54 protein-coding genes (2 of these 54 running past the window's edge) are annotated in these 55,145 nt (G+C 68.1%); 35 read left to right on the forward strand and 19 right to left on the reverse strand.

The window, feature by feature from the left end:
* The 5 genes in view from ACSFBC_RS11950 to ACSFBC_RS11970 are tightly spaced (at most 32 nt apart) and all read right to left on the reverse strand, a layout consistent with a single transcriptional unit that may run on beyond the window.
* Positions 1–38, reverse strand: the beginning of a protein-coding gene (locus ACSFBC_RS11950; protein WP_435510534.1) for a diacylglycerol kinase. 355 nt of this gene lie to the left of the window's left edge; the window shows 38 of its 393 coding nt (coding positions 1–38); the start codon lies at positions 36–38; its stop codon lies beyond the left edge, outside the window.
* Positions 35–592 (reverse strand): RDD family protein, encoded by a 558-nt coding sequence (locus tag ACSFBC_RS11955; RefSeq protein WP_435510535.1) that lies wholly within the window; start codon positions 590–592, stop codon positions 35–37. The genes ACSFBC_RS11950 and ACSFBC_RS11955 overlap by 4 nt, the downstream gene beginning before the upstream one ends.
* A 13-nt stretch (positions 593–605) precedes the next feature.
* On the reverse strand, positions 606–1,379 hold the full coding sequence (locus tag ACSFBC_RS11960) for a DUF3106 domain-containing protein (protein ID WP_435510536.1): 774 nt from the start codon (positions 1,377–1,379) through the stop codon (positions 606–608).
* 32 nt (positions 1,380–1,411) lie between these two features.
* The gene (locus tag ACSFBC_RS11965; protein ID WP_435510537.1) at positions 1,412–1,834 is read right to left on the reverse strand and encodes a DUF3619 family protein; all 423 of its coding nucleotides are present in this window, start codon (positions 1,832–1,834) and stop codon (positions 1,412–1,414) included.
* On the reverse strand, positions 1,831–2,397 hold the full coding sequence (locus ACSFBC_RS11970) for an RNA polymerase sigma factor (protein WP_435510538.1): 567 nt from the start codon (positions 2,395–2,397) through the stop codon (positions 1,831–1,833). Before ACSFBC_RS11970 ends, ACSFBC_RS11965 begins: the two co-directional genes overlap by 4 nt.
* Positions 2,398–2,683: 286 nt before the next feature.
* Here ACSFBC_RS11970 and ACSFBC_RS11975 point away from each other — a divergent pair, with 286 nt between their 5' ends.
* The 7 genes from ACSFBC_RS11975 to ACSFBC_RS12005 all read left to right on the forward strand — a co-directional run bounded on the left by ACSFBC_RS11975 (position 2,684) and on the right by ACSFBC_RS12005 (position 11,888).
* The gene (locus ACSFBC_RS11975; protein ID WP_435510539.1) at positions 2,684–4,462 is read left to right on the forward strand and encodes an acetolactate synthase 3 catalytic subunit; all 1,779 of its coding nucleotides are present in this window, start codon (positions 2,684–2,686) and stop codon (positions 4,460–4,462) included.
* Positions 4,463–4,583: 121 nt separating this feature from the next.
* Positions 4,584–5,075 (forward strand): acetolactate synthase small subunit, encoded by a 492-nt coding sequence (gene ilvN, locus ACSFBC_RS11980; protein ID WP_435510540.1) that lies wholly within the window; start codon positions 4,584–4,586, stop codon positions 5,073–5,075.
* 50 nt (positions 5,076–5,125) lie between these two features.
* Positions 5,126–6,142, forward strand: coding sequence for a ketol-acid reductoisomerase (gene ilvC / locus ACSFBC_RS11985; RefSeq protein WP_475544559.1), 1,017 nt, complete (start codon positions 5,126–5,128; stop codon positions 6,140–6,142).
* 162 nt (positions 6,143–6,304) lie between these two features.
* A complete protein-coding gene (pssA, locus tag ACSFBC_RS11990) occupies positions 6,305–7,129 on the forward strand; it encodes a CDP-diacylglycerol--serine O-phosphatidyltransferase (protein ID WP_435510541.1) in 825 nt (274 codons plus the stop codon).
* Positions 7,130–7,310: 181 nt separating this feature from the next.
* Entirely contained in the window at positions 7,311–9,011 is a 1,701-nt protein-coding gene (leuA, locus tag ACSFBC_RS11995) for a 2-isopropylmalate synthase (RefSeq protein ID WP_435510542.1), read from the forward strand.
* 51 nt (positions 9,012–9,062) lie between these two features.
* Positions 9,063–10,601: a 2-isopropylmalate synthase gene (locus ACSFBC_RS12000; protein WP_435510543.1), complete on the forward strand. Its 1,539-nt coding sequence runs from the start codon at positions 9,063–9,065 to the stop codon at positions 10,599–10,601.
* A gap of 114 nt (positions 10,602–10,715) precedes the next feature.
* Positions 10,716–11,888, forward strand: a complete 1,173-nt coding sequence (locus tag ACSFBC_RS12005) for a serine hydrolase (protein ID WP_435510544.1) — start codon at positions 10,716–10,718, stop codon at positions 11,886–11,888.
* 240 nt (positions 11,889–12,128) lie between these two features.
* Here the strand turns inward: ACSFBC_RS12005 and ACSFBC_RS12010 are convergent, their stop codons facing one another.
* Genes ACSFBC_RS12010 through aat form a run of 3 tightly spaced genes read right to left on the reverse strand, consistent with a single transcriptional unit; the run spans position 12,129 to position 14,461 of the window.
* Entirely contained in the window at positions 12,129–12,923 is a 795-nt protein-coding gene (locus ACSFBC_RS12010) for an IclR family transcriptional regulator (protein ID WP_435510545.1), read from the reverse strand.
* A 42-nt stretch (positions 12,924–12,965) separates the two neighbouring features.
* Positions 12,966–13,712, reverse strand: a complete 747-nt coding sequence (locus ACSFBC_RS12015) for an arginyltransferase (RefSeq protein ID WP_435510546.1) — start codon at positions 13,710–13,712, stop codon at positions 12,966–12,968.
* Positions 13,709–14,461, reverse strand: coding sequence for a leucyl/phenylalanyl-tRNA--protein transferase (gene aat, locus ACSFBC_RS12020; RefSeq protein WP_435510547.1), 753 nt, complete (start codon positions 14,459–14,461; stop codon positions 13,709–13,711). The genes ACSFBC_RS12015 and aat overlap by 4 nt, the downstream gene beginning before the upstream one ends.
* Before the next feature lie 121 nt (positions 14,462–14,582).
* Between aat and ACSFBC_RS12025 the strand changes: the two genes are divergently transcribed.
* Positions 14,583–16,931, forward strand: coding sequence for a xanthine dehydrogenase family protein molybdopterin-binding subunit (locus ACSFBC_RS12025; RefSeq protein ID WP_435510548.1), 2,349 nt, complete (start codon positions 14,583–14,585; stop codon positions 16,929–16,931).
* Here the strand turns inward: ACSFBC_RS12025 and pobA are convergent.
* Positions 16,928–18,112: a 4-hydroxybenzoate 3-monooxygenase gene (gene pobA / locus ACSFBC_RS12030; protein ID WP_435510549.1), complete on the reverse strand. Its 1,185-nt coding sequence runs from the start codon at positions 18,110–18,112 to the stop codon at positions 16,928–16,930. The two genes, ACSFBC_RS12025 and pobA, sit on opposite strands and share 4 nt — an antisense overlap.
* Positions 18,113–18,252: 140 nt before the next feature.
* On the opposite strand from pobA, the gene ACSFBC_RS12035 reads away from it, so the two are divergent.
* The 4 genes from ACSFBC_RS12035 to ACSFBC_RS12050 all read left to right on the forward strand — a co-directional run bounded on the left by ACSFBC_RS12035 (position 18,253) and on the right by ACSFBC_RS12050 (position 22,607).
* Positions 18,253–19,020, forward strand: coding sequence for an IclR family transcriptional regulator domain-containing protein (locus ACSFBC_RS12035; RefSeq protein ID WP_435510550.1), 768 nt, complete (start codon positions 18,253–18,255; stop codon positions 19,018–19,020).
* 17 nt (positions 19,021–19,037) lie between these two features.
* The gene (locus ACSFBC_RS12040) at positions 19,038–19,697 is read left to right on the forward strand and encodes a response regulator (RefSeq protein WP_435510551.1); all 660 of its coding nucleotides are present in this window, start codon (positions 19,038–19,040) and stop codon (positions 19,695–19,697) included.
* The gene (locus tag ACSFBC_RS12045) at positions 19,694–21,034 is read left to right on the forward strand and encodes an ATP-binding protein (RefSeq protein ID WP_435510552.1); all 1,341 of its coding nucleotides are present in this window, start codon (positions 19,694–19,696) and stop codon (positions 21,032–21,034) included. Before ACSFBC_RS12040 ends, ACSFBC_RS12045 begins: the two co-directional genes overlap by 4 nt.
* A 100-nt stretch (positions 21,035–21,134) precedes the next feature.
* A complete protein-coding gene (locus tag ACSFBC_RS12050) occupies positions 21,135–22,607 on the forward strand; it encodes a DegQ family serine endoprotease (protein ID WP_435510553.1) in 1,473 nt (490 codons plus the stop codon).
* A gap of 27 nt (positions 22,608–22,634) precedes the next feature.
* On the opposite strand, the gene ACSFBC_RS12055 is transcribed toward ACSFBC_RS12050, so the two are convergent.
* Genes ACSFBC_RS12055 through ACSFBC_RS12070 form a run of 4 tightly spaced genes read right to left on the reverse strand, consistent with a single transcriptional unit; the run spans position 22,635 to position 28,676 of the window.
* Entirely contained in the window at positions 22,635–24,725 is a 2,091-nt protein-coding gene (locus tag ACSFBC_RS12055; protein WP_435510554.1) for an NAD(+) synthase, read from the reverse strand.
* Positions 24,726–24,781: 56 nt separating this feature from the next.
* Positions 24,782–25,870, reverse strand: a complete 1,089-nt coding sequence (locus tag ACSFBC_RS12060; protein WP_435510650.1) for an extracellular catalytic domain type 1 short-chain-length polyhydroxyalkanoate depolymerase — start codon at positions 25,868–25,870, stop codon at positions 24,782–24,784.
* Between the two features lie 25 nt (positions 25,871–25,895).
* Positions 25,896–26,324, reverse strand: a complete 429-nt coding sequence (locus tag ACSFBC_RS12065; RefSeq protein WP_435510555.1) for a CopG family transcriptional regulator — start codon at positions 26,322–26,324, stop codon at positions 25,896–25,898.
* Between the two features lie 45 nt (positions 26,325–26,369).
* Entirely contained in the window at positions 26,370–28,676 is a 2,307-nt protein-coding gene (locus ACSFBC_RS12070; protein WP_435510556.1) for a helicase C-terminal domain-containing protein, read from the reverse strand.
* 276 nt (positions 28,677–28,952) lie between these two features.
* On the opposite strand from ACSFBC_RS12070, the gene ACSFBC_RS12075 reads away from it, so the two are divergent.
* From ACSFBC_RS12075 to ACSFBC_RS12095, 5 genes are all read left to right on the forward strand, one after another.
* Positions 28,953–29,123 carry a hypothetical protein gene (locus ACSFBC_RS12075; RefSeq protein WP_435510557.1) on the forward strand — a complete coding sequence of 57 codons (171 nt, stop codon included), beginning with the start codon at positions 28,953–28,955 and terminating at the stop codon, positions 29,121–29,123.
* A 75-nt stretch (positions 29,124–29,198) separates the two neighbouring features.
* Positions 29,199–29,354, forward strand: a complete 156-nt coding sequence (locus ACSFBC_RS12080) for a hypothetical protein (protein WP_435510558.1) — start codon at positions 29,199–29,201, stop codon at positions 29,352–29,354.
* Between the two features lie 177 nt (positions 29,355–29,531).
* A complete protein-coding gene (locus ACSFBC_RS12085) occupies positions 29,532–30,503 on the forward strand; it encodes a Bug family tripartite tricarboxylate transporter substrate binding protein (RefSeq protein WP_435510559.1) in 972 nt (323 codons plus the stop codon).
* Positions 30,503–31,261, forward strand: a complete 759-nt coding sequence (locus ACSFBC_RS12090; RefSeq protein ID WP_435510560.1) for an SDR family NAD(P)-dependent oxidoreductase — start codon at positions 30,503–30,505, stop codon at positions 31,259–31,261. Before ACSFBC_RS12085 ends, ACSFBC_RS12090 begins: the two co-directional genes overlap by 1 nt.
* A 96-nt stretch (positions 31,262–31,357) precedes the next feature.
* Complete coding sequence (locus ACSFBC_RS12095) at positions 31,358–32,551, forward strand: CaiB/BaiF CoA transferase family protein (RefSeq protein WP_435510561.1); 1,194 nt, start codon at positions 31,358–31,360, stop codon at positions 32,549–32,551.
* A 91-nt stretch (positions 32,552–32,642) separates the two neighbouring features.
* Here ACSFBC_RS12095 and ACSFBC_RS12100 read toward each other — a convergent pair whose 3' ends face one another.
* Positions 32,643–33,605, reverse strand: coding sequence for a Bug family tripartite tricarboxylate transporter substrate binding protein (locus tag ACSFBC_RS12100; protein WP_435510562.1), 963 nt, complete (start codon positions 33,603–33,605; stop codon positions 32,643–32,645).
* Between the two features lie 179 nt (positions 33,606–33,784).
* On the opposite strand from ACSFBC_RS12100, the gene ACSFBC_RS12105 reads away from it, so the two are divergent.
* Positions 33,785–34,624 (forward strand): SMP-30/gluconolactonase/LRE family protein, encoded by an 840-nt coding sequence (locus ACSFBC_RS12105; protein WP_435510563.1) that lies wholly within the window; start codon positions 33,785–33,787, stop codon positions 34,622–34,624.
* 131 nt (positions 34,625–34,755) lie between these two features.
* Here ACSFBC_RS12105 and ACSFBC_RS12110 read toward each other — a convergent pair whose 3' ends face one another.
* On the reverse strand, positions 34,756–35,664 hold the full coding sequence (locus ACSFBC_RS12110; protein ID WP_435510564.1) for a LysR family transcriptional regulator: 909 nt from the start codon (positions 35,662–35,664) through the stop codon (positions 34,756–34,758).
* Positions 35,665–35,766: 102 nt separating this feature from the next.
* On the opposite strand from ACSFBC_RS12110, the gene ACSFBC_RS12115 reads away from it, so the two are divergent.
* The 12 genes from ACSFBC_RS12115 to ACSFBC_RS12170 all read left to right on the forward strand — a co-directional run bounded on the left by ACSFBC_RS12115 (position 35,767) and on the right by ACSFBC_RS12170 (position 46,890).
* Entirely contained in the window at positions 35,767–36,858 is a 1,092-nt protein-coding gene (locus tag ACSFBC_RS12115; RefSeq protein WP_435510565.1) for an LLM class flavin-dependent oxidoreductase, read from the forward strand.
* Between the two features lie 22 nt (positions 36,859–36,880).
* On the forward strand, positions 36,881–37,819 hold the full coding sequence (locus ACSFBC_RS12120; RefSeq protein ID WP_435510566.1) for a flavin reductase: 939 nt from the start codon (positions 36,881–36,883) through the stop codon (positions 37,817–37,819).
* Between the two features lie 28 nt (positions 37,820–37,847).
* Positions 37,848–39,008 (forward strand): acyl-CoA dehydrogenase family protein, encoded by a 1,161-nt coding sequence (locus tag ACSFBC_RS12125; RefSeq protein ID WP_435510567.1) that lies wholly within the window; start codon positions 37,848–37,850, stop codon positions 39,006–39,008.
* A 3-nt stretch (positions 39,009–39,011) separates the two neighbouring features.
* Positions 39,012–40,124: an acyl-CoA dehydrogenase family protein gene (locus ACSFBC_RS12130; protein ID WP_435510568.1), complete on the forward strand. Its 1,113-nt coding sequence runs from the start codon at positions 39,012–39,014 to the stop codon at positions 40,122–40,124.
* Positions 40,121–40,882, forward strand: coding sequence for an enoyl-CoA hydratase/isomerase family protein (locus ACSFBC_RS12135; RefSeq protein WP_435510569.1), 762 nt, complete (start codon positions 40,121–40,123; stop codon positions 40,880–40,882). Before ACSFBC_RS12130 ends, ACSFBC_RS12135 begins: the two co-directional genes overlap by 4 nt.
* Position 40,883: 1 nt before the next feature.
* Positions 40,884–43,028, forward strand: a complete 2,145-nt coding sequence (locus ACSFBC_RS12140) for an acetate--CoA ligase family protein (RefSeq protein WP_435510570.1) — start codon at positions 40,884–40,886, stop codon at positions 43,026–43,028.
* Positions 43,025–43,783 (forward strand): SDR family NAD(P)-dependent oxidoreductase, encoded by a 759-nt coding sequence (locus ACSFBC_RS12145; protein WP_435510571.1) that lies wholly within the window; start codon positions 43,025–43,027, stop codon positions 43,781–43,783. Before ACSFBC_RS12140 ends, ACSFBC_RS12145 begins: the two co-directional genes overlap by 4 nt.
* Positions 43,780–44,166 carry a VOC family protein gene (locus ACSFBC_RS12150; RefSeq protein WP_435510572.1) on the forward strand — a complete coding sequence of 129 codons (387 nt, stop codon included), beginning with the start codon at positions 43,780–43,782 and terminating at the stop codon, positions 44,164–44,166. Before ACSFBC_RS12145 ends, ACSFBC_RS12150 begins: the two co-directional genes overlap by 4 nt.
* Positions 44,163–44,708, forward strand: coding sequence for a nuclear transport factor 2 family protein (locus ACSFBC_RS12155; RefSeq protein WP_435510573.1), 546 nt, complete (start codon positions 44,163–44,165; stop codon positions 44,706–44,708). Before ACSFBC_RS12150 ends, ACSFBC_RS12155 begins: the two co-directional genes overlap by 4 nt.
* Positions 44,709–44,912: 204 nt before the next feature.
* Positions 44,913–45,533 carry a cysteine dioxygenase family protein gene (locus ACSFBC_RS12160; RefSeq protein ID WP_435510574.1) on the forward strand — a complete coding sequence of 207 codons (621 nt, stop codon included), beginning with the start codon at positions 44,913–44,915 and terminating at the stop codon, positions 45,531–45,533.
* 218 nt (positions 45,534–45,751) lie between these two features.
* A complete protein-coding gene (gene lpxO, locus ACSFBC_RS12165; RefSeq protein ID WP_435510575.1) occupies positions 45,752–46,648 on the forward strand; it encodes a lipid A hydroxylase LpxO in 897 nt (298 codons plus the stop codon).
* A 5-nt stretch (positions 46,649–46,653) separates the two neighbouring features.
* Positions 46,654–46,890, forward strand: coding sequence for a DUF7661 family protein (locus ACSFBC_RS12170; RefSeq protein ID WP_435510576.1), 237 nt, complete (start codon positions 46,654–46,656; stop codon positions 46,888–46,890).
* Positions 46,891–46,912: 22 nt separating this feature from the next.
* Here the strand turns inward: ACSFBC_RS12170 and ACSFBC_RS12175 are convergent, their stop codons facing one another.
* Positions 46,913–47,500, reverse strand: coding sequence for a HutD/Ves family protein (locus ACSFBC_RS12175; protein ID WP_435510577.1), 588 nt, complete (start codon positions 47,498–47,500; stop codon positions 46,913–46,915).
* A gap of 6 nt (positions 47,501–47,506) precedes the next feature.
* On the reverse strand, positions 47,507–48,691 hold the full coding sequence (locus tag ACSFBC_RS12180) for an NAD(P)/FAD-dependent oxidoreductase (RefSeq protein ID WP_435510578.1): 1,185 nt from the start codon (positions 48,689–48,691) through the stop codon (positions 47,507–47,509).
* A 173-nt stretch (positions 48,692–48,864) separates the two neighbouring features.
* Between ACSFBC_RS12180 and hutG the strand changes: the two genes are divergently transcribed.
* From hutG to ACSFBC_RS12205, 5 genes are all read left to right on the forward strand, one after another.
* Positions 48,865–49,674 carry an N-formylglutamate deformylase gene (gene hutG, locus ACSFBC_RS12185; protein ID WP_435510579.1) on the forward strand — a complete coding sequence of 270 codons (810 nt, stop codon included), beginning with the start codon at positions 48,865–48,867 and terminating at the stop codon, positions 49,672–49,674.
* A gap of 40 nt (positions 49,675–49,714) precedes the next feature.
* On the forward strand, positions 49,715–50,716 hold the full coding sequence (locus tag ACSFBC_RS12190) for a LysR family transcriptional regulator (protein WP_435510580.1): 1,002 nt from the start codon (positions 49,715–49,717) through the stop codon (positions 50,714–50,716).
* 151 nt (positions 50,717–50,867) lie between these two features.
* Positions 50,868–51,617 carry an electron transfer flavoprotein subunit beta/FixA family protein gene (locus ACSFBC_RS12195; protein WP_435510581.1) on the forward strand — a complete coding sequence of 250 codons (750 nt, stop codon included), beginning with the start codon at positions 50,868–50,870 and terminating at the stop codon, positions 51,615–51,617.
* A 2-nt stretch (positions 51,618–51,619) separates the two neighbouring features.
* Positions 51,620–52,552 (forward strand): electron transfer flavoprotein subunit alpha/FixB family protein, encoded by a 933-nt coding sequence (locus ACSFBC_RS12200; RefSeq protein WP_435510582.1) that lies wholly within the window; start codon positions 51,620–51,622, stop codon positions 52,550–52,552.
* A 139-nt stretch (positions 52,553–52,691) separates the two neighbouring features.
* Positions 52,692–53,504 (forward strand): class I SAM-dependent methyltransferase, encoded by an 813-nt coding sequence (locus ACSFBC_RS12205; protein ID WP_435510583.1) that lies wholly within the window; start codon positions 52,692–52,694, stop codon positions 53,502–53,504.
* A 154-nt stretch (positions 53,505–53,658) separates the two neighbouring features.
* Here ACSFBC_RS12205 and ACSFBC_RS12210 read toward each other — a convergent pair whose 3' ends face one another.
* Both ACSFBC_RS12210 and ACSFBC_RS12215 read right to left on the reverse strand, forming a co-directional pair.
* Positions 53,659–54,426 carry an ABC transporter ATP-binding protein gene (locus ACSFBC_RS12210; RefSeq protein WP_435510584.1) on the reverse strand — a complete coding sequence of 256 codons (768 nt, stop codon included), beginning with the start codon at positions 54,424–54,426 and terminating at the stop codon, positions 53,659–53,661.
* Between the two features lie 8 nt (positions 54,427–54,434).
* Positions 54,435–55,145, reverse strand: the 3' portion of a protein-coding gene (locus tag ACSFBC_RS12215) for an ABC transporter permease (protein ID WP_435510585.1). Its footprint extends 66 nt past the window's final position; 711 of the gene's 777 nt are visible here — the last part of the coding sequence; its start codon lies off the right edge, out of view; its stop codon occupies positions 54,435–54,437.

The following is a 55,145-nucleotide window of genomic DNA, read 5'->3' on the forward strand; positions in this document are numbered from 1 at the left end:
CGCGACTTCTGCGGGTTGACCGGTGCCGAATCGCTCATATGCGGCTCATCGGCTTGGACGTGATCAGCCGCGTGCCGGCCCAGGCGTCGTGCCAGAACTGGCGTTGCGGATGGAAGCGGGCCAGCAGTGCCCAGACGATCACCCAGCCGCTGACCAGCAGCGCCGACTCGCCGCCCGAGAGCTTGAAGGGCGCGATGGCCGCCAGCGGCGGCAGGAACCAGACCCAGCTCAGCAGGTAGCGCAGCAGCGCACGGGCCTGCGTGATCGCACGGCCCTGGCGGTCGACCACGCGGATGTTCCAGGTCTTCATGGCCAGCGTCTGGCCGCGGGCCCAGAACCAGCCGAAGTAGACGCCGAAGATCACGAACAGGAAGGCCTGCAGCAGCGAGCGGCGTGAATCCATCGCGTCGCGCATCTGCCCCAGCGTGCTGAACAGCCAGGCCGACACGAAGACCACGGCGAACATCAGCATGCCCTCGTAGAGCCAGCAGGCCATGCGGCGCCAGAGGCCAGGGGTCACCATCGCGGGGGGCAGGGCGGCGCCGACAGGCTCGCCAGCGGCGCCGGCGACGTCAGGAAAACTCGAAGTCATCGACAAGAAAGGATCAGGGCGCGGACGAAGGCTGTTCTGTCATGCGCGCCGGCGGCACGGGGGCCGGGGCCGGAGCGGGCGCGGACACCGGCGGGGGGGCCGGTGCCGGGGTTTCGACCGCCACGGAAGGTGCCGCGATCATAGGCGGCGCCGGGGGCGGGGGCGGTGTCAGTTCGATCCGCGCCGTGTGTTGGCCCTTGACGCCGCCCGAGGGCACGGGCGCCAGCTTCTGGGCCGGTACCGGCCGGATGGTGGCGGTCGCGCCGGGAGGGTGCGGCGCTGCGCGCTCTGCCAGCTGGCGTCGGGCTTCGGGTGTCAGCGCCTGGTAGGCCTCCCACTTCGCCTTGCGCTCGTCCGGGGGAACCTGTTTGACTTCGGCGAAATTGAAGCGGGCCTGGGCGCGCTGCTGCGGACTCAAGATGGCCCACTCGGTCATGCGGCTGTGCAGCGTCGTCTTGTCGGCGGGCGACAGCTGGGCGTAGTTGCGCGAAAAAGCGAGCCACTTGCGTTTGTGGGCCTCGTTGAGGCTGTCCCAATGCGCGGCCAGTGGCAGCAGCGCCTGCTGTTGTTTGGCGCCGAGGTCACGCCACAAGGGCTTCGAGGGCGCCTTGGTGGCCGAAGGGGACGAAGCGGCCGCGCCCACGCTGGGGCCCTGTGCGCTCGCCAACGCAGCCCAGCCGCCCATGGCCAGCATCAGCACCGCGCCCGCGCACAGCACGACACCCGGGCGTGGCGCGGCGTGCGATCTGGGCGGCGTGTGCGGACGGGAGGCAGGGTGAAGCGGCATGCGGAACAAATGGCGTTCGAAGCGAACAGGGGTCAGTGAGGCTGGGCAGCGTCGGATTTGAGGAACTGGGCGAAGCCGGGGTCGGTGTAGGCGGCCGGGGGCAGGGCGTCGGTCAGCAGGGCCGAGTCGAGATCGGCCAGCTCGCTGGTGCGCTGCTCGTCCTGCCAGACGCTGATGCTGATCAGGCCGACCACCAGGGCCACCAGGGGCACGACGGCGCCCAGGCGCGTCCACCAGGTGCTGCCCAGCGTGGCCGTGCCATCGCCGGCGGCCACCACGACGGGAGCCGCACGCGCAGGGAGCTTGCGCCGGGCGAGCGCCTGCGAACGGGCGACGCGCAGGCGTTCGCCGATGTCGTGGGGCAACGCATCCGTGCCGGTGGACAGCCGGGCCGCGACGCGACGGCCGAATTGCGCCTCCGGGGTCTGACCGGAGCGCGGAAGCGAAGTGTTCATAGCGATATTCCCTTGGCCTTGAGCGCTTTGCTCAACGCATGGACGGCGCGCGAGCAGTGGGTTTTGACGCTGCCTTCGGAGCAGCCCATGGCGGCAGCCGTTTCGGCCACATCCATTTCCTCCCAGTAACGCATCAGGAAAGCCTCGCGTTGACGGCCGGGCAAAGCCGCGATCTGTTCTTCAATTTCATGGAACACCTGCGCCCGCTCGGTACTGGTCTCCGCGCTCTCCGTTTCTCTGGAGTCGGTCGGCGAGACGAAGTTCTCCAGCAGGTCGAAATCTCCGCTGTCGTCGGGCGTTTCGAAGTCGCTGAGGTTGGAAAACAGCGCGCGACGCGTCTTCTGCCGGCGAAACCAGTCGAGCGTGCAGTTCGACAGGATGCGCTGGAACAGCATCGGCAATTCGGCAATCGGCTTGTCGCCGTAGTGCTCCGACAGCTTCATCATGCTGTCCTGCACGATGTCGAGCGCGGCTTCCTCGTCCCGTACGTGGTAGATCGAGCGCTTGAAGGCTCGGCGTTCCACGCCTTTCAGAAAATCGGACAGTTCTTGTTCGGTAGCCAACGGAAGAGGACGCCTTGTGGCGCCGTGTGGGGGTTCTCGCGCCCCGCGCAAGCGGTGCTCTTGTCGGCCCGGATTATTGCATCGTGCGTGCTTCGGCGTCGGCGGCCGAGGGGGCGCGAGTCTTCAGTGTCATAATGCGCGCTGCAATTCAAAGGCAAACGGGTCAAGGTCCGGCGGAACATCAGTTCGCTCATGGCTTTGGCCTCAAGTCCTGACGCGACCTCACAAGGGTTGGCAAGGGGCACCCAAGGTTTTTCGTTCCCGAAAACTCGAAAGGTTCATCATCATGGAAATCTCCAAGGCGGAGATCGCTTCCGCGGCAGCCGCGTCTGCAGGCGGCGCACCGCAAGAACTCATGGGCGCAGAGGTGCTGGTCAAGGCCCTTCAGGCCGAAGGCGTTCAGTACATCTGGGGCTATCCCGGCGGTGCGGTTCTCTACATCTACGACGCTTTCTACAAGCAAGACACGATTCAGCATGTGCTGGTGCGCCACGAACAGGCGGCCGTGCATGCAGCGGACGGCTATGCGCGTGCCACCGGCGAAGTCGGGGTGGCGCTGGTCACCTCCGGTCCGGGCCTGACCAATGCGGTCACGGGCATCGCGACGGCCTACATGGATTCGATCCCGATGGTGATTATCTCGGGCCAGGTGCCGACGGCGGCCATCGGGCTCGATGCGTTCCAGGAATGCGACACGGTCGGCATCACCCGTCCCATCGTCAAGCACAACTTCCTCGTCAAGGATCCCAAGGATCTGGCCATGACGATGAAGAAGGCCTTCCACATCGCACGCACCGGTCGTCCGGGTCCGGTGGTGGTCGACATCCCGAAGGACGTCTCCTTCAAGAAGGTCCCGTACCACGGCTATCCCGACAAGGTCGAGATGCGCTCGTACAACCCGGTGCGCAAGGGCCATGGCGGCCAGATCCGCAAGGCGCTGCAGCTGCTGTTGAACGCCAAGCGCCCCTACATCTACACCGGCGGCGGCGTGCTGCTGAGCAACGCCACGAACGAACTGCGCACGCTGGTCGACATGCTGGGTTACCCGGTCACGAACACGCTGATGGGCCTGGGCGCCTATCCCGCGAGCGACCGCAAGTTCCTGGGCATGCTTGGCATGCACGGCACGATCGAGGCCAACAACGCGATGCAGAACTGCGACGTGCTGCTGGCCGTGGGCGCACGCTTCGACGATCGCGTGATCGGCAACCCCAAGCATTTCGCGCAGAACGAACGCAAGATCATCCACATCGACATCGACCCGTCGAGCATCTCCAAGCGCGTCAAGGTCGACATCCCGATCGTCGGCGACGTCAAGGACGTGCTGACCGAGCTGATCTCGATGATCCGCGAAGCCACGCAGAAGCCCGATGCCGGCGCGCTGGCCGACTGGTGGAAGACCATCGAGACCTGGCGCAGCAAGGATTGCCTCAAGTACGACCGCGGCAACACCGATGTGATCAAGCCGCAGTACGTGGTCGAGACGCTCTGGAACATGACCAAGGACGCCGATGCCTACATCACGTCCGACGTGGGTCAGCACCAGATGTGGGCTGCGCAGTACTACCGCTTCGACGAGCCGCGCCGCTGGATCAATTCGGGTGGCCTTGGCACCATGGGCGTGGGCATCCCCTATGCCATGGGCATCAAGCTGGCCAAGCCGGAGTCCGAGGTGTTCACCATCACCGGCGAAGGCTCGGTGCAGATGTGCATCCAGGAACTCTCGACCTGCCTGCAGTACAACACGCCGATCAAGATCTGCGCGCTGAACAACCGCTACCTCGGCATGGTGCGGCAGTGGCAGGAGATCGAGTACTCGGGCCGCTACAGCCACAGCTACATGGACGCGCTGCCCAACTTCGTGAAGCTGGCCGAGGCCTATGGCCACGTCGGCATGCTGATCGAACGGCCGCAGGACGTGGAGCCTGCGTTGCGCGAAGCGCGCAAGCTCAAGGACCGCACCGTGTTCATGGATTTCCGCACCGACCCCACCGAGAACGTGTTCCCGATGGTCAAGGCCGGGATGGGCATCACAGAGATGCTGCTGGGTTCCGAAGACCTTTGAGCCCAAGTTCGGGGCCGGTGACGGTCCCGGTTCACTCCACACCTTTCGACGAATCTATTGCCCGCCGAGCCCGCGCATTACCGTGCGCGGGGGAGGGCGGCGAAAAGAGGAGTTCGCACACATGAAACACATCATTGCCGTCTTGCTGGAAAACGAGCCCGGTGCTCTTTCCCGCGTCGTGGGCCTGTTCTCGGCCCGCGGCTACAACATCGAATCGCTGAGCGTCGCACCCACCGAGGACCCGAGCCTCTCGCGCATGACCATCGTGACCGCGGGTTCCGATGACGTGATCGAGCAGATCACCAAGCATCTGAACCGCCTGATCGAAGTGGTCAAGGTGGTCGACCTGACCGAGGGTTCCTACACCGAGCGCGAGCTCATGATGGTGAAGGTGCGCGCGGTCGGCAAGGAGCGCGAAGAAATGATGCGGATGGCGGAGATCTTCCGCGGCCGCATCATCGACGTCACCGACAAGAGCTACACGATCGAGCTCACCGGCGATCACGCCAAGAACGATGCCTTCCTCGAGGCCATCGATCGCGGCGCCATTCTCGAGACGGTGCGTACCGGTGCCAGCGGCATCGGGCGTGGCGAGCGCATCCTGCGCGTCTAGTTTTTCAGTTTCCAGTTCACTCACACCAACGGATCAACGAAGGAGCAATCATGAAGGTTTATTACGACAAGGACGCCGATCTGAGCCTCATCAAGGGCAAGACCGTCGCGATCATCGGCTACGGCTCGCAAGGCCACGCACACGCCCAGAACCTGAACGACAGCGGCGTGAAGGTCGTGGTCGGTCTGCGCAAGGGCGGCGCCTCGTGGGACAAGGTCGGCAAGGCCGGCCTGCAGGTCGCCGAAGTGGCCGACGCGGTCAAGGCCGCCGACATCGTCATGATCCTGCTGCCCGACGAGCAGATCGCCAACGTCTACAAGAACGACGTCGCGCCCCACATCAAGGAAGGCGCTTCGCTGGTCTTCGCGCACGGCTTCAACGTGCACTACGGTTTCGTGCAGCCGCGCGCCGACCTCGACGTGTGGATGGTCGCCCCCAAGGCCCCGGGCCACACCGTGCGCAGCACCTACACGCAAGGTGGCGGCGTGCCCCACCTCGTGGCCGTGCATCAGGACAAGAGCGGCAAGGCCCGTGACCTGGCGCTGAGCTACGCCACCGCCAACGGCGGCGGCAAGGCCGGCATCATCGAGACCAACTTCCGCGAAGAAACCGAGACCGACCTGTTCGGCGAACAAGCGGTTCTGTGCGGTGGCACGGTCGAACTGATCAAGGCGGGTTTCGAGACGCTGGTGGAAGCCGGCTACGCGCCCGAAATGGCGTACTTCGAATGCCTGCACGAACTCAAGCTGATCGTCGACCTGATCTATGAAGGCGGCATCGCCAACATGAACTACTCGATCTCGAACAACGCCGAATACGGCGAGTACGTCACGGGCCCGCGCATCGTGAACGACGAGACCAAGAAGGCCATGAAGAAGGTTCTGGAGGACATCCAGACCGGCGAATACGCCAAGAGCTTTGTGCTCGAAGCCGCTGCCGGCCAGCCCGTGCTGATCAGCCGCCGTCGCCTGAATGCCGAGCATCAGATCGAAGTCGTCGGCGAAAAGCTGCGCGCGATGATGCCCTGGATCAAGAAGAACAAGCTGGTCGACCAGACCCGCAACTGATCGGATCACATCCGCTCCCAAAGGCCACCACCCGGTGGCCTTTTTCCATTCCGGGTGCGCAGGGCGCCTGAACTACACTGCTGCCGATGAATTTCCCCCCTCGTTCCGTCATGACTTCGAAGGCTGCGAAGCCCCGTGCCACCGCTGTCGGAGGCCGTTTTCATGCATGACGACACGCTCCCCGACGACATTGCGCCGCGCAAGCGCCGCAAGGGCATCTACATCCTGCCCAACCTGTTCACGCTGGCGGCACTGTTCGGTGGCTTCTACTCGGTCGTGATGGCGATGAACGCGCGCTTCGACCTGGCGGCGCTGGGCGTGTTCGCTGCGATGATTCTCGACAGCCTCGACGGTCGCGTCGCGCGCATGACCAACACGCAGAGTGCCTTCGGCGAGCAGATGGATTCGCTGTCGGACATGGTGTCCTTCGGGGCCGCGCCGGCGTTGATCGCCTACGAGTGGTCGCTCAAGGGCCTGGGGCGCTGGGGCTGGATCGCGGCCTTCGTGTACTGCGCCTGCGCAGCCTTGCGGCTGGCGCGATTCAACGTCAACACCGGCGTGGTCGACAAGCGCTGGTTCCAGGGCCTGCCGTCGCCGGCTGCCGCGGCATTGGTCGCGGGCTTCATCTGGCTCATGACCGAATGGGGCAAGCGCGGCGGCGAGGTGCTGTACCTCTCGTGGATCCAGATCACCTGGCTCACCTTTGCGTTCACGCTCTATGCCGGCCTGTCGATGGTGACCAACGCGCCGTTCTACAGCTTCAAGGACATCCAGATGAAGAAGAGCGTGCCCTTCGTGGTGATCGTGCTCATCGCGCTGGGTATCGCGGTCATCAACATCCACCCGCCGACCGTGCTGTTCGGCGTGTTCGTCGCCTACGGTCTGAGCGGCTTCGTGGTCTACGCCTGGCGCAAGGCCAAGGGCCAGCAGGTGAGCATGATCAGTATTTCCACCGACGAGCCCGACGAGCGCGGCCTGCACAAGTAGCCGAGGCTGTGCTACATTCGCAACTTCCATGAACAAGATTTCGCTGTCCCTACTAGCCATCCCCTTCGGGCGGAGACGGTAGCGCACGCGCATATCCCTCATCACGGCCCGTTCGCACCAGCAACGGGCCGTTTTGTTTTTGGGGTTGCTGGTGGTTCAACCACCCATCGAAAGAATCGTCATGTTGAAGCACCCGCAAGCCAAGTACCGCGCCTTTGCACCGATCGGCCTCAAGGACCGCACCTGGCCCGACGCCGTTCTGACCAAGGCGCCGATCTGGCTGTCGACGGATCTGCGTGACGGCAACCAGGCCTTGGTCGAACCCATGGACATCGATCGCAAGATGCGCATGTTCGAGACCCTGGTGGCGATCGGTTTCAAGGAAATCGAAGTCGGCTTTCCTTCCGCCTCGCAGGTCGAATTCGACTTCGTTCGCAAGCTGATCGAGGAAGACCGCATCCCCGACGACGTGACGATCCAGGTGCTGACGCAGGCGCGCGACCACCTCATCACGCGCACCTTCGAAGCCTTGCAGGGCGCGCCGCGCGCCATCGTGCATCTCTACAACGCCGTGGCGCCGATCATGCGGCGCGTGGTGCTCGGCATGGACGAGGACCAGATCGTCGAACTCGCCAGCACCCATGCGCGGATGTTCAACGACTGCGCCGCGAAGCAGCCGAACACGCAGTGGACCTTCCAGTACTCGCCCGAAATGTTCTCGGGCACCGACGTGGTGTTCTCCAAGCGCGTGGTCGATGCGGTCACCGCTGTCTGGCAGCCGACGCCCGAGCGCAAGTGCATCGTCAACCTGCCGACCACGGTCGAGCATTCCACGCCGAACATCTTTGCCGACATGATCGAGTGGATGCACCGCCATCTCGAGCGGCGCGATTCGATCATCCTGTGCGTGCATCCGCACAACGACCGCGGGACCGGCACCGCCGCCGGCGAACTGGCCCTGATGGCCGGCGCCGAGCGCATCGAGGGCTGCCTCTTCGGCAACGGCGAGCGCACCGGCAACCTCGACCTGGTGAACGTCGCGCTCAACCTCTACACGCAGGGCGTCTCGCCCGAGCTCGACTTCTCGAACATCGACGAGATCCGCGCCACGGTCGAGCACTGCAACCAGCTCCCGGTGCATCCGCGCCACCCCTACGTCGGCGACCTGGTCTACACCTCGTTCTCCGGTTCGCACCAGGATGCGATCAAGAAGGCCTTCGCGGCACGCAAGGACGGCGACATCTGGGACATGCCCTATCTGCCGATCGATCCGAAGGACGTGGGCCGCAGCTACGAAGCCGTGATCCGCGTCAACAGCCAGTCGGGCAAGGGCGGCATGGCCTACCTGCTCGAGAGCGAGTACGGCATCGAGATGCCGCGCCGCCTGCAGATGGAATTCATGCAGGTCGTGCAGCGCGTGATGGACGTGGGCGGCAAGGAACTGACCGCGGCCGATCTCTACGCCTTGTTCGAGCGCGAGTACGGCCTGAAGACCGTGCAGGCCTTGCAGCACCGCGTGCTCGAGGAGCAGGGCGAGGGCGCCAGTGCCTCGGTGCTTCTGCGGGGCGACCTGCCTTGGGAAGGAGAGATCAAGCCCATCGAAGGGCGCGGCAACGGCCCGATCGATGCCTTCATCCAGGCCCTCGCAACCCACACCGGTCACGCGATCCGCGTGATCGACTACCACCAGCACGCGATCGGTGCGGGCGCCGACGCGCAGGCCGTGGCGTATCTCGAGCTGCGCATCGACCAGCAGACGCTGTTCGGCGTGGGCATCGACGCCAACATCGTCACGGCCTCGCTCAAGGCGATCGTCTCGGGCCTGGAGCGGGCGCGGGCCCAGGGCGCGGCCAGCGCACAATCGGTGGCTGAAACCGCCTGAACGGGCCGGCGCCCGGCGCCGGTTCGCCAGCCAGAACCACGGAGCTCCACGATGACCGACAAGCTGATCATTTTCGACACCACCCTGCGTGACGGCGAGCAATCGCCAGGCGCGTCCATGACCAAGGACGAGAAGCTGCGCATCGCCAAGCAGCTCGAGCGGCTGAAGGTCGACGTCATCGAGGCCGGCTTCCCCGCCAGTTCGAACGGCGACTTCGAAGCGGTCAAGCTGATCGCGGGCACGATCAAGGACGCGACCATCTGCGGGCTGTCGCGCGCCAACGACCGCGACATCTCGCGCGCCGCCGAGGCGCTCAAGGGTGCGGCCAGCGGCCGCATCCACACCTTCATCGCCACGTCGCCGCTGCACATGGAGAAGAAGCTGCGGATGTCGCCCGACGAGGTGTTCGAGCAGGCCAAGCTGTCCGTGCGCTTTGCGCGCAACCTGGTCGGCGACGTGGAGTTCAGCCCGGAAGACGGCTATCGCAGCGATGTGGACTTCCTGTGCCGCGTGCTCGAGGCGGTGATCGCCGAGGGCGCCACCACCATCAACGTGCCCGACACCGTGGGCTATGCCATTCCCGAGCTCTACGGCAACTTCATCAAGACCCTGCGCGAGCGCATCCCGAACAGCGACAAGGCGATCTGGTCGGTGCACTGCCACAACGACCTGGGCATGGCGGTGGCGAATTCGCTGGCCGGCGTGAAGATCGGCGGCGCGCGCCAGGTCGAGTGCACCATCAACGGCCTGGGCGAGCGCGCCGGCAACTGCTCGCTCGAAGAGATCGTGATGGCGGTGAAGACGCGCAAGGACTATTTCGGACTCGATCTGGGCATCGACACCCAGCACATCCTGGCCGCCAGCCGCATGGTCAGCCAGACCACCGGCTTCGTGGTGCAGCCGAACAAGGCCGTGGTCGGCGCCAACGCCTTCGCGCACGCCTCGGGCATCCACCAGGACGGCGTGCTCAAGGCCCGCGACACCTACGAGATCATGCGCGCCGAGGACGTGGGCTGGAGCCACAACAAGATCGTGCTCGGCAAGCTCAGCGGGCGCAACGCCTTCAAGCAGCGCCTGATCGAGCTGGGCGTGACCATGGAGAGCGAGGCCGACATCAACACCGCTTTCGCCCGCTTCAAGGAGCTGGCCGACCGCAAGAGCGAAATTTTCGACGAAGACATCCTCGCGCTCGTCAGCGACGAGGAGGGGTCGAACGTTGGTGAGCAGTTCGGCTTCGTCTCCCTGGCGCAGCACAGCGAAACCGGCGAGCGGCCGCAGGCCCGGGTGGTCTTCACGGTCCAGGGCCGGGAAGTCACCGGCACCTCGGACGGCAACGGCCCGGTCGATGCCTCGCTCAAGGCCATCGAGAGTCACGTGAAAAGCGGGGCGGAAATGGTGCTTTATTCGGTGAATGCGATCAGCGGATCGACCGAAAGCCAGGGGGAGGTCACGGTTCGGCTGCAAAACGCCGGACGGGTCGTCAACGGCGTGGGGGCGGATCCCGACATCGTTGTGGCTTCTGCCAAGGCTTATTTGAGTGCGCTCAACAAGTTACAGAGCCAAGCTGAGAGAGTGGCAGCGCAAGGGTAGGTTGTGAGGCGATCCTTTTGTTTCGAGTGAAGAAAAGGGCGCAAGTAACTGTTATTGCGCGCTTTTTTTGATTTCGCTACACTGCGGGTCCTTGTCGCCGCTGGAGATTCCTTGATGCCCGAAGCCCGTTCCCACCGAGTTTCACCCCAGCGTTTCCGCGCGGCCCTCCGTTTTGTCACTGCGGCCCTGTGCGCGGCCGCTTTCCTGGTGCCTGCGGCGCAGGCTGCCGCCAAGCGTCCGGTGGCCGCGAAGAAGACCCAAGCCACTGCCGACAGCAGCAAGCGCAAGGCGGCCAAGCCGGCTGCGGCCGCCCAGCGGACCGCGAAGGCGGCGCCTGCCAAGGCCGAGCGCACCGTGCGTGGCGGCAAGAACGTGGTGGCCACGATCCGCAAGAAAAATGGCAAGACGGTCGTGGCGGTGCAGCGGCGGTCGGTAGTGCGCGTGGCCGAGCCGGCGCGCCTGTCCTATGGTCAGCTCGCGGGTCTGCACAGCACCGGCGACGCCCTGGATCTGAAGTCGAGCGCAGTGCTGGTGATCGACCAGGACACGCGCGAAGTGCTGTTCAGCAAGAACGACCACGCGGTGCTGCCCATCGCCTCGCTGACCAAGCTCATGACCGGCCTGCTGGTGAGCGAGGCGCACCTGCCGATGGAAGAACTGATCACCATCACCCAGGACGACGTCGACACCGAAAAAGGCAGCAGCTCGCGCCTGCGCATCGGCGCCACGCTGTCGCGCGGCGAACTGCTGCACCTGGCGCTGATGTCCAGCGAGAACCGCGCCGCGCATGCGCTGGGTCGCACCTATCCGGGCGGCCTCGCGACCTTCGTGAGCATGATGAATGCCAAGGCCAGGATGCTGGGCATGAAGGACACCCGCTACGTCGAGCCGACGGGCCTGTCGAGCCGCAACCAGGCGAGCGCGCAGGATCTGGCATTGCTGGTGAACGCCGCGTCGGCCGATTCGGTGGTGCGCGAGCTGTCGACCTCGCCCGGCTACCAGGTCGAGGTCGGCAACCGCATGTTGCAGTACACGACCACCAACCGCCTGGTGAAGAACCCCGAATGGGAGATCGGCCTGCAGAAGACCGGTTACATCTCCGAGGCGGGCCAGTGCTTGGTGATGCAGACCCGCATCGCGGGTCGCAAGCTGATCATGGTGTTCCTGGATTCCGCCGGCAAGCTCAGCCGGATCGGTGATGCCGAGCGCGTGCGTCGCTGGGTCGAGGCCAAGCACATGATGTCGCCGTCGATGCAGGCTGCTGCGCAGCACATGGCAGGAGATTGAGCCCACCCCCGAAGGCTTGCCCACTTCGTGTGGCTGCGCCTCCCCCCTCAAGGGGGCGACACCAGCGGCCTGGCAAAGCCAGTTCCGCGGTGTCCCTTGGCTCTCCCCCGAGGTCTCGCGCACTTCGTGTCGCTTCGACTTCCCCCCAGGGGGCTACACCAGCGGCCCGGCAAAGCCGGTTCCGCGGTGTCCCTGGAATAAGTCAGGGGCTGTTTCGGTTGGGTTGTGTTTGACGGCGCCTCAGGGCGCCGTCGGTGCGTTCTGGTTGTAGCCCAGCGCATTCGAGATTTCGCTGGCCGTGGCTTGCAGCTTGGGCAGCCAGCCTTCGTCCAGGCGATCGGCGGGAGCGGAGATCGACAGGCCGGCCACCAGCTTGCTCTGGTCGTCGTAGATGCCCACGGCCATGCAGCGCACCCCCAGCTCCAGTTCCTCGTTGTCGCGTGCGATGCCGTACTGGCGTGCCTTCGACAGCTCGCGTTCGAGCAGCGGCAGTTGCGTGATGCTGTTGCGGGTGTGGCCGGCCAGACCGGTGCGGGTGGCGTAGCTGCGCACGCGCTGGGGGTCGTCGGCGGCCAGGAAGAGCTTGCCGGTGGAGGTGAGGTGCAGCGGGGCGCGGCCGCCGATGGCGCGCACCACCTGCATGCCCGAGCGCTCGCTGTAGGCGCGCTCGATGTAGACGATCTCGTCGCCCTGCCGCATGCTGAGGTTGACTGGCTGCTGTGTCAGCTTGTGCAGCTCGCGCATGGGCGTGAGCGCCGCGTCGCGCACGTTGAGCCGACCCTTGACCATGTTGCCCAGCTCCAGCAGGCGCATGCCCAGCCGGTAGCTACCGGCCTCGGGACGGTCGACGAAGCGGCCGACGGCCAGGTCGTTGAGGATCCGGTGCGTGGTCGACGGGTGCAGGCCGGTCTTCTCGCTGATCTCCTTGAGCGAGATGGCCTCCTCGCGCGAGGCCAGCACGTCGATCAGCGAAAACATGCGTTCGATGACCTGGATGACCGGCGTGGCAGGAACGTCTGATTGTGGTTTTCTCATGTGCGCAGCGCAGTAGGGCCTCGGAAAGACCGAGCCGTGATTTTACTTTGTGAAATCACCGGGCTGCCACTGACCGTCGATCAGCACTTCGTGCGGCGCATAGCGCGCCTTGTAATTCATCTTCGGGCTGCCCGCGATCCAGTAGCCGAGGTATACGTAGGGCAGGCCCAACTGGCGTGCCTGCGCGATCTGCCACAGCACGCCGTGGTTGCCGTAGGCGGTGCCCTCCTCGGGCTCGTAGAAGGTGTAGACGGCGGAGATGCCGTCGTTGAGCACGTCGAGGATCGACACCATCTTGAGCGCGCCCGGGCTGCCGTCGGGCTGCGTCTCGCGGAACTCGACCAGGCGCGAGTTCACCCGGCTCTGCAGCAGGAACTGGGTGTACTGGTCGATGCTGTCGTGGTCCATGCCGCCGCCGGCGTGGCGCCCGTTCTGGTAGCGCAGGTAGAGCTGGTAGTGCTCGGGCACGAAGCACAGCTTGAGCACCCGCACCTGCAGGTCGGCGTGCTGTGCGGTGGCACGGCGCTGGCTGCGGTTGGGCTTGAAATCGCCGACGCACACGCGCAGTGGCACACAGGCCGTGCAGCCGTCGCAATAGGGACGGTAGGTGAACATGCCGCTGCGCCGGAAGCCGCTGCGCACCAGGTCCGAGTAGGCGTCGTTGTGGATCAGGTGGCTGGGCGTCGCGACCTGCGAGCGCGCCTGCCGGTCCGGCAGGTAGCTGCACGGATAGGGTGCCGTTGCATAGAACTGCAACGTGTGGAGCGGGAGTTCCTTGAGGTGCGTCACAGGGCCGTGGAAGAGCGTGCGGGCAACAGTTCGGACCAGTATACGGGCTCGAAACGCCAGGTGGGTCCGGCCTCGCCGCGTGCCCGTGCCACATGCTCGATGAAGCGCGCACGCGGCATTTCCTCGGCGCCCAGGCTGGCCAGGTGGGCCGTGTTCTGCTGGCAGTCGATGCGCGCGACGCCGTGCCGCCGGCACAGGCTCACCAGCGCCGCCAGCGCGATCTTGGAGGCGTCGGTGCGGCGCGCGAACATCGATTCGCCGAACACCGCGCGGCCGATCGCCACGCAGTAGAGCCCGCCCACGAGCTCGCCGTCGATCCAGGTCTCGACGCTGTGGGCATGGCCGGCCCGGTGCAGCGCGCCGTAGGCCTCGACCATCGCCGGCACGATCCAGGTGCCCGACTGGCCGTCGCGCGGCGCCGCCGAGCAGGCGCGGATCACGGCGTCGAAGTCGTGGTCGATCCGGATCTCGCAGCGGGCGTCGGCGCGGAAGGCCTGCAGCACCTTGCGCAGCGAGCGGTGCAGGCGGAAGGCCGCCGGTGCCAGCGTCATGCGCGGGTCGGGGCTCCACCAGAGGATGGGCTGGTCGTCGCTGAACCAGGGAAAGATGCCGTGGCTGTAGGCATCCAGCAGCGTGGGCACGTCGAGGGTGCCGCCGCCCGCCAGCAGGCCGGGCACCGGATCGGCGGGGCCCCAGGTCAGGGCCGGGTCGGGAAGGGGCGCGCCGGGCGCGAGCCAGGGGAGTTGCATGGTGCAGGTATACACGGCTTTGGCCGCCGTCCGCACGCCGGCGCGGTCGCATCGGGCGCAGCGGCATTGGCGATCGCGCCCTATAGTGGCGCTTCCGCATCCCACCTGCAGGAAGACCCACGTGAACGTTTCAGAGACTTCTCCGTCCCCTCTTCGTTTCGGCAGCGGTCAGGCGGTGCGCCGCCTCGAGGACCAGGCCCTGCTCTCCGGCGCCGGCCAGTACACCGACGACGTGCGGCCCGGCGGCGCGACGCCGCTCGCGCACCTGGTCTTCGTGCGCTCGCCGTACCCGCATGCGCGCATCGTGTCGGTCGACACGCAAGCCGCGCGCGGCATGCCCGGTGTGCTGGGCGTGTTCAGCGGTGCCGACCTGGCGGGCGCAGGCGTCAAGCCGATGCCGGGCACCGCGGGCTTCAAGCGGCCCGACGGCGGCCCCGGCGTGTCGCCTGATCGGCACGCACTCGCGCACGAGCGGGCGCGCTTCGTGGGCGAGGCGGTGGTCGCCGTGGTCGCCGAATCGGTGGCCCAGGCGCGCGACGCGGCCGAGGCCGTGTTGGTCGACTACGAAGAGCTGCCGATGGTGGTCGACCTGGCGGCCGCGGTCGCCGACGGCGCGCCGCAGCTGCTCGAGGCGGCGCCGAACAACATTGCGGCCGAGGCGCGCCACGGCGATGTGGCTGCAACGGCGGCCGCCTTCGCCCAGGCCGCGCACGTGATCGCGCTCGAGGTGGTCAACCAGCGCGTGGTCGCACTCACCATCGAGCCGCGCTCGGTGCTGGTCGACGTCGATGCCGACAGCGGCCGCCTCACCGTGCGCATGAGCACGCAAATGCCGTCGAGCACGCGCAATTCGATCTGCGAAGCCATCGGCTTGGCCAAGGAACAGGTGCGCGTGGTGGTGGGCGACGTGGGCGGCGGCTTCGGCATGAAGACCGGTGCCTACCCGGAAGACATCGCCACCGCCTACTGCGCGCATGTGCTGAAGCGGCCGGTGAAATGGGTGGCCGACCGCAGCGAGGAATTCCTTTCGTCGGCGCATGGGCGCGACATCGCGTCGAAGGCCGAACTCGCGCTCGACGCCAGCGGCCGCATCCTCGCGCTGCGCATTCATTCGCTGGCCAACGTGGGCGCCTATGCCACCGGCACCGGTGTCGCGATCCAGTTGCTGATCGGCCCGTGGGTGCAGACCAGCGTCTACGACATCGCGACCGTCGACTTCCACTTCCAGGCCGTGCTCACCAATTGCGCCCCCACCGGCGCCTACCGCGGTGCAGGCCGGCCCGAGGCCATCTTCCTGATGGAGCGGCTGATGGACGAGGCCGCGCGCCAGACCGGCATCGACCGCGTCGCGCTGCGCCGCCGCAACTTCATCAGCCCCGCGCAGATGCCCTACACAAACCCGATGAAGCAGGTCTACGACACCGGCCAGTTCGAGAAGGTGATGGACCAGGGCCTGGCGCTGGCCGACTGGAGCGGCTTCGAGGCCCGCGCGGCCGCGTCGAAGGCCGCAGGCAGGATGCGCGGCCTGGGCATCGCGACCTTCCTCGAGTGGACCGGCGGCAACGTGTTCGAGGAACGCGTCACCGTGGCGGTCAAGCCCGACGGGATCATCGAGGTCTTCTCGGCCGTCAATGCGATGGGGCAGGGCATCGCCACCTCGCTCGCGCAGCTGGCGGTCGACGTGTTCGGCGTGCCGATCGAGAAGGTGCGCGTGATCCTGGGCGACACCGACCGCGGCGACGGTTTCGGCAGCGCGGGTTCGCGCTCGCTGTTCACCGGCGGCTCCGCCGTGCGCGTGGGGGCCGAGCGCACGGTCGACCGTGCGCGCGAACTGGCGGCGCAGGCCTTCGAGGCCGCGCCGGCCGACGTGCACTATGCCGACGGCCGCTTCACCGTGGCCGGCACCGACCTGTCGCTCGACCTGTTCGATCTCGCGGGCCGGCAGCCCGAGGGCCAGATCTTCGTCGACTCCACCAGCGCGGTGGCCGGGCCGACCTGGCCCAACGGCTGCCACATCTGCGAGGTCGAGATCGATGCGCCGACCGGCGAGGTCAGCGTGGTCGCGTACAGCTCGGTGAACGACGTGGGCCGGGTGATCAACCCGATGATCGTGCGCGGCCAGCTCGACGGCGGCGCGGTGCAGGGCATCGGCCAGGCGCTGTACGAGCGCGTGGTCTACGACGTCGAGACCGGCCAGCCCGTGACCGGCAGCCTGATGGACTACGCGGTGCCGCGCGCCGAGGTGGCCGAGGCCATGTTCCGCACCGAGATGGACGAATCCACGCCCTGCAAGAACAACCCGCTGGGCGTGAAGGGCGTGGGCGAACTGGGCACCATCGGCGCCACGCCGGCGGTGGTCAACGCGGTGGCCGATGCCTTCGCGCGGGCCGGCTTCGGGGCGCGGGCGCCCACGCTGCAGATGCCGCTGAGTTCGGCACGCGTGTGGGAAGCGTTGAACGCAGCCGGCTAGAAATCTTCCAGCGGCAGGCCGACGTAGTTCTCGGCCAGCGCGGTCGATGCCGCCTGTGAATGCACCAGGTAGTCGAGCTCGGCCTCCTGGATCTTCTGGCCGAAGGCGCCGGTGTCGGGGAAGCGGTGCATCAGCGAGGTGAACCACCACGAGAAGCGTTCGGCCTTCCAGACCCGGCGCAGGCACAGGTCGGAGTAACGGTCGAGCGCCGATTCCGAGCGCTCGCCATAGAAGGCCTGCATGGCGCGCGCCAGGTAGCCCACGTCGGCCGCGGCCAGGTTCAGGCCCTTGGCGCCGGTGGGCGGCACGATGTGCGCGGCGTCGCCGGCCAGCAGCAGCCGGCCGAAGCGCATCGGTTCGGCCACGAAGCTGCGCAGGGGCGCGATGCTCATCTCCAGCGCCGGCCCGGTTTCCAGGCGCTCGCGCGCCTCGGGGTCGAGCCGGGTGCGCAGTTCGTCCCAGAAGGCCGCTTCGCTCCAGTTCGCGACCTTCTCGTCGCTGGGCACCTGCAGGTAGTAGCGGCTGCGCGTGGCGCTGCGCATGCTGCACAGCGCGAAGCCGCGCTCGGTGTTGGCGTAGATCAGCTCGTCGGACACCGGCCGCACGTCGGCCAGCACGCCCAGCCAGCCGAAGGGGTACACCTTCTCGTGCAGCCGCAGCGCGGCCGCGGGCACGCTCGCACGGCTCACGCCGTGGAAGCCGTCGCAGCCGGCGATGAAATCGCATGCGATCTCCTGCGTGCTGCCGTCGCCGACGCGGAAGTTCACCCGCGGCTGCGCGCCGTCGAAGTCGTGCAGGCCGACCTCCGACGCCAGGTAGACCGTGCGCAGGCCGGCCGCGGCGCGCGCCTGCATCAGGTCGCGCGTGACCTCGGTCTGGCCATAGACCGTGACCTGCTTGCCGCCGGTCAGCCCGTGCAGGTCGATGCGGTGGCGGCTGCCCTGGAACAGCAGTTCGATGCCGTCGTGCGGCAGGCCTTCGGCCCGCGCGCGTGCATCGACGCCGGCGCGCGCCAGCAGGTCCATCGTCACCTGCTCGAGCACGCCGGCACGGATGCGGCCGAGCACGTGCTCGGCGGTCTGGCGCTCGACGATCACGTTGTCGATGCCGGCCTGATGAAGCAATTGGCCGAGCAGCAGGCCGGCCGGGCCGGCGCCGATGATGGCGACTTGGGTGCGCATGCGATGGTCTCCTGAATGGGGGCGCGGGATGGAGACGAGCGTAGGGCGCGGCGCGTGCCCAGGGGCTGTCCGGCGCACGCCAATGCGCGCTGAAACGAGTGGCTGTGCGATGATCGCGCAGCAACGGTTGCCCCATCTCCATGACCATCGCCAAACCCGACTTCATCGAAGGCATCGCCAAAGGCATGGCGGTGCTGGAGAGTTTCGACACCGAACGCCAGCGGCTCAACGCCACCCAGGCCGCGGCGCGCGCCGGCCTCACGCGGGCCGCGGCACGGCGCCACCTGCTCACGCTCGCGCACCTGGGCTACCTCGACACCGACGGCAGTTCCTTCTGGATGTCGCCCAAGGTGCTGCGCTTCTCGGGCAGCTATCTCGCCTCGTCGCGACTGCCGCGCGCGCTGCAGCCCACGCTGAACCGGCTGGCCGCGCAGACGCAGGAGTCGTTTTCCGCCGTGGTGCTTGACGGCGAGGAGGCCGTGATCGTGGCGCGCAGCGTGAGCGGCGCACCGGTGCGCGTGCTGGCCTACGGCCTGCACCTGGGTGCGCGCCTGCCCGCGCACGCCACCTCGACAGGCCGCATGCTGCTGGCCGCGATGAGCGGCGCCGAGCTCACGCAATGGCTCAAGTGCCGCACGCTGGCGCGGCTCACGCCGAACACCGTCACGCAGACCAGCGTGCTGCGCCAGCGCGTCGCGCAGGCCCGCAAGGACGACCACTGCATCGCCAGCGAGGAACACGAGTTGGGCGTGCAGGCGCTGGCCGTGCCGCTGCGCGACATGAAGGGCCGCACCGTGGCGGCGCTCAACGTGGTGCTGTCGGGCGCGCACCGCAGCGACGAGGCGATCCGCCGCGACATGCTGCCCCTGCTTTACGAGGCGGCGCGCGAAGTGCGCGCGCTGCTTTAGATGCCGGAGTGTTGCTCATGCGCCTGCTGCTGCTCGAAGACGACCTGATGATCGGCGAAGCCGTGCTAGACCTGCTGCGCGCCGAGCAGTACGCGGTCGACTGGGTCAAGGACGGCGACGCCGCCGACAGCGCGCTGCGCGCCCAGCAGTACGACCTGGTGCTGCTCGACCTCGGCGTGCCGCGGCGCGACGGGCTCGAGGTGCTGCGCGCCTTGCGCCTGCGCAAGCAGCGCATGCCGGTGCTGATCGCCACCGCGCGCGATTCGGTGCAGCAGCGCATCGAGGGGCTGGATGCCGGCGCCGACGACTACGTGCTCAAGCCCTACGACCTCGACGAGCTGCTGGCGCGCATCCGGGCGCTGCTGCGGCGTGCCTCGGGCCGAGCCGAGCCGGTGTACGAGCACCTGGGCGTGAGCATCAGCCCGGGCACGCGCGAGGTCACGCGCAACGGCGAGCCGGTGATCCTGTCGGCGCGCGAATGGGCGGTGCTGGAGCCGCTGATCGCGCGGCCCGGCATGGTGCTGTCGCGCGCCCAGCTCGAGGAAAAACTCTACAGCTGGAAGGACGAGATCAGCAGCAACGCCATCGAGGTCTATGTGCACGGCCTGCGCAAGAAGCTGGGCGCGGACTTCATCCGCAACGTGCGCGGCGTGGGCTACATGGTGAATCGCGCATGACCCGTACGGACCGCCCCCTCGTCGGTTCGCTGCGTGCGCGCCTGCTGTTCTTCCTGCTGGCGGCCATCGTGCTGGCCGCGGGCGCGCAGGCGCTGGTGGCGTACCGCACGGTGCTCAAGGAGGCCGACGAGATCTTCGACTACCACATGCAGCAGATGGCGATGTCGCTGCGCGCCGGCCTGCCGCCCAGCGCCGCGGTCGGCGGCATCGGCAGTGCCGACCAGAACTTCGAATTCGTGGTGCAGGTCTGGACCGCCGACGGCGAACGCATCTTCGAATCGGCCGACCGGGCCGCGCTGCCGCAGATCGCGGTGCTGGGCTTCGCCGACGTGCAGGCCCGCGGCACCACCTACCGCGTGTACTCGATGCAGGCGCGCGGGCTGGTGATCCAGGTGGCGCAGGACATGGCGGTGCGCCGCCAGATGGCGGGCGCGCTGGCGCTGCGCACGGTGATGCCGGTGGGCCTGATGGCGCCGATCCTGATGCTGGTCGTGTGGTGGGTGGTCAGCCGCTCGCTGGCACCGGTGGCGCGCGTGCGCACGCAGGTGGCGGCACGCCAGGCCGACGACCTGTCGCCGGTCAACGAGAGCGGCCTGCCCGAGGAGGTGCGGCCGCTGGTGCACGAACTCAACCTGCTGTTCGAGCGGGTGCGCCATGCCTTCGAGGCGCAGAAGCACTTCGTGGCCGACGCCGCGCACGAGTTGCGCTCGCCGCTGGCCGCGCTCAAGCTGCAGGTGCAAGGCCTGCAGCGCGCGCAGGACGAGGCCACGCGCGAGGTCGCGGTCGGCCGGCTGACCGCCGGCATCGACCGCGCCACGCGGCTGGTCGAGCAGATGCTGGCGCTGGCGCGGCACGAGGCCAGCGTGGCGTCCGGCGCCGCGGCGACGCAGGTCGATCTGTCGGAACTCGCACGGCTCGCGATCTCCGACGTGGTCGCGGCGGCGCAGGCGCGGCACATCGACATCGGCGTGGACGAAGCATCCGCGACGGCCGCGGTCACGGGCCATGCCGAAGCCCTGCGCATGCTGCTGCGCAACCTGCTGGACAACGCCGTCAAGTACACGCCCGAGAGCGGCCGGGTCGACCTGCGCATCTCGGCCGAAGACGACGGCGTGGCGCTGGTGGTGGAGGACAGCGGCCCGGGCCTGCCGGCCGAGGAGCGCGAACGCGTGCTCGATCGCTTCTACCGGGCCGGCGCATCGCAGGCCTCGGGCAGTGGCCTGGGCCTGGCGATCGTGAAGTCGATCGCCGACCTGCACGGCGCCAGCGTGGTGCTCGACGCCTCCGAGCGCCTGGGCGGACTGCGCGCGACGGTGCGTTTTCCCCGGCGCACCTGAGGCCATGGAGCGACGGGGGCGACGCTTTAAGCGTTGCCTAAGTCTGGGAGATCACATTCCTTTCATCGTGTTTCATCCCACACCCTCGAAAGGAAACTTCATGAACACCCGACTGACTTCGACCAAGGGCCTGGTGCTGGCGCTGGCGTCCGCCGGCGTGATCGGTGCCGTGGGCGCCGGTGCCTACACCAGCGCACGCGCCGTGGCCCCTGGGCCGGTGGCGACCGTGGTGGCCGCGCCGGTCATGACCCTGCCCGACTTCTCCGAGATCACCTCGCGCGACGGCCCGGCGGTGGTGAACATCAGCGTCACCGGCACCACCAAGACCTCGTTCGACGGCGGCCTGCCCAACGGCATGGACCCGGACGACCCGATGGCCGAATTCTTCCGCCGCTTCCAGGGTCAGATGGGCCCGCGCGGCCGCCAGCAGCAGGAGCGCGAAGTGCCCACGCGCGGCCAGGGCTCGGGCTTCATCGTCGATGCCGGCGGGGTCATCATCACCAACGCCCATGTGGTGAAGGACGCGAAGGAAGTCACCGTCAAGCTGACCGACCGGCGCGAGTTCCGCGCCAAGGTGCTGGGCGCCGATGCCAAGACCGACATCGCGGTGCTCAAGATCGAGGCGAAAAACCTGCCCACCGTGGCCATCGGCAGCACCAAGGACCTCAAGGTCGGCGAATGGGTGCTGGCCATCGGCTCGCCCTTCGGCTTCGAGAACACCGTGACCGCGGGCGTGGTCAGCGCCAAGGGCCGCTCGCTGCCCGACGACAGCTACGTGCCCTTCATCCAGACCGACGTGCCGATCAACCCCGGCAACTCGGGCGGCCCGCTGATCAACACGCGTGGCGAGGTCGTGGGCATCAACTCGCAGATCTACAGCCGCAGCGGCGGCTTCCAGGGCGTGTCCTTCTCGATCCCGATCGACGTCGCGGTGCAGATCAAAGACCAGATCGTGGCCACCGGCAAGGCCAGCCATGCACGCCTGGGCGTCGCGGTGCAGGAGGTCAATCAGGCCTTCGCCGACTCCTTCAAGCTCGACAAGCCCGAAGGCGCGCTGGTGTCGAACGTCGAGAAGGGCAGTCCGGGCGAGAAGGCCGGCCTGCGTTCGGGCGACGTGATCCGCCAGGTCGATGGTCAACCCATCGTGTCCTCGGGCGACCTGCCCGCGGTGATCGGCCAGCGCAAGCCGGGCAGCGAAGTGAAGCTCGACATCTGGCGCCAGGGCGCGCGCGAGGAACTGACGGCCAAGCTCGGCGATGCGGCCGAGAAGGGCACGACCGTGGCCTCGAACGACGAGGCGGTCGGCAAGGGCAAGCTCGGCCTGGCGCTGCGTCCGCTGCAGCCGCAGGAGAAGCGCGAGGCCGCGGTCGAGGGCGGCCTGCTGATCGAAGACGCGGCCGGCCCGTCGGCACTGGCCGGCGTGCAGCCGGGCGACGTGCTGCTGTCGATCAACGGCACGCCTGCCCGCAGCGCCGAGCAGGTGCGCGCGGCGGTCGCGAAGTCCGGGAAGTCGGTGGCGCTGCTGATCCAGCGCGGCACCGACCGGATCTTCGTGCCGGTGAACGTGGGCTGAGCGTCGACCGAGCGGCGGCCGCGCCGCTCAGCGCGGGCCGAGCGGCGCGGCCGCATCGGCCGGCACGCGCTTCAGCTCGGCCAGCCAGACCTCCGGCTCCGAGTCGCTGGGCGCGCGCCAGTCGCCGCGCGGCGAGAGCGAGCCGCCCGAGCCCACCTTGGGCCCGTTGGGCACGCAGGAACGCTTGAACTGGCTGGTCTTGAAGAAGCGGTAGAGGAAGGTGTGCAGGTGGCGCGTGATGTCGGCCAGCGCGTACTGGTTGTGTTCCTCGCCCGCGAGCGCCTCGGGCCAGCGGCCCAGCGTGCGGTCGTGCCAGGCGCTGTAGGCCAGGAACGCCACCTTCGACGGACGGAAGCCGTAGCGCGAGATGTAGTACAGGTGGAAGTCCTGCAGCTCGTACGGTCCGATGGTGTCTTCGGTCCGCTGGCCTGGTTGCTTGGCCGAGGCATCGCCCGAGGGCACGAGTTCGGGGCTGACCTCGGTGGCGACGATGGCGCGCAGCACGTCGCTGCCGTCGGCGCTCAGGATGCCCGCATCGGCGACCCAGTGCACCAGGTGCTTGATCAGCGTCTTGGGCACGCTGGCGTTCACGTTGTAGTGCGACATGTGGTCGCCCACGCCGTAGGTGCACCAGCCCAGCGCGAGCTCGCTGAGGTCGCCGGTGCCGACCACGATCGCGCCGTTGTGGTTGGCCAGCCGGAACAGGTGGCTGGTGCGCTCGCCGGCCTGCACGTTCTCGAAGGTGATGTCGTACTGCGGCACGCCGTCGGCGAAGGGATGGCCCAGGTCGGCCAGCATCTGCTTGCAGCTGGGCCGGATGTCGATCTCCCTGGCGCTGCAGCCGATGGCGGCCATCAGCCCGTGGGCCTGCTGCAGCGTGCGGTCGCTGGTCGCGAAGCCGGGCATGGTGTAGCCCAGGATGTCGCTGCGCGGCCGGCCCAGCCGGTCCATGGCCTGGGCGCAGACCAGCAGCGCATGGGTCGAATCGAGCCCGCCCGAGACGCCGATCACCACCTTCTGGATGTGGCTGGCCTCGAGCCGCTGCACCAGCGACTGCACCTGGATGTTGAAGACTTCCTGGCAGCGCTCGTCGCGCGTGGCGGCATCGGCCGGCACATAGGGGAAGCGCTCGACCGTGCGGCGCAGCGCGCCGGCCTGCTGCGGGATCGCGGGCAGGTCGAATTCGATGGTGCGCCATTCGCGCAGCGCAGCCGCGTGCCGTTGCGCCGACACGCCGAAAGAGTTCTGCCGCATGCGCTCGTGCACCATGCGCTCGAGGTCGGCATCGGCCGTGATCAGGTGCGAGCGGTTGCTGAAGCGCTCGCTCTCGGCCAGCAGCTCGCCGCCTTCGTAGATCAGCGCCTGGCCGTCCCAGGCCAGGTCGGTGGTCGACTCGCCGATGCCGGCCGAGGAGTACAGGTAGGCCGCGAGGCAGCGCGCCGACTGCAGGCTCACCAGCTGGTGGCGGTAGTCGGCCTTGCCCACCGTGATGTTCGAGGCCGACAGGTTGACCAGCACCGTGGCGCCGGCCAGCGCTGCATAGCTCGAGGGCGGGATCGGCACCCAGACGTCTTCGCAGATCTCGACGTGGATCGTTAGCAGCGGCAGGTTGCGCGCCTTGAACAGCAGGTTGGCGCCGAAGGGCACGCGCTGGCCGCACAGCGTGATCTCGGTGGCAATGGCGCTGTCGGCGGCGCTGAACTGGCGGCCCTCGTAGAACTCGCCGTAATTGGGCAGGTAGGTCTTGGGCAGCACGCCCAGCAGCACGCCGTCGGCCACCACGGCCGCGCAGTTGAACAGGCGATGGTCGGCACGCACCGGCAGGCCGACGACGGCCACGGTCGGCACGCCGCGCGAGGCCTCGATGACCTCGGCCAAGGCGACCTCGCAGCCTTCGAGCAGCGCGGTCTGGTGGAACAGGTCGTCGCAGGTGTAGGCCGAGAGGCCTAGTTCGGGAAACGCGACCAGCGCGGCGCCTTCGGCCGCGGCCTCGCGGTACATGCGGACCGTTTCGCGACCGTTGAACACCGGGTCGGCGACGCGGTTGCGGGGCACCGCCACGGCCAACCGGGCGAAGCCGTGGGCGTAGGGGTTGTCGAAGGAAAGAGCGGAGGTCATGGGCGTGATCGTATGCGCCCTCGCGCACGGCGTCAGCGCGCAGACGCCAAGACCGCTCAGGCGGTCGGCGCGTGCAGCGTGTGGCCGAGGAAGAAGCGCAGCATCTCGGCGCTGGCGTCGACGCCGTTCGGTGCGGTGTAGCTGCCACCGGCACTGCCGCCCGACCAGGCATGGCCGGCGCCGTGCAACTGCCAGTGCTCGACCGCGTTGCCGCCGTCGGCGGCCGGATGGCGGGTGCGTGTGAAGCGCTGGCCGCCCTGGGCGTTGCCCTGCGTGACGTCGGCCGTGCGCGACGGTCCCAGCGCGCGGCGGGCGATGTCGGCGACGGCCGTGCCGTTGCTGGCATGCACCGTCGCGTCGGCGTCGCCGTGGAAGACGATGGTGGGTGGCACGGGGCCCTGGACCGGCGCCGGGCTGCCGCCGCCGCGCATCGCGGCCAGGGCCGACGGCAGGTCATGCGCCGCGCCGGCGGGCAGGCCCGAATGCACGCCCACCGCCGCGAACAGGTCCGGATGGGTGCGGCCCAGGATGTCGGCCATGGCACCGCCGGCCGACAGTCCGGCGACGTACACGCGAGCCGGGTCGGCGCCGTGCGTGGCCACGATCTCGCGGGTCAGCGCCGCCAGCAGCGCGGGTTCGCCACGCTCGCGCCGCTGGTGCTGGGACTTGAACCAGTTCCAGCACTTCTGCGCGTTCGCATGCTGCGTCTGCTCGGGGTAGAGCACGATCGCGCCGGCCTCGCGCGCCAGCACGTTCATGCGCGTGCCGGTGGCGAAGTCCTGGGCGTCCTGCGTGCAGCCGTGCAGCATCACGATCAGCGGCGGCCGCGGCGCGTCGGCGGGGCGGGCCGGCACGTAGAGCCGGTAGGCGATCTGCCGGCCCTGATGGCTGAAGCGATGGGCGCTCCAGGACTCGGCCGGCGCGCGTTCGGCGGCGGATGGGGATGCGGGAGGGGACGCCTCGTCGATCACGCGGACCTCGGCTTCGATCACGTCGTCGTGCGTCGCGGTGGCTGTCGCCGTGGCCGCGGCATCGCCCGCGGGTTGCACCAGGGCCTGCCGCAGCAGGGCCGTGGCGCCTTGCAGGTCTCCGCCACGCGTGAGGCGGGTGGCCTCGGTCATCAGGTGGAGCAAGTCGGCGTTCATGGCATTCATGGTGTTCGAGGCCTGTTCAGTGGATGCGCCCGGAGAGCGCGGATTTGACGGCCGCAGGGGCATGCAGGGCGCCCAGGACGGTGAGGGATTCGATGGTGGCGAGCGCGAGTTCGGGCGAGACCTCGGCGCCGATGCTGGCCAGGCCGAGCACGCGGATCTGCAGCATCTGGCCCGCGGCCCGCACGGCTTCGAGGTCGGCGGCCGAGAAGTGCTGCAGGCCGAGCACCAGCGTCTTGCGCGTGACCACCTGCCGCAGCACCTCGCCGTGCGTCGTCAGCTGGTTGCGGATCGCGGTGCGAATGAAGTCGGTGCGGTTGGAATAGAAGCCCTCGGCCACCATCAGGTCGATGTGGCCCAGGTCGACATAGCCGAGGTTGATCGTGATCTTCTCGGAGTCGGGCGGCTGTTTGGGCTTGGGGGGGGAGGGGGCAGTGGGTTGGGCCATGCGCCATCCTATCACCATCCATGTGGATGGTGTACGGCTGTTTTTTTAACCCTTCGGACTGCTGTCCCGATCGATGCGCCACCATGCCGGCAGCAACGCGCGCACCTCCGCCTGGTCGAAACGGTCGTCGAGCAGGTGCAGCACGCCCGCGTCCTGCTCGGTGCGGATCACGCGTCCGGCCGCCTGCACCACCTTGCGCAGGCCGGGGTAGAGGTAGGTGTAGGCGTAGCCCGTGCCCTCGCCGAAGCGCTGGTCGAGGCGTTCGCGCATGAGTTCGTGGCGCTCGTCGTGGCGCGGCAGGCCCAGGCTCGCGATGAAGGCGCCGATCAGCCGGTCGCCGGGCAGGTCGATGACTTCGCCGAAGGCGCCGCCCAGCACCGCGAAGCCCACGCCCTGGCCGCCCGCGCGAAAGCGCGCCACGAAGGCGCTGCGCTCGGCCTCGGGCATCTGGGCGGTCTGGGTCCAGTTCGGGATGCCGGGGTGGCAGCGGGCGAACAGCGCGCGCGCCGCCTCGAGAAACTCGAAGCTGCCGAAGAAGGCCAGGTAGTTGCCCGGGCGCTGCGTGAACTGCGCGGCCACGCGGTCGACCAAGGGCCGCAGCGCGCGGCCCCGGTCACGGTAGCGGGTCGAGAGCGCGCTGGCGACGCGCACCTCCAGCTGCGCGGCCTGGAAGGGCGAGCCGACGTCGAGCTCGACCGCGTCCTCGGGCAGGCCCAGCATGTCGCGGTAGAAGGCGAAGGGCGCGATGGTGCCGGAGAAGCAGGCCGTGCTCATCGAGGCGGCGAAGCGCGGCCGCAGGAAGGGCGCGGGCACCAGGTTGCGCACGGTCAGCGTGCAGCCCTGGTCGGCCGAAGGCAACTGGCTCTCGAACACCGAATGGACATCGAGCGCGCTGGCCAGCCGCACGAACTGCAGCGCGTCGAAGAAGAATCGCTGCAGCGGGCCGCCGGCTTCCTGCGGCGCCGCGGCGAAGTGCTCGGCCAGCGCCACCGTCGCGTCCTGCAGCGCCTGCTGCAGGCCTTCGGGCACTTGGTCGTGCGGGGCGTACGCGAGGGTCTGCGCCTGCTGCAGCGTGCGCCATTCGCGCCGCACGCGGGCCAGCGATGGCCGCAGGCCGGCCGGGGCCGCGGCATGGGCGCTCTCGAGCGCGGGGGCGTCCAGCGTGGCCGAATACATCGCACGGGCGCGCTCCAGCAGGTTGTGGGCTTCGTCGACCAGCACCGCCACGCGCCATTCCTCCTGCCGCGCGAGCGCGTAGAGAAAGGCGCTGCTGTCGAACCAGTGGTTGTAGTCGGCCACCACCACGTCGCTCCAGCGCACCATCTCCTGCGACAGGAAGTACGGGCACACGGCATGCGTCCGTGCAATGTGCCGCAGTGCATCGCCGGTCAGGCGCTGCACCGTGGCGGCTTCGCCGCGCGCGGCGGGCAGGCGGTCGTAGAAGCCGCGCGCCAGCGGGCAGGCATCGCCATGGCAGGCGCGGCCCGGGTACTCGCAGATCTTCTCGCGCGCCGTGAGCTCGAGGATGCGCAGCGCGGGCGCGGGCGGGCCGAAGCGTTCGAGCGCTTCGAGCGCGATCGCACGGCCGGAGGTCTTGGCCGTGAGGAAGAAGAGCTTGTCGGTCTTCTGCGTGGTCCAGCCGCGCAGCAGCGGGAAGACGGTGGCCACGGTCTTGCCGATGCCCGTGGGCGCCTGCGCGATCAGGCAGCGCCGGGCCGAGGCCGCGCGGTAAACGCTCTCGGCCAGTTCGCGCTGGCCGGCCCGGAAACCGGCGTGCGGGAAGTCGAGCGCGTCCAGCGTGCCGGCGAGCGCGGCATGGCGCTGCGCTTCCTGCACGGCCCAGGCCATGTATCGGGCGCAGAGGTCTTCGAAGCCTTCGCGCAGCGCCTCGCGGGTGCACTGCATGGCGATCACCGTCTCTTCGCCGCTCGCGATCTCGAGGTAGACCAACGCCACCTCGATGGCCGGCAGCCCGTGCTTCTCGCAGAGCATCCAGCCATAGGTCTTCGCCTGAGCCCAGTGCAGTGCGCGGTGGTTCTCACGGATCGCGTTGACGTCGCCGCGGAAGGTCTTGATTTCCTCCACGCGTGGCTGCGCCGGGTCGTAGCCGTCGGCGCGACCGCGCACCTCCAGCCCCTCGAAGAGGGCCGAGAGCGTGAGCTCGCGCTGGTAGTCGTCGTCGCGCCGCGACTGCACCAGCAGGTGGCCGGCGATGCCCTCCTGCGCGCTGGGCGCCGGCGTGAAACGGAAGTCCAGATCGCCGGCCTTGGCGCCGAAGGCGCAGAGCGCACGCACCGACACCTTGCGAAGCTGGGGTGGGGACGACGCACCGGACCGTGAGGGCAAGGACATGACTGTATCAATATACAGTAGTCGAGTACTCTTCCTTGGGTGCTTCACTGGATCGCGCTGCGAGCAGATGTCTTTTTGGCCTAAAACGAAACAAAAGACACGATAGACAATTGCGCAAATTCGTCACGAATTGTGTATTCGAAGTAACATTTGAGGCTGTCCTTCTCCCAATGCGCGGAAAACTGCCACCCGCCGTTCCTGTGATGCGCTTAAAAACGCGCTCTTACATTGGAATTTGGAGCAGATATGACCGGGTCCGGGCGATTGGCACTCAGTGTGAATGAACTGGAAGAGGGCGAGTTCCACTACGTCCTGCTGGAGGCGGTCACCATGCCGGGTGAACTGCTGTGTTTCAAGCCGAAGGAATTCGGCGAACGCGCCCATGACAAACCCATGGACGCGTGGTTCTCGGGCCTGGGCGCGGTCCGTCGACTCAATGAGCGCTGACCTTCCCGGGTCGTCGCCGCATGCGGCGGGTGCATGCATGGCTGCTTACCGCTGCTTTCTTCTCAAGGTACGGCGATGGATTTCGAATTGTTCGTGGCATTGTTCTGTGTGATCGGTATCGGGTGGCTGACCCTGGTGCCCACCTATCGTGGATGGAGCCATCTGGAGCGCAGGATGGCCGAGCAGGTCGAGACGACCATTGCCGCGCTCGACGACGACGCCAAGCCCTGAGCACTGAACAGGCGCAGGTCTCTCTCGTGGCCCGTGGCCGCCGGCGGCGATACGCGCGCTCATCGGCATGTCGGGCAGCAGAAACTACAAAGCACCTTTTCAGGCCTTGACGCGTGTCGCGGGGCGTGCGCTCCTAGACTGGTGTGAGCTTTCTGCACACCACAAGGAGACATCGCCATGCAAAACCGGAAGCGCCTCGGCGGCGCTCTGCGAGCCCTCGGCATCGGCCTCGTCCTCGCCGTCGGCACGGCGCAGGCTCAGCAAACCCTTCGCATCGTCGTGCCCTTCGCGGCCGGCGGCGGTACCGACCAGTACGCACGCCTGCTGGCCTCCGAGCTCGGCAAGCGCGGCACCCAGACCATCGTGGAGAACAAGCCCGGTGCCAGCGGCATCGTGGCGGCCGACACCGTCGCGCGCTCCAAGGCCGACGGCACCACCTTGCTGATGTCCTCGTTGAGCATCCTGGCCAGCAACAGCGTGATGTACGACAAGCTGCCCTACGACCCCGTCAAAAGCTTCGCGCCGGTCACGCAGATCGCCTACCAGCCCACGATCATCGTGGGCCGCATGGACCTCCCGTACAGGAACATCAAGGAAATGGTGGCCTATGCCAAGGCCCATCCGGACAAGATCAACCGCGGCTCCCCGGGCGCCTCGATCCTGACCAACCTTGCGCCCTTGGCCTTCGAGAGCAAGGCCGGCATCCGCACGACGCACATTCCCTTCAATGGCGACTCGCCCGGCCTGCAGGCCTTGCTGGGCAACCAGATCGACATCCAGGGCACGTCCGTCACCGGGCCGCTGCAGCACATCAAGGCCGGCAAGATGCGCGTGCTGGGCGTGATGGACGCCAAGCGCCTGCCGCAGGTGCCCGAGGCGCCTACCTTCAAGGAGCAGGGCTACGACATCGAGGCATTGCTCTGGTATGCGCTGTCCGCGCCGAGCGCCACACCCAGGGACACCATCGACAGGCTCAACCGCGCCGTCAACCAGGTGCTCTCCGATCCCGACTTCGTCGTGCGTTCGCAGGCGATCGGCATGGAGCCGCGCGGCGGCACGCCCGAAGCGCTGGCGGCCTACGTGAAGGCCGAGACCGAGCGCTGGATCCCGCTGCTGCAGCGCCTGGACCTGCCCAAGCAGGGCCAGTGATGGCTCCGCTGTTCGACGACGACGTGGCGGTGGTCAGCGGCGCGAGCCGTGGCATCGGTTTCGCCACCGCGATGCGCTTGCTCGAGGCCGGCTGCCGCGTGGCGCTGACGGACATCGACCTGGGGACCACCCGCGAAGCGGCCGTGCGCACGGGCCATGGCCCCGAGCGCGTGCGCGCCTATGCGCTCGACGTGCGTGATGCCGCGCAGTGCGCATCCGTGGTGGCCGACCTGCAGGCGGCCTGGGGGCCGGTGGGCGTGCTCGTGAACAACGCCGGCGTGGGCGGGCGCAGCAAGGTGTTCGAGGCGCAGGCGCTTGCGCAGGATATCGATGACGTGATGGCCGTGAACGTCAAGGGCCTGCTCAACCTCACGGTGGCCTGTACCGACGGGCTGCACAAGACCCGCGGCGCGATCGTCAACGTGGCCTCCATCACTTCGCTGGTCGCGACGTCGGCGCATCTGGCCTATGGCGCTTCGAAGGGGGCCGTCGGCCAGCTCACCAAGTTCCTGGCGCGCGACTTCGGTCTGCATGGCGTGCGCGTCAATGCGGTGGCGCCAGGACTGGTCATGACGCCCATGACGACCCACATCGCGGACGACGCCGAGCGCTACGAGCGCATGGTGCGGCGCACGCTGCTGGGCCGCGTCGGCGAACCGATGGACATCGCGGGCCCCGTGGTGTTTCTCGCGTCGGCGCAGGCGCGCTACATCACCGGAACGATCCTGCCGGTCGACGGCGGCTACACCGCCAACTGATCCCCGGCCGCGACGCGGCCACTCGCAGGCAGACCCGGCCGACGCCGAGCCCAACCCAAAACCCCACCCGAGAACCGACGAATGAACCACTCTCCCATGCAACCTCTTGCCGGCGTGCGCGTGCTCGACCTGTCCAGGGTGATGGCGGGCCCGCTGTGCGGCATGGCGCTGGCCGACCTGGGCGCCGACGTGATCAAGGTCGAGCATCCCGAGCGCGGCGACGACACGCGAGACTGGGGCGTGCGCATCGGCAGCCACAACACCTCCTATTTCAACAGCTGCAACCGGAACAAGCGCTCCATCTGCATCGACCTGCAGGACCCCGAGGGCCAGGCGCTCGTGCGCGAGATCGCGGCGCAATGCGATGTGGTCATCCAGAACTTCAAGTACGGCGGCGTGCAGAAGATGGGCCTCGCCTACGAGGACCTGCGTCAGCTCAACCCCGAGATCATCTACTGCTCGATCACCGGGTATTCGGTGCTGAGCCAGGAGAAGGCGCGGCCGGGCTACGACCTGGTGATCCAGGGCGAAACCGGCCTGATGGCGATGAACGGCGAGGAGGGCCAGGGCCCGCTGAAGTTCGGCATCGCCGCCGTCGACATGTTCACCGGCATGTACTCGGCCCAGGCCATCCTGGCCGTGCTGTACGAGCGCACGCGCACCGGCGAGGGCCGCCACATCCAGATGTCGCTCTACGACAGCGGGATGATGATCACCTCCTACTACGGGTTGACCGCCTGGCTCAACCAGGGCGACCCGGCGAAGTTCGGCAACTCGCATCCGTCGATCGTGCCCTATGGCGTGTTCGAAGCGGCCGACGGGCCGCTGGTGATCGCCGTCGGCAACAACGGCCAGTTCAAGCGCTTCTGCGAAGAGGTGATCCTCTGCCCCGGACTTCCGCTCGATTCGAAGTTCGCCACCAACACCGAGCGCGCGAAGAACCGGCACGAACTGCTGCCCATCCTGCTTGCAAAGATCCGCCAGTTCTCGCGCGCCGACCTGATCGCACGCATGAGCGCGGCCGGCATTCCCTGCGGCGAGGTGCTGGGGCTGTACGAGGCGCTGCAGTCCGAGCGCACCGCGCAGACACAGATCTGGCACCGGTTCGAGGACAGCGAGGCCGGGTCACAGGCCGTCCACGCGCCGCCCTACATCATCGACGGCGAGCGTGCGGAAGTGCGTCACCCACCGCCGCACCTCGGCGAGCACACGGCCGAAGTGTTGCGTGAATTGCTCGGCATGGACGAGGGCCGGCTCGAAACCCTGAGCCGGAAAAGCATCGTCAAATGAAGGAAACCCCAGCGGATCCACCGATCGCGTCGCGTCGCGCCGGCCGCTGTTGAAGTCGTGGCGCCGGGCTTTCGCGACGGCGTGCGCGGCTTCAGTGCGACTGCTTGGGCAGGTTCAGGCTGCGCAGGATCGGGAGCCAGCGGTCGGCCTCGACCTTGATGAACTTGTCGAGATCCTCGGGTGTGCCACCGCGCGGTTCCATGCCGATGGCGCGCGCGCGCGCCACGAAGTCGGGGTCGGCGATCACCTGGTTCACGGCCTTGTTCAGGCGGTCGATCACGGGCCGGGGCGTGCCGGCGGGCACCGACAGCGAATACCAGAGCGTGGCCTCCATGTCGAAGCCCTGTTCCTTGAAGGTGGGGGCGTCGGGCACCTGCGGCAGGCGCTTGGCATCCATCACGCCCAGCACGCGCAGCTTGCCCGACTTCACGTAGGGCAGCGATCCGGTGATGGAGGTGCCGTGGATGTCGATCTGGTTGCCCAGCAGGGCCTGCAGGGCGGGCGAATCGCCGTTGAAGGGGATATGCAGCGTGCTGATCTGCTGCTCCTTCTCGAACGCAATCGGCGCCAGGTTGGTCAGAATGGCCGCGCCGGGCGAGCCGCGGTTGATCTTCCCTGGATGCTGCCTGGCATAGGCGACCATCTCCTTGATGTTCTTGTAGGGCAGGTCGGTCCGCCCAACGACGATGGCCGGCTGGTAGGCGATCTGCGTGACGGCGGCGAAGTCCTTCGACGGGTCGTAGGGCAGCTTGTCGTAGAGCACGCTGTTGTTGGCCAGCGTGCCGAGCGACGACACCAGCACCGTCAGGCCGTCGGGCTTCGAGCGCGCGACATGGTCGGCCGCGATGATCCCGCTGGCGCCGGGCTTGTTGTCGACGATGATGTTCAGGCCCTGCTTGTTGAGCTCCTGGGCCAGGATCCGGCAGTACAGATCGGTGCCGCCACCGGCCGCGAAAGGCACGACCATGCGGGTCACCTGCTGGGCAAGGGCCAGGGTCGGCGCGAGTGCGCAGGCACCCAGTGCCCACCCGATGAAGAGTTTGCGATAGCTCATGTTGTCTCCTGTTCCGGCCCGGGATCGGGCTCTGGATTCAGTCTAGGGGGCGGTCCTTCGCGCGGATCTGCAAGGAATGAAAAGCAGCTTTGCGGGATGCGTCGCCATCGCGTCGAGCGGCCCGGCACACTGCGCCGATGCGCGTGGAGATCATCAGAGTCGGAACGACAAAGGACCAATTGGGCGAGAGTCCCTGCTGGGATGCGGACGCACAGGCGCTCAACTGGATCGACGCGCTGGCCGGCACACTCTGGCGGCTCGGCCCCGATGACGTGGCGCCCGAGCGGCATGTACTGCCGGCGCCGGTGGGCTCGATCGCGCCATGCGATGGCGCCGCGGTCGTGGTGGCGCTGCGCAACAGCTTCGCGCGCTACGACTTCGGCACGCGCACGCTGACGCCCCTGGCGCGCATCGACGTGGCGCATCCGAAGGTCCGCTTCAACGACGGCAAATGCGATCCCGCGGGCCACTTCCTCGCCGGCACGATGCACATGGACCGCCAGCCCGGCGAGCCGATCCTGGGCGGCCTCTACCGTCTGCGCACCGACGGCAGCGTGGAGCAACTGGCCGACGACATCGGCTTCGCCAACGGCCCGTGCTTCAGTCCCGACGGGCGAGTGCTCTACCTGGCCGACAGCCTGGAACGGACCCTCTGGGCCTACGACTACGACCCCGATGGCCCGCTGCGCAACAAGCGCGTGTTCGCGAAGACGCACGACTTCCAGTCGGGCCCCGATGGCGCAACGGTCGATTCACAGGGCTTCTTCTGGACCGTGCTGACCCGCGCAGCCAGGCTCGCGCGCTATGCACCCGACGGCCGATTGGACCGCTTGATCGCCCTGCCTGCGAGCTACCCGTCGAGCATCTGCTTCGGCGGTCCGCGATTGGAGCACCTGTACCTGACGACGATCTCGCGCAGCGCGCGCCTGGAGGGCCGGCTGGCGCACGATGGCGGGCTGTTCCGGATCGAGGGCCTGCCGGCCACGGGGCGGCTGCCGCACGTCTTCGGCGGTGCCTAGGGCCTGTTCACGCTATTTCCGGGGCCTTCCCGAAGGGTTGGCTGAGCCAGGGGCCGTCTGCGGCGTTGCCCGCGCATGCATCCAGCCCCCGGCTCAACCAACGCGATCCCCGGAAATAGCGTTGACAGGCCCTATGCCGCCTCGCTCCTGAGGGCGTCGGCGATGAAGTCCACGAAGGCGCGCACCTTCAGCGGCAGCGTGCGGCTCTGCCGGAACACGGCGAACACGCCATTGGAAAAGGTCCGGACCGCAAAGCGGTACTCGGGCAGCAGCCGCACGAGGGTGCCGTCTCGCAGGTCGTTGCGCACCGTGGCATCGGACAGCAGCGCCACGCCCATGCCACCGATCGCGGCCAGCCGCAGGATCTCGCCGTTGTTGGCGCCGAGCACGCCCTGGATCACCAGTTCCTGCTGCTCGTCGGCCTCGTCGATGTATTTCCAGGTGATGACCTCGCGCTCGCGCCGGTAGGTCAGGCAGCGGACCTGGGGCAGGTCGGTGGGATGCTTGATGCGCGGGTATTTCTTCAGGAAGGCCGGGCTTGCCACCAGCACCTCGTCGCTCGACAGCAGCCGCTTGATGACGAAGCCCGAATCGTTCGACTCGCCGGTGCGGATGTCGACGTCGAAATCGTGCTCGACCAGGTTCACCGGATGCTCCGACAGGTCGAGTTCGACCCGGATGTCGGGATAGCGCTCGGCGAAGCGCGGCAGCAGCGGCGCCAGCACGCGCAGGCCGATGTGCGTGCGCGAATGGACACGAAGACGGCCCTCTGGCCGCTCGCGTGTGTTGTGCACGACCTGCTCGGCCTCGCTCATCAGTTCCAGGATCGCCTCGGCCCGCTCGAGGAAGGCCTGGCCCGCCTCGGTCACCTTGAGGTTGCGGCTGGTGCGGTCCACCAGCTGCACCCCCAGTTCTTCTTCCAGGGCACTGATGCGTCGGGAGATGGTGGCCGGCGACAGGCTGAAGCTGCGTGCCGCGGCCGACAGGCTGCCCTTCTTCTGCGTGGCGACAAAGATCCGCAGGGAGTCGAGCGACTTCATTCCGGAAGACGCAAAGAAGCTGTGCGTTCGCTGGCGATCCAAAGGGGGGTTGCGTTCCTACGATCGGCCTCAGTCACAACCAGCCAACCAGGAGTCACAGCGATGGATTTCGGAATCTTCATTCTGATGCAGCAGCGAAATAAGCATAAGACCTCCCACCAGATTCTGCGCGACGCGGTCGAACAGACGCGCCTGGCGGACGAGCTGGGCTTCGGTGCCGCGTGGTACGCCGAGCATCACTTCAGCAACTACGGCCTGTGCTCTTCGCCACTGACCATGATCGCGCACTGCGCGGCAGTCACACGCAACATCCGCCTGGGAACAGGCATTGTCGTCGCTCCGCTGTACACACCCGCGCGTTTGATCGCCGACGTGGCCATGGTCGACCAGCTGTCCAACGGCCGGCTGAACCTGGGCATCGGCTCGGGCTACCAGCATTTCGAGTTCGAGCGCTTCGGTGTGTCGCTGGAATCGGCCAAGGGCCGCACCTTCGAGATGCTGGACATGCTCGAGGCCGGCCTGAAGGACCCGAAGTTCAGCTACGACGGCGAGTTCTACCAACAGCCCATGAGCGCGATCAGCCAGCGCGCGGTGCAGCGTCCGATGCCGCCGACGTGGATCACCAGCGTCGATCCGGCCTTCCTGTCGCGCGCCATGAAGTCCGGCCACCATGTGTTCGTCTCGGGCGGCGACGGCGGCCTCGAGAAGCTGGCCAGCACCCGTGCCCTGATCGACAAGGTGGCCACGGCCGAGGGCAAGGACCCGGCCGGCGTGCCCGTCGGCCTGCTGCGCGCGGCCTACGCCAGCGACAACAAGGCCGAGGTCGAAAGCTACCTCGACTGCGCCCGCTACCAGCGCCGCATCGCCGTCAGCCTCAAGCGCCGCACCGCACAGATCGCCGACGACTACCAGGTCGAAGAAGGCATCGTGGAGGGCGAGCCGACCCTGGACGAGATGCGCGCGCTGCTGCCCGTGGGCAACATCGACACCGTGATCGAGCGCGTGGTCAACGAGATCCGCACGCTCAAGCCGGTGCACTACTGCTTCCAGACGCAGATGGGCGACTTCGACCATCCGACCATGCTGCGCCAGCTCGAGACCTGGGCCAAGGTCATCATCCCGACGGTGCAGCAGGAGATCGCCAACGATCCGCCGCACCGGCCCGCGACCACGCCCGAACTCGCCGCCGCCTGAGGCTGCACCGCCAGGAGACGCCATGTCCGAAGTCGCCCAAGGCCTCCGCCCCGCGATCGAGCCCGCGCTGTTCCGCCAGCTGCTCGGTTGCTTCCCCACCGGCGTGGCCGTGATCACCACCACCACGCCGGACGGCCAGCCCGCGGGGCTGACCTGCAATTCGTTCAGTTCGGTCTCGCTGGAACCGCCGCTGGTGCTGTTCAGCCTGCGCAAGGCCAGCCGGCTGCTGCAGACCTTCGAGGCCGCCGAGGGCTTCGCGATCAACGTGCTGTCGGAGCAGCAGGATGCACTGTCGGGCCGCTTCGCCTCGAGCAAGATCGAGGACAAGTTCGAGGGCGTCGCGTGGCGCGCCGGCGCGCTCGGCATGCCGCTGATCGACGACTGCCTGGTGAGCTTCGAGTGCAGCGTGCATGCGGCGCACGAAGCCGGTGACCACGTCGTCTTCATCGGCGAGGTCAAGCACCTGAGCGCCGGTGCGCCCGACCAGGCGCTGGTGTTCTACAAGGGCGCCTACATGATGCTGGCCGAGTCGCTGCGCAAGCTGGTGGTGCAGGGCCGGCTGGGCGATGCCGACATCGACGAGGCCTACCGCACGCTCTACGGCACGCTGCTGCGCCTGGCGAGCGAGCGCGCCACCGAGGCCGAACTCGACGCGGTGCACGCGGCGGCGAACGTCATCGAGGCCCACCCCGACGATGCGCCGCTCAAGGCGCGCATCGCCTCCGCCACGGGCTTCTTCGCTTCGATCGCGGCCGCCGGCCACAACGAAGCCCTGACGCTGATGGCGCAGACCATGACCAGCGTGCTGCGCGAGCGCATGACGCATGTGCTCTCGGTGCGCCCACGACCCGACCTGTTCCCGTTGCGCCGCAAGGTGGCCCACCACCTGCGCCAGCGCGATCCCGACGGTGCCGCCGCCGCCCTCGACGAACTGATCAAGCAGCTGCGCCACAAGGGCTGAGCCCTTTCGATACCTACAAGGAGACAAGATGTCCATCGACTACGCCGGCTTCCGGCGCGAACTGGAGACGTTCGCGCGCAGCGCCTGTCCGAGCGAGATCCGCGCCGTCGTCGCGGCCGGTCAGAAGATCACCAAGCGCGAGTACCAGACCTGGCAGCAGATACTGAACGCGCAAGGCTGGGGCGCACCGAGCTGGCCGCTCGAGGCGGGCGGTACCGGGTGGGATATCCGCCAGCGCCTGATCTTCGAGGAGGTGATGGCCGAAAACGACTGCCCGCCGCTGTACCACCATGGCCTCGGCCACATCGGTCCGGTGATCATCCGCTTCGGCACGCCCGCGCAGAAGACCCGCTTCCTGCCCCGCATCCTCGACGGTGCCGACTGGTGGTGCCAGGGCTATTCGGAGCCCGGCTCGGGCTCCGACCTGGCCTCGCTGGCCACCAGCGCGCGGCTGGACGGCGACGAATGGGTCGTCAACGGCCAGAAGATCTGGACCTCGCATGCCCACGAGGCCAGCATGATCTACATGCTGGTGCGCACCTCGAAGGAGGCGAAGAAGCAGGAAGGCATCTCGCTGCTGCTGGTGCCGATGGACAGCAAGGGCATCACCGTGCGCCCGATCCGGACCATCGACGGCTGGCATCACCTCAACGAGGTGTTCTTCGACGAGGTGCGCGTGCGCGCCGACAACCTCGTCGGCGAGGTCGGCAAGGGCTGGACCTGCGCCAAGTTCCTGCTCGAGCGTGAACGCCTGCCCCCGGCCAACGTCGCGCGGCTCGAACTCATGCGCCGCCAGGTCACGCAGCTCGTCGCGCACGCGACGCGCAAGGCCGCGGGGCGGCGCGACTTCAGCGGCCTGCACCACAAGCTGCTGCTGTGCGAGGCCGACGTGAAGGGTGCCCGCGTGATGATGGCGCAGGCCACCGACGACCTGCTCCACCAGCGCCCGCTGGGCGTGCAGGCCTCGGTCATCAAGATGACCTGCGCCGACGTGGCGCAGCGACTGACGACCATTGCCCTCGATGCGGTCGGCCCCGACGCGGCGCATCGTTTCCTCGCGGAAGCCGGGGACGACGCGCCCGACGCCACCTGGATCCAGAACTACATGTTCACGCGCGCCCGCACCATCGCCGGCGGCACCTCCGAGGTGCAGCGCAACGTGGTCGCCAACGAATTGCTGGGAGCCTGATCCATGTCCACTTCTTTTCCGTCCCTGTTCCCCGGCATGCTGCTCGAGTCCGCGGACCGCTATGCCCAGGACCACGTCGCACAGCCCCTCCAGGGCGACCCCGTGCGCACGCTTGGCTGGACCGCGACGCTGGTGCCCGAGGAGGCCGGCGGCGTCGGCGGCAGCCTGGGCGATCTCGCCTCCATCGTCGAGGGACTGGCCACGCACGGCCTGCAACTCCCGGTGGTCGAGACCTGTGCCGTCGTGCCGCTGCTGCTGCAGGCCGCCGGTGCCGAGACGGCCCATCGCTGGCTCGAGGCGGTGGCCGAAGGCAGCGCGCAGATCGCGCCGCTGACGGCCCTGTCGGCCACGCCGGACCACCTGGCCGTGACGGCCCGGCACCTCGACATCGGCTTCGAACTGAGCGGCGAAGTGCAAGGCGTGGACCTGAGCCTGCCCGCCACGCACTACCTCGTGCCAGCGCAGATCGATGGCGAAGACGCCATCTTCCTGGTCGACGCAGAGCGCATCGGTGCGCCGAAGGCACGCTACCGGACCATGGAAGGCCGCACGGGCGCCGACTTTTCGCTGGAGCGGCTCGCGGTGCCCGAAAGCGCGTGCATCGCGCGCGGCACCGCCGCCCGAGACGCGCTTGCAAAAGCCACCGATGCCGCATTGCTGCTGACCGCCGCCGACACTGTGGCCGCGCTGGCCACGCTGATCCGCGAGACCGTCACCCACCTCAAGGAGCGGCGCCAGTTCGGCGTGGCGCTCTCGAGCTTCCAGGTGCTGCGCCATCGTGTGGCCGACATGTACGTGAAGTACCTGGGCGCCAAGGGCCTGGTGATCCACTGCTTCCACGCCTACGCGCAGGACGCGGCCGACCTGCGCCGCACCTTGCGCCTGGCCAAGGTATCGCTCGCCGAATCGGCGCGCGCCTGCGCCGAATCGGCGATCCAGATGCACGGCGGCATGGGCGTGAGCGAGGAGGTGCTGGCCACCCGCACCGCCCAGCGCCTGATCGCCTCCGAGTTCCGCTACGGCGACCGCCTGCTGCATGTCGCGCACCTGCTCGCGCAGCAGCCGGTCGTCGAATCCGTTTCCCTTTCTGCCAACCCAACCGGGAGTGTGCGATGAGCATCCATCTGGAAGTTTCCGACGGCATCGCCGTCGTCCGGCTCGACAAGCCGCCGGTCAATGCCCTGGCCCGCGCGACGCGGCGTCGCCTGATCGAGATCTTCGACGAGATCTCCGAACGCACCGACGTGCGCGTGGCCATCCTCACCGGCACCGGCAAGTTCTTCTGTTCGGGCGCCGACCTCAAGGACCGTCCCGATCCCGAGAAGGCGGGCGACTTCCTCGACCACAACCGCTGGACGCGCGAGACCGGCAACGCGATCCGCGAATGCACCAAGCCCGTGATCGCGGCCGTCAACGGCCCCGCGCTGGGGGCAGGCTTCGGTCTCATGGCCGCGTGCGACATCTTCCTCGCCAGCGAGGACGCGACCTTCGCGATGCCGGAGATCAACGTCGGGCTGGCCGGCGGTGTGTCGATGCTGCGGACCATGGTCGGCCGCTCGTTCACGCGCCGCATGTTCTTCACCGGCATGAAGGTGCGCGCCGCCGAGCTGTACCGCCGCGGCGTGCTCGACGAGGTGGTGCCCGCCGAGCAGCTGATGCCGCTGGCGATGGAGATCGCGCAGGAGATCGCGTCGAAGGCGCCGCTGGCCATCGCGCACGCCAAGCAGGCGGCCAACATGATGGACCTGATGCCGCAACGCGACGGCTACCGCTTCGAGCAGAACATCACGATGGCGCTGGCCAAGACCGAGGACGCGCAGGAAGCCCGCATGGCCTTCCTCGAGAAGCGCCAACCCGTCTACAAGGGGCGCTGAGATGCAGGTCATGGACGTGGGGCGCGGGCTGGACGCGCTGTTCAAGCCGCGCTCGATCGCCATCTTCGGCGCATCGGACGACGTCACCAAGATCGGCGGCCGGCCGCTGCAGTTTCTGCAGAAATACGGCTACGCGGGCAGCATCTACCCGATCAACCGCAAGGCCGGATTGGTGCAATCGCTGGAGGCTTATGCCGCCCTGGCGGACCTGCCCGAGGCGCCCGAGCTGGCCGTGATCGCGGTGCCGCCCGCCGGCGTGCTCGAGGCGGTGCAGGATTGCGCGCGACGCGGCGTGAAGGCGGCGGTCATCCTGTCCGCCGGTTTCTCCGAGTTGGGCGAGGAGGGCGGCCGGCTGCAGCTGCAGATCGGCGACGTCGCGCGGGCCAGCGGCATGCGCATCGTCGGCCCCAACTGCCTGGGCGCGATCGGCGTGCCCGACAAGAGCATCGCCACCTTCTCGGTGGCGCTGGAAGCGTCCTTCCCCGAAGCCGGCGCCGTGGGCATCGTCTCGCAGAGCGGCAACCTGGGAAGCTTCACGCTGCGCCTGGCAGGCGAGCGTGGCCTGGGCATCAGCCGCATGCTGACCACGGGCAACGAATGCGACGTCGACATCGCCGATGCCATCGCATCGTTGGCGATGGACCCCGGCACCGCGGTGATCCTGTGCTGCATGGAGACCTGCCGCGACGGTGCGAAGCTGCGGCAGGCGATGGCCATGGCACGCGAAGCCGGCAAGCCGCTGGTGGTGCTCAAGGTGGGCGTGTCCGAGGCCGGCAGCGAGGCCGCGGCCTCGCACACCGGCGCGCTGGCGGGCTCGGACGCGGTGTTCGATGCGGTGCTGCGCGAGGGCGGCGCGATTCGCGTGCCCAGCATCGAGCAGTTGCTCGAGGTCGGCCATGCGCTGTCGGTGGTCGGGCCGGCGGGCCTGCCCACGGGCCATCGCGTGGCAGTGCTGACGGCCTCGGGGGGATTCGGGGTGCTGCTGGCCGATGCGGCCAGCGCGCAGGGCCTCGCCCTGCCCAAGCTGAGCGCCGGGACGCAGCAGCGCATCCTGTCGATCGTGCCCTTCGCGGCGCCGTCGAATCCGGTGGACATGACCGCGCAGGTCTCGAGCCGCCCCGAAGTGCTGGCCCAGGTGCTCGATGCCGTGGCGCGGGACGACAGCTGCGACGCGCTGATCCTGCAATCGGCCAACGCCTTCCATGTGCCTCGGCTGCGCGACGTCTTCCTCGGCGCGCTGGCGCAGGTGCGCAAGGACCACCCTTCGCGCCTGATCCTGCTGTGCGCACGCGCCCCGCAGGAGGTGCGTGCCCAGCTCACCGAAATGGGCTTTCCGATGGTGGAGGGGATCGATGCCGCCTGCGCGACGCTGGCGGCGCTGATGCGCTTCGGCGCGCGTGCCGCGGCGCGTGCCGCGGCACCGGCCGCTGCCGCCGGCATCGAACGCGCACCGCTGGCGGCCGAGGCCTTCGCCACCGAAGCCAGTGCCAAGGGCGTGCTGGCCGAGGCGGGCCTGCCCGTGCCGCTGGAAGTGATCGCCGCCAGCCGTGACGAGGCGCTCGCCGCAGGCCGCCGGCTCGGCTTCCCGCTGGTGCTCAAGATCGTTTCGCCCGACATCGCGCACAAGACCGAGGTCGGCGGCGTCTTCGTCGGCGTGCGTTCCGAAGCGCAGCTGGCCGAGGAATACGACATGCTGCTCGCGCGCGTGGCGCTGAAGGCACCGCAGGCGCGCCTCACCGGTGTGCTCGTGGCGCAGATGGTGGAGGGCGGCGTCGAGCTGATCCTGGGCAGCACGAAAGACCCGGTGTTCGGCCCGATGGTGATGGTCGGGCTGGGCGGCATCTTTGCCGAGATCCTGCAGGACGTGGCACTGCAGCCCGCACCGGTCGATGAAGCGCAGGCCATCGCCATGCTGCGTTCGCTCAAGGCCTTCCCCTTGCTCGACGGCGCGCGCGTCCGGCCCAAGGCCGACGTGCAGGCCGCGGCGCAGGCCATCGTGGCCTTGTCGCGCTTCGCCGTGCGCCACGCCCAGAGCGTCTCCGAGATCGATATCAACCCCCTGATGGTGCTGGACCACGGGCGCGGCGCCTATGCGCTGGATGCCCTGCTGGTGCCCGTGCCACACGCCGAGAAAGCCAAGCCATGAACATGTCCCTCACCGGCCGCACGGCCTTCATCAGCGGTGCGGGCCACGGCATCGGCCGCGCCACCGCCCGCGCCATGGCGCGCCTGGGCGCCACCGTCGGCATCAACGACCTGAAGCCCGCGTTCGTGGAGGAGGCCGTGGCCGAGATCCGCGCGCTCGGCGGGCAGGCGATCGGGCTGCCCTGCGACGTGTCGACGCGCGAGGGCATGCGCGAGGCCGTGGCGCAGTTCACGCGCGATGCGGGCCGACTGGACGTCATGGTGAACAACGCCGCCTGGGTGCGCTACCAGCCGCTGGCCGAGATCACGCCGGAGGTCATGGACCGCATGGTGGAGATCGGCTTCAAGTCGGTGATCTGGGGCATCCAGGCCGCGGCCGAGGCCATGGACCCGGAGCGCGGCGGCTCGATCATCAACGTGGCCTCCATCGCGGCCTTCAAGTCGCCGATGCGCTCGGTGGTCTACAGCGGCATCAAGGCCGGCGTGCTGGGCATCACCCGCGCTTCGGCGGCCGACCTGGGCGCGCGCAACATCCGCGTGAATGCGGTGGCGCCCGGCGCGGTGCCGACCGAGGGTACGGCCAAGCATCGCAACCTCGAGCTCGATGCCAAGCGCATCGGCCGCACGCCGCTCGGTCGGCTGGGCACGGTGGAAGACATCGCCGATGCCATCTGCTTCCTGGCCAGCGATGCGTCCCGCTTCTTCAACGCGGACGTGCTGCGCCTGGACGGCGGCGCCTCGGAGACCTCGCTGTGAGTGGTGCCACGACCCCGCCCAAGCGCGTGCAGAGCGTGTTCGTCGTCGCGCGCGAGCCGGCCAGCCTGCATGCCTTCTATGAAGGCGCGCTGGGCCTGCCGTTGAAATTCCGCGATGGCGACCGGTGGATCCAGTACGGCGTGGGGAACACCAACGTGGCGCTGGCCTGCGCCGAAGAGGCTGCGCCCGCGACGGGCGGCCTGGTGATGGTGCTGGAAGTGGAGGACTTCGAGGGCGCACAGGAGCGCATCGCCGCGGCCGGCGGACAGGTGCTGGGTTTGCGCGACATGGGCAGCCACGGCGCTGTGCTGTCGCTGCGCGATCCCGAAGGCAACCTGGTGCAGCTGTTCCGTCGCGCGGCACCGGCACCCGCTTCGGCATGAGCGCCGAGGCGCCGGGCCCGGCCGACCTGCAATCGTTGCTGGACCGCGAAGCGATCCGTGACTGCCTCTACCGCTATTGCCGCGGCATCGACCGCGTCGACGAGGCCGCCTTGCGCTCGGCCTACTGGGAAGACGCCACCGACTGCCATGGCGCCTGGAACGGCAGTGCCGCCGGCTTCATCGCGCAGGCCTTGCCCAAGCTGCGGCAGGGCGGGCGCCGCATCCACCAGATCACCAACGTGCTGATCGAACTGCACGGCGATGCGGCGGCGGTGGAGAGCAGCTTCTTCGCGTTGCAGGCCACGGCTGCGCAACCGGAGCGCGAGACCTTTCTCTGCGGGCGCTACCTGGATCGTTTCGAGCGTCGCTGCGGTGTCTGGCGTGTGGCCGCGCGCATCGTCGTCTACGACTGGATCGAGGAACGCGTCCGACCCGAGCTGACGCAGGACGATGCGGCCCTGTTTGGCCCCCGTCAACCCGTGGGCGGGCCCGCGCCCCACGATGCGCTCTATGCGCTGCTGCGACAGGTGCGTGCGGCCTGAGCGCCAGCCGCCCAAGACCTGCTCCTACTCCACCCCCCGATCGTCCAAGGTCGCGGAGTGCATATCGACCTGCGCATTGCTTCCAAGCGACCGGTGGCCGCTTGCGCGCCGCGCCGTCATGATCGGATGATGGATGCCCGGCGGCGTCGCCGCAGCCCGCACCTTGCCGTGGGCGCGGCAGCCGTTGTCTCAGAAAAGAAGCCCATGAACACCACCGTTGCAGCCCCGCCCCCTGCCATCGCCCCGTTGCGCGACTTCGTCGTCGCCTTCGGCCACCTGCTCGACTCCGGCCCCGACGAGCCGCGCATCCTGCAGGAAGGCGGCGCGCTGCTGCGCACGCTGGTGTCGCGCGACGACTGGCTGCCCGAGGCCTTCGCGCAGCCGCATCCGGTGCACTACCAGCAACTGCTGCTGCACGCCGACTCGACCGAGCGCTTCTCGGTCGTGAGCTTCGTCTGGGGTCCGGGCCAGGCAACGCCGGTGCACGACCACACGGTCTGGGGACTGATCGGCATGCTGCGCGGCGCCGAGGAAAGCCAGGGCTATGCCGAGCGCGAGGGCCGCGTGGTGGCACAGGGCGAGGCGATCCGGCTCATGCCGGGCGACGTCGAGGCCGTGTCGCCGCGCATCGGCGACGTGCACCGCGTGCGCAACGTGTACGACGACCGCGTGTCGGTGAGCATCCATGTCTACGGCGCCAACATCGGCGGCGTGCGGCGCCACATCTACCTGGCCGAGGGTGGGCGCAAGCCCTTCGTCTCGGGCTACTCGAACACCGTGCTGCCGAACCTCTGGGATCGTTCCGCCGAGGTCCGCGCCAGCTGAGTCGGCGCTCCCGGCCACGTCGCGCAGCACCATCGCATCGCGCAGCGAGGTCGCCCGCCCGCTGTCCCTGAAGACTTGCTGAAGCAGGATCCTGGCGCTTGGCCGATACTGCGGGGTGGTCCCTAGGCGATGCCGTTCGCCCCTGCCCGCATCGCGGTGTGCCGACGGCTGTTTCCGGACTGAACGAAAATACCGCCTCGTATCTCTGGAGACTTGCCGTGAAGTGGATCGTCCTCGCCATCTTTGTGCTCAGCGCACTCTATGTCCATTTCCGGGGGCAGGTCCGGCATCGCTTCCTGCGCCAGCTGTCCGACCACTCGAGCTTCCTGGCGCCGCTGAACGTGTTCATGTACATGTTCTCCAAGGTGCCGAGCACGCCCTACCTGTCGCCGGCGGAATTTCCCGAGATGCGGGTGCTCGAGCAGAACTGGGAAATCATCCGCGAAGAGGCGCTGGCGATGCGCAACGGCGGCGCCATCAAGGCCTCGAGCCAGTTCAACGACGTGGGTTTCAACTCCTTCTTCAAGAGCGGCTGGAAGCGCTTCTACCTCAAGTGGTACGACGAGGCGCATCCCTCGGCCGCGGTGCTGTGCCCGCGCACGACCGAACTGCTCAAGGGCCTGGGCACGGTCAAGGCCGCGATGTTCGCCGAACTGCCGCCTGGCAGCCGGCTGGTGCGCCACCGCGACCCCTTCGCGGGCTCGCTGCGCTACCACCTGGGCCTGTGGACGCCGGGCGTCGAAGGCTGCTACATCGACGTCGACGGCCAGCGCTACCACTGGCGCGACGGCGAGGCCGTGGTGTTCGACGAGACCTACATCCACTACGCCGAGAACACCACCGACCACGACCGCGTGATCCTGTTCTGCGACATCGAGCGACCGATGAAGTACCGCTGGGCCATGGCGGTGAACCGCTGGTTCGCGAAGAACGTGCTGGCCGCCGCCAGCTCGCCCAACGAGGCAGGCGACAAGACGGGCGGCATCAACCGCGCCTTCAAGTACATCTATCAGGTCCGCGTGATCGGCAAGCGCCTCAAGGCCTGGGACCGCCGCGCCTACTACCTGGTGAAGTGGACGATCTTCGGCGGCCTGGCCCTCTGGATCTTCTATTGAGCGCGATGGCGACCTACCGCTTCGACGTGTTCGGGCGCCGCATGGCCATCGAACGCGTGGGCGAGCGTTGGCACTGCTACCTGCTGGGGAGCGAAGGCAAGCGGCGCAGCGTCGAGCTCGCCGTGCCGCCCGAAGTCACGCGCGAGGAACTCGCGCAGTACCTCTACGACGTCTACCACGAGGACGCGACGCCCACCAACGGCGACGTCGTGGAAGTCCTGCCCGACGACGGCAGGGTCTGAGCGAGGCCGCGGCTTCGTCCCGCTAGCTGGGGTGGACCCGTACCGCCACGATGCAGCCGGCGGGGCCGAGGCGCGCGACCTGCACCGCTTCGTGCGGAGAGGCCAGCAGGCCCTGGTCCGCATCAAGCGGCTGCAAGTCCGAAGGCGTGACGACCTGAAAACCCCCTTGCAGCACCAGCAGGCACAGCGGCACGCCTGCCGAAGGTGCGATGGAGACATCCGCGCGGTGCACGACCACCTCGGCGTGCGCGTTCGCGCGCCGCGTCATCACGTTGAAGAAGCGCGCGGGCCTTTGTGCGAGCCGCGCGCTGAAGGCTGTTTCACCCGCGAAGGTCTGCAGGTCACCCGCTGTCGTCCACGACAGGACCTGGGTGTCGGACCTCAGCGTGACCGCGCCGTCCACCAGCACGGCAGTGCGGTCGACGCCGGCAAAGGTCGAGAACGCGCCGTCGCCGGCGATGGAGGCGACGCTGAGGCGCCAATCCCAGCCGTCGGGCCCCGCCGCCTCGGCCGGCGCGCGGCCGAGGCAGCCCTGGTCGATCTCGCGGGTTTCACCGCCGCCGTTGCGCCAGGGCGCGACCGGCAGCGCGTCGAGCGCGAAGCGGCGCATCCCGCCTCAGGACACCGCGCCCAGGCCGTACTTGCCGGTGAGCAGGCCGCCGGTGCGGAAGCGCTCGAGCGCATAGGGCTCGATGTCGACCTCGGTCTTCAGGCCCAGCGCCGATTGCGCGAGCACCAGGCCCACGGCCGGCGACAGCTTGAAGCCGTGGCCCGAGAAGCCGTAGCCGACCACCAGGCCGGGCAGGTCCGGCAGGCGTCCGAGCACCGGATTCCAGTCGGGCGTCACGTCGTACACGCCGGTCCACGACGAGGCGACACCAGCCGTCTCGAAGCTCGGGAAGCGTTCGGCCACCTGCTCGCCGACCTCGACCACGTAGTCCATGCTGATGTCGCCTTGCTCGTTGTCCGGCTTGTCGAGCGTCTCGCCGACGATGCCTTCGCTGACCAGCATCTGGTTGCCGCCGTAGCTGCGGCAGTACAGCATGCCCGGCGAGCCCAGGTCCTTGTAGACCGGCATCTTGAAGGTGTAGGCCTCCGGTCCTTCGAGGGCCAGCACCGCATGGCGCTCGGCCTTGACCGGGCTCGAGATGCCGGTCCAGCGTTCGATGTCCGTGGACCAGATGTTCTGCACGCTGATCACGGTCTGTGCGTCGAAGCGGCCTTCCGAGGTCTCGACGCCGGCCACGCGGCCGTTCTCGACGAGGAGCTTGTGGACCTCCACGCCTTCCTTGATCTTCACGCCCAGGCGGCGCGCCGCGCGGGCGAAGCTCGTGGCCACCAGGTAGGCGTCCGCGAAGCCGGCCTCGGGCTCGTAGCCGATCAGGGCGGCATCGTCGAAGCGGGCGATGGGCAGCAGGCTCGCGGCCTGGTGCGCATCCAGCAGGTCGACCTGGATGCCCTGGGCGCGTTGGGCTTCCAGCGCGGCGCGCAGCGGCGAGAGCTTGGCGCCCTCGGGCGCCGCGATCAGGTAGCCCGATTTCACCAGGCCGGCCGACGCTTCGTCGTCCTGCAGGTAATTGGAGAAATCATTGAAGATGCGCCACGAGGCCTGGGCCAGCCGCACGTTCTCGATCACCGAGTAGTGCGTGCGCAGGATGCCGCTGGATTGCGAAGTCGTTCCGGCGCCGATCTGCGTGCGGTCCAGCACCAGAACGTTCGTGCAGCCGAGGCGTGCGAGGTGATAGGCGACCGAGGTGCCGATCACACCCGCGCCGATCACGATCGCGTCATAGGTTTTCATTCCACAGTCCTGACAAGATAAAAACGGATGGGCGCAAGCCTAAGAGCCGACCCTCGCGTTCCCGCTGGACATTCCGGAAACTGATTTTCAGCATCAGCGCCGCTTGAGCTATGGCATCGGCCGCGGGCGCCGGCCAGGATCGGCCACTGCCGCTCGCATCACTTTCTTCTCCCATGACTTCGACCGTTTTCAACCTCGTGCAGGGCGACGTGCCGCTGCTGATCTCCATCCCGCACCTGGGCATCGCGCTGCCGGACGAAGTGCGCGGCAGCCTGGCGCCCGAAGCGCTGGCCGTGCGGGACACCGACTGGCATCTGGACACGCTCTACGGCTTCGCCCGCGCCATGGGCGCCTCGGTGCTGGGCGCCCAGGTCTCGCGCTACGTCATCGACCTGAACCGGCCGCCCGGCGGCGAGAGCCTGTACCCGGGCCAGACCACCACCGGCCTGTGTCCCACCGAGAGCTTCCGCGGCGAACCGCTCTATCGCGCGGGCCGTGCGCCAGACCCGGCCGAGATCGAGCGGCGCCGCGTCACCTATTGGCAGCCCTACCACAATGCCCTGCGGGCGGAACTGGACCGGCTGCGCGCGCTGCATGGCCAGGTGCTGCTGTGGGAGGCGCATTCGATCGCCAGCGTGCTGCCGCGGCTGTTCGAGGGCAAGCTGCCCGACCTGAACATGGGCACCAACGACGGCGCGGCCTGCGCCGACGACATCCTGGCGGCGGCCATGCGACCGGTGGCCGACAGTGGCGGGGCGTTCACGCATGTGGTCAACGGCCGCTTCAAGGGCGGCTACATCACCCGCGCCTACGGGCAGCCGGCGTCGGGCGTGCATGCGATCCAGCTGGAGATGTGCCAGTCCGTCTACATGAACGAGGAGGCGCCGTTCGAGTACCGCGCGGACCTCGCGGCGCGAGTCCAGCCGCTGCTGAAAAGAATGCTGGGCGCGGCCATGCTGCAACTCGCCACCCGCGACGCGTAGGACGCGAGGACCGCTGGAGGCGTGTGCTGTAATCGATCGCATGAATCCCAACAGCAAGAAGGGTCTGCCCGATCTGGACCTGCTGGTGAGCTGGATCGCGGTCATCGAGTCGGGCAGCGTGTCCGACGCCGCCACGCTGCTCGACATCTCGCAGGCGGCGGTTTCGCAGCGCATCAAGCAACTCGAGACCTTCTTCGACACCGCGCTGCTGGACCGCACCACGCGCCCCGCGCAACCTACTGCCGCCGGGCAACGGCTGTTCGAGCACGCGAAGGAACTGCTGACGCAGGCCGACCAGCTGGTCGAGAGCGTTCGCGGCCTGAGCCGTGCCAAGCGCATGACCGTGCGCATCGGCTGCGTCGATTCCTTCGCGGCCACGGTCGGGCCGCTGCTGATCAAGGGCCTGGCCGGCTCCTCGCACCAGATCCGGCTCTGGTCCGGCATCACGCCCACGCTCGATGCTTCCATCGAAGGCCGCCAGCTGGACTTGGCCGTGACCACCAGCCTGCACGGCGCGGCCGGCATCGCACGTGCATCGCTGTTCTCCGAAAAGTTCTACGCAGTCCTGCCCGCCAAGTTCGATGTCGGCCCGCTGGGCTCGCTGACCGAGATCGAGCGGCAGCTCAAGTTCATCCGCTACAGCGCCCGCTCGGTGATCGGCCAGCAGGTCGACGACTACCTGCAGCGCTGCGGCGACGTGCTCGAGCGCACCTACGAATTCGACACCACCGACCCGCTGATCAGCCTGGTCGCCAACGACATGGGCTTTGCGCTGACCACGCCGCTGTGCCTCTGGCAGTCGCGGCAGTTCCTGCCCGATGTGCGCGTCGTGCCGATGTCGGCCTTCACGCGGCACGGCCGCCCCTATGTCGACGTGAGCCGGACCTTCTATCTGGCCTATCGGCAGGGCGAGATGGGCACCTTGCCGACGGAGGTGCGCGACCTGATCCGGATCGCGGTGCGGCGCCAGCTGTCGCAGGACATCGCGCTTGCGCTGGGGCTGGACGAAGAGGCGCTGGTCGCTTCCGAGAGCGGCGACTGAGCGCCGGGTCTTCCGGGTCTTAAGCATTGCATCGGCGGGTCTTATCTTCGGCCCGCGGGCCGACGCCTTGGCAACACTGCAGGCAGCCGCATCGTGATGCGGTCCGAACCAAGCGTGTGGTCTTGGTCGCAATTCCGGAGCTGGTGAAGATATGAAAGTACTGGTGCCCGTCAAACGGGTCGTCGACTACAACGTGAAAGTGCGCGTGAAGAGCGACGGCACGGGCGTCGACATCGCCAACGTCAAGATGAGCATGAACCCCTTCGACGAGATCGCCGTCGAAGAGGCGGTGCGGCTGAAGGAGAAGGGCATCGTGACCGAAGTCATCGCCGTCTCCTGCGGCGATGCGAAGTGCCAGGAAACCCTGCGCACCGCGATGGCCATCGGCGCCGACCGCGGCATCCTGGTCGAGACCACCGAAGAGCTGCAGCCGCTGGCCGTGGCCAAGCTGCTCAAGGCGCTGGTCGACAAGGAGCAGCCCCAGCTGATCATCCTGGGCAAGCAGGCCATCGACGACGACGCCAACCAGACCGGCCAGATGCTGGCCGCGCTGGCCGACCTGCCGCAAGCCACCTTCGCCTCGAAGGTCGAAGTGGCCGGCGACAAGGCCACCGTCTCGCGCGAAGTCGACGGCGGCATGGAGACGCTGACGCTCACGCTGCCGGCCGTGATCACGACCGACCTGCGCCTGAACGAGCCGCGCTACGTGACGCTGCCCAACATCATGAAGGCGAAGAAGAAGCAGCTCGACGTCTTCAAGCCCGAGGACCTGGGCGTGGACGTCAAGCCGCGCCTGAAGACCCTCAAGGTCAGCGAGCCGCCCAAGCGCGGTGCGGGCATCAAGGTGCCCGACGTCGCGACCCTGGTGGACAAACTGAAGAACGAAGCGAAGGTGATCTGAACATGAGCGCACTAGTCATTGCCGAACACGACCACGCCACGGTCAAGCCCGCCACCCTGAACACCGTGACCGCTGCACTGGCCTGCGGCGGTGAAGTCCATGTGCTGGTCGCTGGCGCGAACGCTGCCGAAGCCGGCAAGGCCGCCGCGCAGATCGCGGGCGTCACCAAGGTCATCGTGGCGGACAGCCCGAGCCTGGCCGAGAACCTGGCGGAGAACGTGGCCGCGCAAGTGTTGGCCATCGCCGGCAACTACAGCCACATCCTGTTCCCCTCGACCGCCAACGGCAAGAACGTCGCCCCGCGCGTGGCCGCCAAGCTGGACGTGGCGCAGATCAGCGACATCACGGCCGTGGTCAACGCCGACACCTTCGAGCGCCCGATCTACGCGGGCAACGCGATCGCGACCGTGCAGAGCACGGATGCGACCAAGGTCATCACCGTGCGCACGACCGGCTTCGATGCTGCCGCTGCAACGGGTGGCAGCGCAGCCGTCGAAACCGCCGAAGGCGTGGCCGACAGCGGCAAGTCGAGCTTCGTGAGCCGCGAGGTCACCAAGAGCGAGCGTCCGGAACTGACGGCCGCGAAGATCATCGTGTCGGGTGGCCGCGCGCTGGGCAGCGCCGAGAAGTTCAACGAAGTGATGGCACCGCTGGCGGACAAGCTCAACGCGGGCCTGGGTGCCAGCCGCGCAGCCGTCGACGCGGGCTATGCCCCGAACGACTGGCAAGTGGGCCAGACCGGCAAGATCGTGGCGCCGCAGCTGTACATCGCGGCGGGCATCTCGGGCGCGATCCAGCATCTGGCGGGCATGAAGGACTCCAAGGTGATCGTGGCGATCAACAAGGACGAAGAGGCGCCGATCTTCTCGGTGGCCGACTACGGCCTGGTGGCGGATCTGTTCACCGCCGTTCCGGCGCTGACCACGGCGCTTTGATCCAAGCCTCGAAAGAGGAGGCGCTGCGACGTTGACGAGGCCCTGGTGCAGGGCCACCATGGCAGATCGTCGCCAAGCAGCCCGAACGCGGGCGGGGCGGTGCTGCAATGGCCGGCCATCGCCGGCCCAAGGAAACGCCATGGCCGAAAGCGACAAGGTGTTTGCGGGCTCGATCCCGAAGCTCTACGACACGCTGATGGTGCCGCTGATCTTTGAAGCCTATGCGGCCGACATGGCGGTGCTGGCCGCGGCCGGCTTACCCGAGGCGGTGCTGGAAACGGCGGCCGGCAGCGGCGTCGTCACGCGGGCGCTGGCGCCCAGGCTCGGCGCCGGTGTGCGCTACGTGGTGACCGACCTCAGCCAGGCCATGCTCGACCACGCCGCCGGCCGGCAGCCGCCGGATGCCCGCATCGAATGGCAGCAGGCGGATGCGCTGGCCTTGCCCTTCGAAGACGCGTCCTTCGACGTGGTGCTCTGCCAGTTCGGCGCGATGTTCTTCCCCGACCGGGTCGCCGGCTACGCCGAGGCGCGTCGCGTGCTCAGGCCGGGTGGGCGCTTCGTCTTCAATGTCTGGGACCGCATCGAGGAGAACGCCTTTGCCGACGAGGTCACGCACGCCGTAGCCGACCTGTTTGCTCATGACCCGCCGCGATTCCTGGCCCGCACGCCGCACGGTTATCACGACACCGCATTGATCTGCACGGAACTGGGCCGTGCCGGCTTCACCGACATCGGGATCGAGACGCGCGAGAAGGTGAGCCATGCGCCGTCGGCGCGCCACGTCGCCACCGCCTATTGCCAGGGTACGCCGCTGCGCAACGAGATCGAGGCGCGCGACGCCAGCCTGCTGGCGCTCGCCACGGACCGTGCGGCCCAGGCCGTTGCCGACCGGCACGGCGAAGGGCCAGTGAGCGGAAAAATTCAGGCGCATGTGGTGGTGGCGGCGGGATGACTGTGGACGCCTGGCAGGGGCGGTTGCAGGAATGTCGCGCGAGTCCCACCGGCGTGCTTCGAGCGTGGTCGCATCGACCGGCCCGGGTGCGATCCCCCAAAGAAAAAGGCGCCGGACCGCAAGGTCCAGGCGCCTTTGGCATGACCGTCTGCGCTCAGCCGCGCGTGGCCGCCAGCGTGCGGCCGACTTCTTCCTGCACGGTTTCCCAGATCGAACGCTTCAGTGAAATGAAGCCCTCGGACAGCTGGATCTCCGCGGTGCGCGGATGCGGCAACTCGTTGCGCAGGTCCTGCACCACGCGACCGGGCTGCGAGCCCATGATGACCATGCGCGTCGACAGCATCAGGGCCTCGTCGATCGAATGGGTGATGAAGACGATGGTCTTGCCGCTCTGTTCGTAGATCGACAGCAGCTGGTCCTGCAGCACCTGGCGCGTCATCGCATCGAGCGCGGCGAAGGGCTCGTCGAAGAGCATCACGTCGGGGTCATTGGCCAGCACGCGCGCGATCGAGACGCGCTGCTTCATGCCGCCCGACAGCGCCTGCGGGTACTTGTTCTCGCTGCCCTTGAGGCCGACCATCTCGATGAAGCGGCGTGCGATCTCGGCCCGTTCGCCCTTGGGCATCTTCTTCATCTTCAAGCCGAACTCGACGTTCTGCTGCACCGTCTGCCAGGGGAACAGCGCGTACTGCTGGAACACCATGCCGCAGGCCGAGGTCACGTCGTCGATCCGCTTGCCGTTGACCGACACGCTGCCCTGCGTCGGCTTCTCGAAGCCGGCCACGAGGTTGAGCAGCGTCGACTTGCCGCAGCCCGAGGCGCCCAGCAGCACCAGGAACTCGCCCTTCTTCACCTCGAGGTCGAGGTTGGACAACACGTGGTTGTCGCCGAAGCTCTTGGAGACGCCGCGAATACTGATCATGCTCGTTGTCATTTTTGCCAATCCAGAAGCCAGCGCTCGAGGGCGCGCACCACCAGGTCGGTGGCCAGAACGGTGAAGCTGATGAGCACCATGCCCAGCACCACCGTGTCGGTCTGGAAGAACTCCTTGCCATTCATGATCATGAAGCCCAGGCCTTCCTTGGCGGCCACCAGCTCGGCCGAGATCACGCAGGTCCACGACAGGCCCAGGATGATCTTCATGCCCGAGATGATCTGCGGCAGGCAGCCCGGCAGCAGCACCTCGCGCATCACCTGCCAGCGCTGCGCGCCCAGGTTGCGCGCGGCGCGGATCAGCAGCGGGTCGATGCTGCGCGTGGCTTCCATCACGTAGAGCAGCGCCGGCACGAAGGAGCCCATGAAGACGATGCTGTACTTCTGCGTCTCGTTGATGCCGAACCACAGCAGCGACAGCGGGATCCAGCTCATCGAGGGCAGGGGACGCAGGAAGGAGATCACCGGGTCGAAGATGGCGCGCGCGATGCGCGAAGTGCCGAGCCAGATGCCCAGCGGGATCGCGACCGCGGCGGCCGCGAGGAAGCCCACCATCACGCGACGCGTCGAGGCCAGCACGTGTCCCACCAGCGTGCCCTGGCCCCACATGGTCGAGGCGCGGGCCCAGACCTGCGAGGGCGGTGGCAGGAAGATCGGGTCGACCGCGCCGGAGCGGCAGATCAGTTCCCATGCGGCCAGGAAGCCCAG

Source organism: Variovorax frigidus, assembly GCF_051216515.1.
GTDB lineage: Bacteria > Pseudomonadota > Gammaproteobacteria > Burkholderiales > Burkholderiaceae_C > Variovorax.

Coding starts and splice junctions, on each gene's coding strand:
- ACSFBC_RS11955 (WP_435510535.1), bottom strand. CDS start 592: ATGACTTCGAGTTTTCCTGACGTCGCCGGCGCCGCTGGCGAGCCTGTC.
- ACSFBC_RS11960 (WP_435510536.1), bottom strand. CDS start 1,379: ATGCCGCTTCACCCTGCCTCCCGTCCGCACACGCCGCCCAGATCGCAC.
- ACSFBC_RS11965 (WP_435510537.1), bottom strand. CDS start 1,834: ATGAACACTTCGCTTCCGCGCTCCGGTCAGACCCCGGAGGCGCAATTC.
- ACSFBC_RS11975 (WP_435510539.1), top strand. CDS start 2,684: ATGGAAATCTCCAAGGCGGAGATCGCTTCCGCGGCAGCCGCGTCTGCA.
- ilvN (WP_435510540.1), top strand. CDS start 4,584: ATGAAACACATCATTGCCGTCTTGCTGGAAAACGAGCCCGGTGCTCTT.
- ilvC (WP_475544559.1), top strand. CDS start 5,126: ATGAAGGTTTATTACGACAAGGACGCCGATCTGAGCCTCATCAAGGGC.
- pssA (WP_435510541.1), top strand. CDS start 6,305: ATGCATGACGACACGCTCCCCGACGACATTGCGCCGCGCAAGCGCCGC.
- leuA (WP_435510542.1), top strand. CDS start 7,311: ATGTTGAAGCACCCGCAAGCCAAGTACCGCGCCTTTGCACCGATCGGC.
- ACSFBC_RS12000 (WP_435510543.1), top strand. CDS start 9,063: ATGACCGACAAGCTGATCATTTTCGACACCACCCTGCGTGACGGCGAG.
- ACSFBC_RS12005 (WP_435510544.1), top strand. CDS start 10,716: ATGCCCGAAGCCCGTTCCCACCGAGTTTCACCCCAGCGTTTCCGCGCG.
- ACSFBC_RS12010 (WP_435510545.1), bottom strand. CDS start 12,923: ATGAGAAAACCACAATCAGACGTTCCTGCCACGCCGGTCATCCAGGTC.
- aat (WP_435510547.1), bottom strand. CDS start 14,461: ATGCAACTCCCCTGGCTCGCGCCCGGCGCGCCCCTTCCCGACCCGGCC.
- pobA (WP_435510549.1), bottom strand. CDS start 18,112: ATGCGCACCCAAGTCGCCATCATCGGCGCCGGCCCGGCCGGCCTGCTG.
- ACSFBC_RS12035 (WP_435510550.1), top strand. CDS start 18,253: ATGACCATCGCCAAACCCGACTTCATCGAAGGCATCGCCAAAGGCATG.
- ACSFBC_RS12040 (WP_435510551.1), top strand. CDS start 19,038: ATGCGCCTGCTGCTGCTCGAAGACGACCTGATGATCGGCGAAGCCGTG.
- ACSFBC_RS12045 (WP_435510552.1), top strand. CDS start 19,694: ATGACCCGTACGGACCGCCCCCTCGTCGGTTCGCTGCGTGCGCGCCTG.
- ACSFBC_RS12050 (WP_435510553.1), top strand. CDS start 21,135: ATGAACACCCGACTGACTTCGACCAAGGGCCTGGTGCTGGCGCTGGCG.
- ACSFBC_RS12055 (WP_435510554.1), bottom strand. CDS start 24,725: ATGACCTCCGCTCTTTCCTTCGACAACCCCTACGCCCACGGCTTCGCC.
- ACSFBC_RS12060 (WP_435510650.1), bottom strand. CDS start 25,870: ATGAACGCCGACTTGCTCCACCTGATGACCGAGGCCACCCGCCTCACG.
- ACSFBC_RS12065 (WP_435510555.1), bottom strand. CDS start 26,324: ATGGCCCAACCCACTGCCCCCTCCCCCCCCAAGCCCAAACAGCCGCCC.
- ACSFBC_RS12070 (WP_435510556.1), bottom strand. CDS start 28,676: ATGTCCTTGCCCTCACGGTCCGGTGCGTCGTCCCCACCCCAGCTTCGC.
- ACSFBC_RS12080 (WP_435510558.1), top strand. CDS start 29,199: ATGGATTTCGAATTGTTCGTGGCATTGTTCTGTGTGATCGGTATCGGG.
- ACSFBC_RS12085 (WP_435510559.1), top strand. CDS start 29,532: ATGCAAAACCGGAAGCGCCTCGGCGGCGCTCTGCGAGCCCTCGGCATC.
- ACSFBC_RS12090 (WP_435510560.1), top strand. CDS start 30,503: ATGGCTCCGCTGTTCGACGACGACGTGGCGGTGGTCAGCGGCGCGAGC.
- ACSFBC_RS12095 (WP_435510561.1), top strand. CDS start 31,358: ATGCAACCTCTTGCCGGCGTGCGCGTGCTCGACCTGTCCAGGGTGATG.
- ACSFBC_RS12100 (WP_435510562.1), bottom strand. CDS start 33,605: ATGAGCTATCGCAAACTCTTCATCGGGTGGGCACTGGGTGCCTGCGCA.
- ACSFBC_RS12110 (WP_435510564.1), bottom strand. CDS start 35,664: ATGAAGTCGCTCGACTCCCTGCGGATCTTTGTCGCCACGCAGAAGAAG.
- ACSFBC_RS12115 (WP_435510565.1), top strand. CDS start 35,767: ATGGATTTCGGAATCTTCATTCTGATGCAGCAGCGAAATAAGCATAAG.
- ACSFBC_RS12120 (WP_435510566.1), top strand. CDS start 36,881: ATGTCCGAAGTCGCCCAAGGCCTCCGCCCCGCGATCGAGCCCGCGCTG.
- ACSFBC_RS12125 (WP_435510567.1), top strand. CDS start 37,848: ATGTCCATCGACTACGCCGGCTTCCGGCGCGAACTGGAGACGTTCGCG.
- ACSFBC_RS12130 (WP_435510568.1), top strand. CDS start 39,012: ATGTCCACTTCTTTTCCGTCCCTGTTCCCCGGCATGCTGCTCGAGTCC.
- ACSFBC_RS12135 (WP_435510569.1), top strand. CDS start 40,121: ATGAGCATCCATCTGGAAGTTTCCGACGGCATCGCCGTCGTCCGGCTC.
- ACSFBC_RS12140 (WP_435510570.1), top strand. CDS start 40,884: ATGCAGGTCATGGACGTGGGGCGCGGGCTGGACGCGCTGTTCAAGCCG.
- ACSFBC_RS12145 (WP_435510571.1), top strand. CDS start 43,025: ATGAACATGTCCCTCACCGGCCGCACGGCCTTCATCAGCGGTGCGGGC.
- ACSFBC_RS12155 (WP_435510573.1), top strand. CDS start 44,163: ATGAGCGCCGAGGCGCCGGGCCCGGCCGACCTGCAATCGTTGCTGGAC.
- ACSFBC_RS12160 (WP_435510574.1), top strand. CDS start 44,913: ATGAACACCACCGTTGCAGCCCCGCCCCCTGCCATCGCCCCGTTGCGC.
- ACSFBC_RS12170 (WP_435510576.1), top strand. CDS start 46,654: ATGGCGACCTACCGCTTCGACGTGTTCGGGCGCCGCATGGCCATCGAA.
- ACSFBC_RS12175 (WP_435510577.1), bottom strand. CDS start 47,500: ATGCGCCGCTTCGCGCTCGACGCGCTGCCGGTCGCGCCCTGGCGCAAC.
- ACSFBC_RS12180 (WP_435510578.1), bottom strand. CDS start 48,691: ATGAAAACCTATGACGCGATCGTGATCGGCGCGGGTGTGATCGGCACC.
- hutG (WP_435510579.1), top strand. CDS start 48,865: ATGACTTCGACCGTTTTCAACCTCGTGCAGGGCGACGTGCCGCTGCTG.
- ACSFBC_RS12190 (WP_435510580.1), top strand. CDS start 49,715: ATGAATCCCAACAGCAAGAAGGGTCTGCCCGATCTGGACCTGCTGGTG.
- ACSFBC_RS12195 (WP_435510581.1), top strand. CDS start 50,868: ATGAAAGTACTGGTGCCCGTCAAACGGGTCGTCGACTACAACGTGAAA.
- ACSFBC_RS12200 (WP_435510582.1), top strand. CDS start 51,620: ATGAGCGCACTAGTCATTGCCGAACACGACCACGCCACGGTCAAGCCC.
- ACSFBC_RS12205 (WP_435510583.1), top strand. CDS start 52,692: ATGGCCGAAAGCGACAAGGTGTTTGCGGGCTCGATCCCGAAGCTCTAC.
- ACSFBC_RS12210 (WP_435510584.1), bottom strand. CDS start 54,426: ATGATCAGTATTCGCGGCGTCTCCAAGAGCTTCGGCGACAACCACGTG.